At 71.0% G+C, this 55,953-nt stretch carries 56 protein-coding genes, 1 tRNA gene, 1 pseudogene and 1 riboswitch (1 of these 59 only partly in view); of the genes and pseudogenes, 23 read left to right on the forward strand and 35 right to left on the reverse strand.

The window, feature by feature from the left end; translation table 11 throughout:
- The coding region (locus tag ABZT12_RS30370) for a DNA-directed RNA polymerase subunit alpha C-terminal domain-containing protein (protein ID WP_356390440.1) at positions 1–504 on the forward strand (504 nt) is incomplete at its 5' end.
- A 398-nt stretch (positions 505–902) separates the two neighbouring features.
- On the opposite strand, the gene ABZT12_RS30375 is transcribed toward ABZT12_RS30370, so the two are convergent.
- Positions 903–1,526, reverse strand: a complete 624-nt coding sequence (locus ABZT12_RS30375; RefSeq protein ID WP_356390576.1) for an MBL fold metallo-hydrolase — start codon at positions 1,524–1,526, stop codon at positions 903–905.
- Between the two features lie 17 nt (positions 1,527–1,543).
- Between ABZT12_RS30375 and ABZT12_RS30380 the strand changes: the two genes are divergently transcribed.
- The 10 genes from ABZT12_RS30380 to ABZT12_RS30425 all read left to right on the forward strand — a co-directional run bounded on the left by ABZT12_RS30380 (position 1,544) and on the right by ABZT12_RS30425 (position 7,039).
- The gene (locus ABZT12_RS30380; RefSeq protein WP_356390442.1) at positions 1,544–1,864 is read left to right on the forward strand and encodes a gas vesicle protein; all 321 of its coding nucleotides are present in this window, start codon (positions 1,544–1,546) and stop codon (positions 1,862–1,864) included.
- Between the two features lie 40 nt (positions 1,865–1,904).
- Positions 1,905–2,378 carry a gas vesicle structural protein GvpA gene (locus ABZT12_RS30385; protein ID WP_356390444.1) on the forward strand — a complete coding sequence of 158 codons (474 nt, stop codon included), beginning with the start codon at positions 1,905–1,907 and terminating at the stop codon, positions 2,376–2,378.
- Between the two features lie 3 nt (positions 2,379–2,381).
- Positions 2,382–3,128 carry a GvpL/GvpF family gas vesicle protein gene (locus ABZT12_RS30390; protein WP_356390446.1) on the forward strand — a complete coding sequence of 249 codons (747 nt, stop codon included), beginning with the start codon at positions 2,382–2,384 and terminating at the stop codon, positions 3,126–3,128.
- 1 nt (position 3,129) lies between these two features.
- A complete protein-coding gene (locus tag ABZT12_RS30395) occupies positions 3,130–3,384 on the forward strand; it encodes a gas vesicle protein GvpG (RefSeq protein ID WP_356390448.1) in 255 nt (84 codons plus the stop codon).
- Positions 3,385–3,391: 7 nt separating this feature from the next.
- Entirely contained in the window at positions 3,392–4,231 is an 840-nt protein-coding gene (locus ABZT12_RS30400; protein WP_356390450.1) for a histone protein, read from the forward strand.
- 6 nt (positions 4,232–4,237) lie between these two features.
- Entirely contained in the window at positions 4,238–5,338 is a 1,101-nt protein-coding gene (locus ABZT12_RS30405; RefSeq protein ID WP_356390452.1) for an SRPBCC family protein, read from the forward strand.
- Positions 5,331–5,654, forward strand: a complete 324-nt coding sequence (locus ABZT12_RS30410; RefSeq protein ID WP_356390454.1) for a gas vesicle protein — start codon at positions 5,331–5,333, stop codon at positions 5,652–5,654. The genes ABZT12_RS30405 and ABZT12_RS30410 overlap by 8 nt, the downstream gene beginning before the upstream one ends.
- A 66-nt stretch (positions 5,655–5,720) precedes the next feature.
- Complete coding sequence (locus ABZT12_RS30415) at positions 5,721–6,533, forward strand: GvpL/GvpF family gas vesicle protein (protein WP_356390456.1); 813 nt, start codon at positions 5,721–5,723, stop codon at positions 6,531–6,533.
- A 3-nt stretch (positions 6,534–6,536) separates the two neighbouring features.
- Positions 6,537–6,764, forward strand: a complete 228-nt coding sequence (locus ABZT12_RS30420) for a gas vesicle protein (RefSeq protein ID WP_356390458.1) — start codon at positions 6,537–6,539, stop codon at positions 6,762–6,764.
- Positions 6,761–7,039, forward strand: coding sequence for a gas vesicle protein K (locus ABZT12_RS30425; protein ID WP_356390460.1), 279 nt, complete (start codon positions 6,761–6,763; stop codon positions 7,037–7,039). The genes ABZT12_RS30420 and ABZT12_RS30425 overlap by 4 nt, the downstream gene beginning before the upstream one ends.
- Before the next feature lie 181 nt (positions 7,040–7,220).
- Here ABZT12_RS30425 and ABZT12_RS30430 read toward each other — a convergent pair.
- A tRNA-Pro gene (locus tag ABZT12_RS30430) sits at positions 7,221–7,294 on the reverse strand.
- A 144-nt stretch (positions 7,295–7,438) separates the two neighbouring features.
- Here ABZT12_RS30430 and ABZT12_RS30435 point away from each other — a divergent pair.
- Both ABZT12_RS30435 and ABZT12_RS30440 read left to right on the forward strand, forming a co-directional pair.
- Positions 7,439–8,146 (forward strand): transketolase, encoded by a 708-nt coding sequence (locus ABZT12_RS30435; RefSeq protein ID WP_356390462.1) that lies wholly within the window; start codon positions 7,439–7,441, stop codon positions 8,144–8,146.
- A gap of 77 nt (positions 8,147–8,223) precedes the next feature.
- Entirely contained in the window at positions 8,224–9,183 is a 960-nt protein-coding gene (locus tag ABZT12_RS30440) for a transketolase (protein ID WP_356390464.1), read from the forward strand.
- Positions 9,184–9,272: 89 nt separating this feature from the next.
- Here the strand turns inward: ABZT12_RS30440 and ABZT12_RS30445 are convergent, their stop codons facing one another.
- The 13 genes from ABZT12_RS30445 to ABZT12_RS30505 form a co-directional block, all read right to left on the reverse strand.
- A complete protein-coding gene (locus ABZT12_RS30445; protein ID WP_356390466.1) occupies positions 9,273–9,632 on the reverse strand; it encodes an MmcQ/YjbR family DNA-binding protein in 360 nt (119 codons plus the stop codon).
- 257 nt (positions 9,633–9,889) lie between these two features.
- Positions 9,890–10,792 carry a LysR family transcriptional regulator gene (locus tag ABZT12_RS30450; protein WP_356390467.1) on the reverse strand — a complete coding sequence of 301 codons (903 nt, stop codon included), beginning with the start codon at positions 10,790–10,792 and terminating at the stop codon, positions 9,890–9,892.
- A 147-nt stretch (positions 10,793–10,939) separates the two neighbouring features.
- Positions 10,940–12,133: a glycine C-acetyltransferase gene (locus ABZT12_RS30455; RefSeq protein WP_356390469.1), complete on the reverse strand. Its 1,194-nt coding sequence runs from the start codon at positions 12,131–12,133 to the stop codon at positions 10,940–10,942.
- A 14-nt stretch (positions 12,134–12,147) separates the two neighbouring features.
- Positions 12,148–13,176, reverse strand: coding sequence for an L-threonine 3-dehydrogenase (gene tdh / locus ABZT12_RS30460; protein ID WP_356390471.1), 1,029 nt, complete (start codon positions 13,174–13,176; stop codon positions 12,148–12,150).
- Between the two features lie 317 nt (positions 13,177–13,493).
- Positions 13,494–14,099 (reverse strand): GAF domain-containing protein, encoded by a 606-nt coding sequence (locus tag ABZT12_RS30465; RefSeq protein ID WP_356390473.1) that lies wholly within the window; start codon positions 14,097–14,099, stop codon positions 13,494–13,496.
- Positions 14,100–14,159: 60 nt separating this feature from the next.
- Positions 14,160–14,783, reverse strand: a complete 624-nt coding sequence (locus ABZT12_RS30470; RefSeq protein WP_356390475.1) for an ATP/GTP-binding protein — start codon at positions 14,781–14,783, stop codon at positions 14,160–14,162.
- On the reverse strand, positions 14,761–15,132 hold the full coding sequence (locus tag ABZT12_RS30475; protein WP_356390578.1) for a DUF742 domain-containing protein: 372 nt from the start codon (positions 15,130–15,132) through the stop codon (positions 14,761–14,763). Before ABZT12_RS30475 ends, ABZT12_RS30470 begins: the two co-directional genes overlap by 23 nt.
- A 2-nt stretch (positions 15,133–15,134) precedes the next feature.
- Positions 15,135–15,572: a roadblock/LC7 domain-containing protein gene (locus ABZT12_RS30480; RefSeq protein WP_356390477.1), complete on the reverse strand. Its 438-nt coding sequence runs from the start codon at positions 15,570–15,572 to the stop codon at positions 15,135–15,137.
- 71 nt (positions 15,573–15,643) lie between these two features.
- A complete protein-coding gene (locus ABZT12_RS30485) occupies positions 15,644–17,875 on the reverse strand; it encodes an ATP-binding protein (protein ID WP_356390479.1) in 2,232 nt (743 codons plus the stop codon).
- 365 nt (positions 17,876–18,240) lie between these two features.
- Positions 18,241–19,509 carry an MBL fold metallo-hydrolase gene (locus ABZT12_RS30490; protein ID WP_356390481.1) on the reverse strand — a complete coding sequence of 423 codons (1,269 nt, stop codon included), beginning with the start codon at positions 19,507–19,509 and terminating at the stop codon, positions 18,241–18,243.
- A 192-nt stretch (positions 19,510–19,701) separates the two neighbouring features.
- Positions 19,702–20,487 (reverse strand): SGNH/GDSL hydrolase family protein, encoded by a 786-nt coding sequence (locus tag ABZT12_RS30495; protein ID WP_356390580.1) that lies wholly within the window; start codon positions 20,485–20,487, stop codon positions 19,702–19,704.
- 280 nt (positions 20,488–20,767) lie between these two features.
- Entirely contained in the window at positions 20,768–21,706 is a 939-nt protein-coding gene (locus ABZT12_RS30500) for a M23 family metallopeptidase (RefSeq protein WP_356390483.1), read from the reverse strand.
- A 4-nt stretch (positions 21,707–21,710) separates the two neighbouring features.
- Positions 21,711–21,871, reverse strand: a riboswitch (cyclic di-AMP (ydaO/yuaA leader).
- Positions 21,872–22,177: 306 nt separating this feature from the next.
- Entirely contained in the window at positions 22,178–24,250 is a 2,073-nt protein-coding gene (locus ABZT12_RS30505; RefSeq protein ID WP_356390485.1) for an alpha-galactosidase, read from the reverse strand.
- 167 nt (positions 24,251–24,417) lie between these two features.
- On the opposite strand from ABZT12_RS30505, the gene ABZT12_RS30510 reads away from it, so the two are divergent.
- Entirely contained in the window at positions 24,418–25,215 is a 798-nt protein-coding gene (locus tag ABZT12_RS30510) for a tyrosine-protein phosphatase (RefSeq protein ID WP_356390487.1), read from the forward strand.
- A gap of 13 nt (positions 25,216–25,228) precedes the next feature.
- On the opposite strand, the gene ABZT12_RS30515 is transcribed toward ABZT12_RS30510, so the two are convergent.
- From ABZT12_RS30515 to ABZT12_RS30605, 19 genes are all read right to left on the reverse strand, one after another.
- Positions 25,229–25,354 (reverse strand): DUF6126 family protein, encoded by a 126-nt coding sequence (locus ABZT12_RS30515; protein WP_356390489.1) that lies wholly within the window; start codon positions 25,352–25,354, stop codon positions 25,229–25,231.
- Positions 25,351–26,007, reverse strand: a complete 657-nt coding sequence (locus tag ABZT12_RS30520; protein ID WP_356390491.1) for an XRE family transcriptional regulator — start codon at positions 26,005–26,007, stop codon at positions 25,351–25,353. Before ABZT12_RS30520 ends, ABZT12_RS30515 begins: the two co-directional genes overlap by 4 nt.
- A 77-nt stretch (positions 26,008–26,084) precedes the next feature.
- Positions 26,085–27,470, reverse strand: coding sequence for an aspartate aminotransferase family protein (locus ABZT12_RS30525; protein WP_356390493.1), 1,386 nt, complete (start codon positions 27,468–27,470; stop codon positions 26,085–26,087).
- On the reverse strand, positions 27,467–29,374 hold the full coding sequence (dxs, locus tag ABZT12_RS30530; protein ID WP_356390495.1) for a 1-deoxy-D-xylulose-5-phosphate synthase: 1,908 nt from the start codon (positions 29,372–29,374) through the stop codon (positions 27,467–27,469). Before dxs ends, ABZT12_RS30525 begins: the two co-directional genes overlap by 4 nt.
- Positions 29,375–29,632: 258 nt before the next feature.
- Entirely contained in the window at positions 29,633–30,655 is a 1,023-nt protein-coding gene (gene hpnH / locus ABZT12_RS30535; protein ID WP_356390497.1) for an adenosyl-hopene transferase HpnH, read from the reverse strand.
- Between the two features lie 5 nt (positions 30,656–30,660).
- Positions 30,661–31,302: a 1-hydroxy-2-methyl-2-butenyl 4-diphosphate reductase gene (locus tag ABZT12_RS30540; RefSeq protein WP_356390499.1), complete on the reverse strand. Its 642-nt coding sequence runs from the start codon at positions 31,300–31,302 to the stop codon at positions 30,661–30,663.
- Positions 31,302–33,293, reverse strand: coding sequence for a squalene--hopene cyclase (gene shc / locus ABZT12_RS30545; protein ID WP_356390501.1), 1,992 nt, complete (start codon positions 33,291–33,293; stop codon positions 31,302–31,304). The genes ABZT12_RS30540 and shc overlap by 1 nt, the downstream gene beginning before the upstream one ends.
- A gap of 116 nt (positions 33,294–33,409) precedes the next feature.
- A complete protein-coding gene (locus tag ABZT12_RS30550) occupies positions 33,410–34,477 on the reverse strand; it encodes a polyprenyl synthetase family protein (RefSeq protein WP_356390503.1) in 1,068 nt (355 codons plus the stop codon).
- Between the two features lie 59 nt (positions 34,478–34,536).
- Positions 34,537–35,967 (reverse strand): hydroxysqualene dehydroxylase HpnE, encoded by a 1,431-nt coding sequence (hpnE, locus tag ABZT12_RS30555; protein ID WP_356390505.1) that lies wholly within the window; start codon positions 35,965–35,967, stop codon positions 34,537–34,539.
- Positions 35,964–36,104 carry a DUF6380 family protein gene (locus ABZT12_RS30560; protein ID WP_356390507.1) on the reverse strand — a complete coding sequence of 47 codons (141 nt, stop codon included), beginning with the start codon at positions 36,102–36,104 and terminating at the stop codon, positions 35,964–35,966. The genes hpnE and ABZT12_RS30560 overlap by 4 nt, the downstream gene beginning before the upstream one ends.
- Positions 36,104–37,054: a presqualene diphosphate synthase HpnD gene (gene hpnD, locus ABZT12_RS30565; protein ID WP_356390509.1), complete on the reverse strand. Its 951-nt coding sequence runs from the start codon at positions 37,052–37,054 to the stop codon at positions 36,104–36,106. The genes ABZT12_RS30560 and hpnD overlap by 1 nt, the downstream gene beginning before the upstream one ends.
- Entirely contained in the window at positions 37,051–37,953 is a 903-nt protein-coding gene (gene hpnC, locus ABZT12_RS30570) for a squalene synthase HpnC (RefSeq protein ID WP_356390511.1), read from the reverse strand. Before hpnC ends, hpnD begins: the two co-directional genes overlap by 4 nt.
- 387 nt (positions 37,954–38,340) lie before the next feature.
- Positions 38,341–39,129, reverse strand: coding sequence for an ABC transporter ATP-binding protein (locus ABZT12_RS30575; protein WP_356390512.1), 789 nt, complete (start codon positions 39,127–39,129; stop codon positions 38,341–38,343).
- A complete protein-coding gene (locus ABZT12_RS30580; RefSeq protein ID WP_356390514.1) occupies positions 39,122–40,051 on the reverse strand; it encodes an ABC transporter permease in 930 nt (309 codons plus the stop codon). The genes ABZT12_RS30575 and ABZT12_RS30580 overlap by 8 nt, the downstream gene beginning before the upstream one ends.
- A gap of 96 nt (positions 40,052–40,147) precedes the next feature.
- On the reverse strand, positions 40,148–40,993 hold the full coding sequence (locus ABZT12_RS30585) for a glycosyltransferase (RefSeq protein ID WP_356390581.1): 846 nt from the start codon (positions 40,991–40,993) through the stop codon (positions 40,148–40,150).
- 32 nt (positions 40,994–41,025) lie between these two features.
- Positions 41,026–41,805 carry a CDP-alcohol phosphatidyltransferase family protein gene (locus ABZT12_RS30590; RefSeq protein WP_356390516.1) on the reverse strand — a complete coding sequence of 260 codons (780 nt, stop codon included), beginning with the start codon at positions 41,803–41,805 and terminating at the stop codon, positions 41,026–41,028.
- The gene (locus ABZT12_RS30595) at positions 41,783–42,844 is read right to left on the reverse strand and encodes an iron-containing alcohol dehydrogenase family protein (protein WP_356390518.1); all 1,062 of its coding nucleotides are present in this window, start codon (positions 42,842–42,844) and stop codon (positions 41,783–41,785) included. Before ABZT12_RS30595 ends, ABZT12_RS30590 begins: the two co-directional genes overlap by 23 nt.
- Positions 42,832–43,584, reverse strand: coding sequence for a phosphocholine cytidylyltransferase family protein (locus ABZT12_RS30600; RefSeq protein ID WP_356390520.1), 753 nt, complete (start codon positions 43,582–43,584; stop codon positions 42,832–42,834). Before ABZT12_RS30600 ends, ABZT12_RS30595 begins: the two co-directional genes overlap by 13 nt.
- Positions 43,581–45,380 carry a DUF5941 domain-containing protein gene (locus ABZT12_RS30605; RefSeq protein ID WP_356390522.1) on the reverse strand — a complete coding sequence of 600 codons (1,800 nt, stop codon included), beginning with the start codon at positions 45,378–45,380 and terminating at the stop codon, positions 43,581–43,583. The genes ABZT12_RS30600 and ABZT12_RS30605 overlap by 4 nt, the downstream gene beginning before the upstream one ends.
- 280 nt (positions 45,381–45,660) lie before the next feature.
- Between ABZT12_RS30605 and galE the strand changes: the two genes are divergently transcribed.
- From galE to idi, 3 genes are all read left to right on the forward strand, one after another.
- Positions 45,661–46,632 carry a UDP-glucose 4-epimerase GalE gene (gene galE, locus ABZT12_RS30610; protein WP_356390524.1) on the forward strand — a complete coding sequence of 324 codons (972 nt, stop codon included), beginning with the start codon at positions 45,661–45,663 and terminating at the stop codon, positions 46,630–46,632.
- Between the two features lie 132 nt (positions 46,633–46,764).
- Positions 46,765–47,700: a cation diffusion facilitator family transporter gene (locus tag ABZT12_RS30615; protein ID WP_356390526.1), complete on the forward strand. Its 936-nt coding sequence runs from the start codon at positions 46,765–46,767 to the stop codon at positions 47,698–47,700.
- A 203-nt stretch (positions 47,701–47,903) separates the two neighbouring features.
- Positions 47,904–48,497: an isopentenyl-diphosphate Delta-isomerase gene (gene idi / locus ABZT12_RS30620; RefSeq protein ID WP_356390528.1), complete on the forward strand. Its 594-nt coding sequence runs from the start codon at positions 47,904–47,906 to the stop codon at positions 48,495–48,497.
- A gap of 9 nt (positions 48,498–48,506) precedes the next feature.
- On the opposite strand, the gene ABZT12_RS30625 is transcribed toward idi, so the two are convergent.
- Positions 48,507–49,007, reverse strand: coding sequence for an ATP-binding protein (locus tag ABZT12_RS30625; RefSeq protein WP_356390583.1), 501 nt, complete (start codon positions 49,005–49,007; stop codon positions 48,507–48,509).
- A 279-nt stretch (positions 49,008–49,286) separates the two neighbouring features.
- Between ABZT12_RS30625 and ABZT12_RS30630 the strand changes: the two genes are divergently transcribed.
- The 6 genes and pseudogenes from ABZT12_RS30630 to ABZT12_RS30655 all read left to right on the forward strand — a co-directional run.
- Complete coding sequence (locus tag ABZT12_RS30630) at positions 49,287–50,051, forward strand: enoyl-CoA hydratase/isomerase family protein (protein ID WP_356390530.1); 765 nt, start codon at positions 49,287–49,289, stop codon at positions 50,049–50,051.
- Positions 50,052–50,072: 21 nt separating this feature from the next.
- Positions 50,073–50,567: pseudogene (locus ABZT12_RS30635) on the forward strand (hypothetical protein); the annotation flags it as partial.
- Between the two features lie 112 nt (positions 50,568–50,679).
- Positions 50,680–52,137 carry a recombinase XerD gene (locus ABZT12_RS30640; protein ID WP_356390532.1) on the forward strand — a complete coding sequence of 486 codons (1,458 nt, stop codon included), beginning with the start codon at positions 50,680–50,682 and terminating at the stop codon, positions 52,135–52,137.
- A gap of 206 nt (positions 52,138–52,343) precedes the next feature.
- Positions 52,344–54,101 carry a hypothetical protein gene (locus ABZT12_RS30645; protein WP_356390534.1) on the forward strand — a complete coding sequence of 586 codons (1,758 nt, stop codon included), beginning with the start codon at positions 52,344–52,346 and terminating at the stop codon, positions 54,099–54,101.
- Positions 54,098–55,618, forward strand: a complete 1,521-nt coding sequence (locus tag ABZT12_RS30650; protein WP_356390536.1) for a hypothetical protein — start codon at positions 54,098–54,100, stop codon at positions 55,616–55,618. The genes ABZT12_RS30645 and ABZT12_RS30650 overlap by 4 nt, the downstream gene beginning before the upstream one ends.
- Before the next feature lie 5 nt (positions 55,619–55,623).
- Positions 55,624–55,953, forward strand: the 5' end (the start) of a protein-coding gene (locus ABZT12_RS30655; RefSeq protein WP_356390538.1) for a hypothetical protein. It continues 672 nt past the right edge of the window; the window shows 330 of its 1,002 coding nt (coding positions 1–330); its start codon is at positions 55,624–55,626; the stop codon falls past the right edge of the window.

A 55,953-nucleotide genomic window follows, 5' to 3' on the forward strand; every position in this document is an offset into this window, starting at 1 on the left:
GTCACGTACAAGGTCGAGGCGACCCGTGTCGAGCAGCGCACCGACTTCGACAAGCTGATCGTCGACGTCGAGACCAAGCAGGCGATGCGTCCGCGCGACGCCATGGCCTCCGCGGGCAAGACCCTGGTCGAACTGTTCGGTCTCGCCCGCGAGCTCAACATCGACGCCGAGGGCATCGACATGGGCCCGTCCCCCACGGACGCCGCCCTCGCCGCCGACCTCGTACTGCCCATCGAGGACCTCGACCTCACCGTCCGGTCGTACAACTGCCTCAAGCGCGAGGGCGTCCACTCCGTGGGCGAGCTCGTGGCCCGCTCGGAGGCCGACCTCCTGGACATCCGCAACTTCGGCGCGAAGTCCATCGACGAGGTCAAGGAAAAGCTCGCCGGCATGGGCCTGGGCCTGAAGGACAGCCCGCCCGGATTCAACCCGACCGCCGCCGCCGACGCCTTCGGCGCCGACGACGACGCGGACGCGGGATTCGTGGAGACCGAGCAGTACTGAGCGCCACGACGATCCGAGCAGCACCGCGCGTAAGGGGACAGAAGCACCTCGCCGCTGTCCCCACCCGCTGGGCGACCTCGGCCGGGGCCGGGTCCGCGTCCGCGCACGGCCACGTGGACACCGTCGTCTGCAGCGGTCCGTAGGGCCGCTCGGCGAGTACGTGGCCGCCTCGTCGCCCATGGGGGTGCCGCCGGACAGTATCCGGGAGACGCTCAGCAGGCCCCGCCCCACTGCTAGTGGGTCGTACGCGCCGGGGTGGGCGTCGGCGGCGGTGTACGCCGTGCCGAGCGCGCCGGGCGTGCTGCCGGCCGCGCGGATCACATCCCGGCCCTCCGGGCGGACCGCCTGAGAACGCGTACGGGCTCCGCAGACCACCTGTCTGCGGAGCCCGTACCGCGTCAGAGTCTCGAAGGGCCCCGGTCCGCCGCCCTGGCGCCCGCGTGGAGCACGCTCACCCGTATCGCCGGCTCGCTTCGGAACGTTGCCCGGTCTCCCGGCGGGATCGAACCGCCCCGCCTGCCGACCGACGGGCCGACCCGCGTCATACCGTCGTGGCGGCTGCTTCTCGGGGTGGCCGCCGCACCGTGCGAGACCGGGTCAGCGTGCCCGAAGACCGCCATGCCGACCTCCAACTCGGCCAGCCGGTGCAGCGGTTGGTCGGCCCGTGCGCGGTCGGTGTGGAAAACACCCGGCATGGCCCGGCCGACGTTGGCGACCGTAGCGCCGGTGAACAGCACCCGAGGTCCGGGCAGGTGGAGCGCGATCGACCCGTCCGTGTGCCCGGGCACCGCGACCACCACCGCCACGCCGCCGAACTCCAGCACATCGCCGTCCCCCACCTCCCGGTCCACGTCCATCCCCCCAGCCTGCACGGCCGCCATGTCCGCGTTCGCTGACGGCTCACCAGCTGTGCGGAACGCGACCCGGCCCCCGCGCCCGGCCCCGGACCCCGACCGGAACCGGTCCTCGCGTATCCCCCGGGGTGCCCGACTGCGCCGCTCAAGATGCGCTGTGCCGGATATCTACCAGACTTGATCGCATGGCAGAAGAACGTCGACCTGGCGCAAGGAAATCCTCCACGACGACCGCTCGCCGCCTGCGGACGGTGAGCGGAGCCGAGCAGGCCGCGCGTGCTGCCTCGCAGAGCCTTGAGGGGCTGATCGGCCACCCGATGGAGGGTGTCACGGCCGTAGGACGTGACGAGGACGGCTGGTGTGTGGTCGTGGACGTCCTGGAACTGCCCCGGATCCCGGACACGACGAGCCTGCTCGCCTCGTACGAGGTACGGCTCGACCAGAACGGCGAGCTCCTGGAGTACCGCAGGGTCCGCCGCTACCGGCGGGGATCCGCAGACGAGTGACGCACCACCCGACCTCGCCCGACGACCGGAAGGACACTTCATGCCCGCGACCACGTACTCCGACGAGGTAGTGGCGTGCCCACCGCGCGCCGGCACGTTGTACGACGTGCTCGAGCTCATCCTCGACCGGGGCATGGTGATCGATGTGTTCGTCCGGGTCTCCCTGGTCGGCATCGAGATCCTCAAGATCGACGCGCGGATCGTGGTGGCGAGCGTGGACACGTACCTGCGGTTCGCGGAGGCGTGCAACCGGCTCGATCTGGAGCGGGACTCCGGCAGTACCACCATCCCCGAACTGCTCGGCGGCGGAGTGCGGGGCGCTGCCAAGTCCATGGGCAAACGCAAGGTGCGCGAGACCGCGCACAGCGTCGGAGACAGTGTGCGCAAGGCGGTCGGCGGCCGGACCGAGGACCCCGACGAGTCCGACGCGGAAGAGGAGCAGGAGGTCCCGCGGAAGCGCCGCCCTCCGGCGCGAAGCGGCACCAGCCGCCGGCGCCGACCCGTGGAGGCGTGAGCCGTGACGGCCGAGGGCGTCTACGTCTACGCGATCATCCCTGCCGGAAGGCGGCTGCCGGCCGCCGCGACGGGTGTGGGCAGCCCCGCGGTGCCGGTGCGGTCGATCCGGCAGGGAAAGGTGGCCGCTGTCGTCAGTGAGGCTCCTCCGCAGCTGCGCGCCAGGCGCCGTGATCTGCTCGCTCACCAGGATCTGCTGCTGCGTCTCGCGGAGCGGGGCCCGGTACTTCCGATGCGTTTCGGGATGGTCGCCGACGAGGAGTCGGTGTTGGCCCGGCTCGCGGAGCGCGAGGCGGACCACCTGACGGTACTGGAACACGTATCGGACGGCGTCGAGGTCAACGTCAAGGCGCTGCCCGCGCAGGACGCGCTGGCGAGCGTCGTCGCGGAGGAGGCGGACGTCCGTCGGCTGCGGGACGCGGTGCGCCGACGGCCCGGTTACGAAGCCAGCCTGCGGCTCGGCGAGGCCGTCGCGGCAGCTCTCCAGCGCAGGGCTGTGGAGGCGGGCCGGCGCATTCTGCACGAGCTGACACCCAAGGCCCGAGCGGTGGCCGCGGGACCCGAGGTCCAGGGCTGCGCGCTCAACACGTCGTTTCTCGTGGGCCGCGGAGACTGGGACGCCTTCCGGGCGGCGGCGGAGGAGTTGGCCGCCGCGCATCGCGACCGTGTGGAACTGCGTCTCGCGGGCCCGTTGCCTTGCTACAGCTTCGTCTCCTCCGAACGCGTCCCCCTCCGAACCGCTGGGGCCTGAGATGGGACTGATCACCGGCTTGCTCACCCTGCCCATCGCCCCGGTCCGCGGCGTCGTCTGGGTGGCGGAGAAGCTCAACGACGCGGCCGAGCGTGAGCTGCACGACCCGGGAGTGCTCCGTACCCAGCTGGCCGTGCTGAACCAGGAACTCGAAGACGGCGACATCAGCCTGGACGAGTTCGAACGAGAAGAGGAGCGGCTGCTCGACCGGCTTCATGCCGCGCGGGCCCGTGCCACGCGGAACGATCGAAGGTGACGCACTCATGGACGACAAGGACAAGGTGGCTCTCGCCGCTGCCGTAGTGGGCGGCTATGTGCTGGGCCGTTCGAAAAAGGGCCGGATGGCGCTGTCCATCGCGACGTACCTGGCAGGCCGGCGCTTCGGCCTCGAACCTCGCCAGCTCGCGGCCGAGGGCATGCGCAGACTGACGGAGATCCCGCAGGTCGCCGAGTTGCAGGAGCAGCTGCGGGGTGAGGTTCTCCAGGCGGGCCGCAAGGCCGTGAGCGCCGCCGCTGAACGAGGCATGGGCCAGCTTGCCGGCGCCATCAGCGAGCGTACGTCCCTGATCGGCAAGGCCAAGCCGGCCGACGAGGAAGACGAAGAGGACGAAGAGGACGAAGAGAACGACGTCCCGGAAGACGAGGACGCGGAGTACGACGAGGACGAGGAAGAGGAAGAAGGAGAGGAAGAAGAGGGCGAGGGCGAGCCTGAAGACGAATACGAGGAGGACGAAGACGAGGACGAGGACGGCGGCGGAGAGGAGGAGGAAGACGAAGAGGGCGCGCCGGAAGAAGAGGAAGAGCCGAAAGCGCCGCCGCGGCGGCGGCACCGGAAGTCCGCTCCCGCTCGCGAAGAGAGCAAGCCTCGGGCGCCCAGGAAGACCGCACCGCGCAAGGCACCGGCGAAGAAGGCGACTGCCGACAAGTCCGCGGCCGGTAGGACAGCGGCGAACAAGACGACACCCGGCAAGAAGACCGCGGCCGGCAAGACGGCAGCGAAGAAGGCCCCCGCGAAGAAGGCTGCTCCCGCGAAGAAGACAGCGGCCAAGACGACGGCGTCGTCGAAGCGGACAGCATCCAAGCGCGCCGATCGTCGGAGGTAGTCAGCCATGACCAAGACGGAGAACGACGGGCCTGCCGAGCAAGCGTCAGGAGTGGACCAGATTCGTGAGGCGCTGTCCAAGTTCCTGTCCACGCAGGTGGAGAATCTCGCCGAGAAGGCGGGCGAGAAGCTGACCAACCTCACGGGGCAGCTGACTGACGCGTCCGAGAAGGGGGGCTCCCTCCCTGCGATCGGATCGCGCATTCTCCAAGGTGACTCCCCCGTGAAAGCCTTCGTTTCGGAGAAGGCCAAGGGCGTCAAGGACAATGTCATGGAGAAAGTCAAGGGCGCCGTCGGCGGGGGAAAAGGGAAGCGCAAGTCCAGTGGCGGCAAGGTCATGAACATCGTCGAGGTTCTCGACGTGGGAGTGCCCCTGCGCGAGGCCTACGACTACTGGACGCAGTACGACCAGTTCAGCAGCTTCGCCAAGGGCGTTCGAGACGTTTCGAAGGGTGATGAACTCACCAGCGACTGGAAGGTGAAGGTCGGTCCGTCGACACGCAGTTTCACGGCCACCGTCGAGGAACAGATTCCTGACGACCGCATCGTCTGGACCTCCAAGGGTGCCAAGGGAACAACGCGCGGCGCGGTCAGCTTCCACGAACTGACACCCACTCTGACCCGCATCGTCCTGGTCGTGGAGTACTACCCGTCCGGGTTCTTCGAGAAGACGGGCAACCTCTGGCGTGCGCAAGGGCGCCGTATGCGACTGGACTTCAAGAATTTCCAGCGGTACGTCACCCTTACCAGCGAAGAGCCCGACGGCTGGCGCGGCGAGATCCGCGACGGAGAAGTCGTCGTATCCCACGAGGACGCCGTCGAACAAGAAGAGCAGGAGGAGCAGGAGGAGCAGGAGGACGACGGCTCCGAGAACGAGGACGAGGAAGAAGGAGAGGGCGAAGACGAAGACGGGGAAGGCGCCGACTCCGCCTACGAGGACGAGGAAGAGGAAGAAGACGACGAGGTTCCGGAGGACGAGGATTCGCCCGAGGACGAGGACGAGGACCAGGCCGCGTCCGAGGACGAAGACGAAGACGAGTTGGAGGAAGAGGACGAGGAAGAAGAAGCTCCCAGGAGAAGAAGAGGGCAGAGGCGACGCCGTGACTGACGTCGACTTCCGGCAGGAGGCGTATGCCGTCCCGGGACCTCAGACCACCAACCTCGCCGACATTCTCGAAAGGGTTCTGGACAAAGGGATCGTGATCGCCGGGGACATCAAGATCGACCTCCTCGACATCGAACTTCTCACCATTCGACTGCGCTTGTTCGTGGCATCCGTGGATACCGCGAAGAAGGCCGGAATCGACTGGTGGGAAAACGATCCGGCCCTCAGTTCACGCGCTTCCCGCGACGCCTTGCGGGAGGAGAACCGTGAACTGCGCGCGCGTCTCTCGGAAATCGAACCGGAAGCGCTGGACGCATAGGCTTCCGTAGCGCTCCACTCCACCACCGCATCCGGAACAAGCAATCAGTGAGGAGAACCGAGGTAGATGACGGAGCGCGCCTCTGAGCTCTCGGACGCCGACGCCACGTACGTGTTCGCCGTCTGCCGCGATCCGGACGTGCCGGCCCTCGCCGCGCTGGCGGGGGTGACCGGCGGGACACCTGTGCGGCCCCTCTCGCTGGGAACCCTCACGGCGATCGTCCAGACCGTCCGAGCCGGCGAATTCAGCGACGAGGCGTGGCAGGCGCGCCTGTCCGACCAGCGGGAACTGGAACGGTACGCGCGCGCTCACCACGACGTGGTCTCGGCGGTCGCCACCAGCTGCCCCACCGTCCCCCTGCCCATGGCCACCCTCTACCACGGTGAACAGAGGGCGCGGGAGGCGCTGTTGAAGGAGACGGACCGGTTCCACACCGCGCTCAGACGCATCGCTCACCACTCCGAATGGGGCCTGAAGGTCTACACCACGCCCACCGCTCCCGGCGGCACCGGCGGGAGGTCGGCGCGACCCGTCTCGTCAGCTGACCGATCTCGTCCGGCGCCGGGGACCGGCCTCGCCTACCTCGACCGCAAGCGAACCGCGCAGGAGCGGCGGGAACGATGCCAGGAGGAGGCGCTGCGGGCGGCGGAAGCGGTGGACGCCGATGTCAGTCGGCTGGCCACCGCGTCCCGCCGGTTGCCGCCACACCCCCAGCCTTCCGGGGAACGCAGGGTACAGATCCTCAACGCGACCTATCTCGTGGCGGAACACCGCTCCGCAGAGCTCGCGCTGCTGGCCCGGACCCTTCAGGAACGCACCGGGTCGCAGATCGAGCTGTCGGGACCTTGGGTGCCCTACTCGTTCGTGGGCGAGGTGTAGACCGTGACCCACGACGTGGTGCCCTGGGACAACGCCGGGCCGCTGAACGGCCCTCTCGGCGTACCGCTCGTCGACCTGCTGGACCGCGTCCTGGCAACCGGTGTGGTGGTCAGCGGTGACCTGGTCATCGCCATCGCCGACGTGCCGTTGGTACGGCTGTCGCTGCACGCCCTGCTGTCATCCGTCAACGACCGTGTCCCGGCCCCCTGGGCGGACGGTGGGCCGCTGTGACGGGCTCCCGACTCGACCTGGACTCCGAGCGGATGGGACGCGATCTGGTCGCCCTGGTCCTCACCGTGGTCGAACTCCTCAGACAGCTGATGGAGCGCCAGGCGATCCGCCGTATCGATCAGGGCGACCTCAGCGACGAGCAGGCTGACGAGATCGGAACCACGCTGATGCTGCTCGACCAACGCATGACCGAACTGTGCGACCAGCACGGGGTGCGCCCCGAGGACCTCAATCTCGACCTCGGCCCCCTGGGAAGCCTCCTGCCCCGCAACTGACGGCACAGACGGCACTGACGCGGCCCATCAGGGAGCGGACGCGGATGCCGCCCCGCACCTCATCGCCGTACCCCGCCGATCGACCGCGGCAGAAGTCGCCGGCCCCGACCGGTCCCCAAGAACGACCGAAGGCCGGTTTCGGATGACTCCGAAACCGGCCCTGAGCTGCGACTGTCTCCAGTCGGGACGACAGGATTTGAACCTGCGACCCCTTGACCCCCAGTCAAGTGCGCTACCAAGCTGCGCCACGTCCCGGTGACCGTCTGACCTGGGGTTTCCCCTGGCCGGACGTGCAGGGAAACCATACCGCACTCGCGTCGGTGGTCGCGCACCCGTTTATCCGGTGCCGATGCCTTACGGCTTGACCTGAAGTTGGATTGAGGTTGCACGATCGGGCGTATGACGACCGCGACGGAACACCTTCGCCCCTACACGTACGGCGACCTGCCCGGACTCATGAGCCTCATGACGGGCGACGAGAAGCACGGTCCGGCGGCGACCTCGACGCTCGACGTCCTGTGGGTGCTCCACGACCGGGTGCTGCGGATCGCCCCGGAGCGCACGGACGATCCCGGGCGGGACCTGTTCCTGCTCTCCAAGGGGCACGGGCCGATGGCGTACTACGCCGTTCTCGCCGCCAAGGGGTTCCTGCCCGCGGAGTGGCTGGCGGACTTCGGGGCCTACGACTCGCCGCTCGGCCACCATCCCGACCGGATGCTGGTGCCGGGGGCCGAGATCGGCAGCGGTTCGCTGGGGCACGGGCTGCCGATAGCCGTCGGGACGGCGCTGGGACTGCGCGCCCAGGGGCGGTCCGAGCCGCAGGTCTGGGTGCTGATCGGGGACGCCGAACTGGACGAGGGCAGCAACCACGAGGCCATCGCCTTCGCCGGGCCCGCCGGACTCGACCGGCTGCACTCGGTCGTGGTCGACAACGCCTCGGCCAGTCACGGCAGGCCCGGCGGCATCTCCGCCCGCTTCGAGGCGGCGGGCTGGTCCGCGGTGACCGTCGACGGCCGGGACCACGAAGCGCTGTACGCGGCGTTCACCGCGCCGCATCCGGGCCGCCCGCACGTCGTCGTCGCCCAGGTCGAACCGATGTCCGCGTGACCCTCCTTCCCGCTTCCCGTCTCCTCCCCCGGCTCGTCGGCTCTCCGGCTCGCCGGCTCAAGAAGGGCTCTCCTCCCATGGACACCATGCGTGACCGTTTCGCCCCGGTCCTCTCCCGGCTGCTCGACGAGAATCCTCGGGTCGTGGTCGTCCTCGCCGAGATCGGCCTGGCCGACTTCGGGGAGGCGCGGCAACGGCATCCCGACCGGGTGATCAACGTCGGCATCCGGGAGCAACTGCTGATCGGAGCCGGTGCCGGGCTGGCGCTCACGGGGCTGCGGCCGGTCGTGCACACCTTCGCCAGTTTCCTCGTGGAGCGGCCCTTCGAGCAGGTCAAGCTGGACCTGGGGCACCAGGGGCTGGGCGCGGTGCTGGTCAGCGCCGCGGCCTCCTTCGACTGGCCCGCCGGCGGGTTCACGCACATGGCTCCGGGCGATGTGGCACTGCTGGACACGCTGGACGGGTGGACCGTGCATGTGCCGGGCCACCCGGACGAGGCCGAGACCCTGCTGCGGCACGCGGTCGCGGCGGGCGACGAGAAGGTGTACGTCCGCCTGTCCGTCCAGTCCAACGCCGGTGGTCTGCCCGTCGACGGCGTGCGTTTCCGCACCGTCCGCGAGGGAGGTTCCGGTGTCGTGGTCGCCGTCGGTCCGACCCTCGACACCGTGCTCACGGCGACGGAGGGTCTGAACGTCACCGTCCTGTACGCCACGACCGTACGGCCCTTCGACGCGGCCGCCCTGCGCCGGGCCGTGGAGTCGGCCGGCACCGATGTGGTCCTCGTCGAGCCCTACCTGGCGGGCACCTCGACGGCAGCCGCGAACGACGCCCTCGCCGACGTGCCCCACCGGGTGCTCGGTCTCGGTGTCGGCCGCGCCGAACTCCGTCGCTACGGCACCGTGGAGGAGCACATCACCGCCCACGGTCTGGACGCCCGGTCACTGCGGGACCGTATCGGAGGCTTCCTCGACACCTCTCCCGCGCGGCTCGGCGGGGTCCCGTCCGGAACTTTGTCGACCGTCGACCGTCGAGTGTGACGGGGCGGCCGTGACCGGTCGAGGCCAACGGGCGCTCAAGCAGAGGCGGTTGAGGCCCATGCGGTTCGAGGCCGGGAAGCGCGTCCATCTCAGTCCCCGGCCGGCAGGCCCAACTCGGGGTAAGCCTCCAGCAGGCGGGGCGGGGCCGCCTGACGCCAGGAGTCGGCGAGGATGTCGCGCAGTTCGTCCTCGCCGTCCAACGCGGCGAGCCGGGCCCGGACCCACGCGAAGCCCGCCTCGTGGTCGGCGATCCAGAACTTCCGCGGCTCGGCCAGCACCAGTTCGTCGCGCTCCGTCTTCGGACAGCGCACGGCGATGGAGGTCTCCTCCTCGGGCAGCGTCGCGAACATCTTTCCCGCGACCCGGAACGTGGGCATGGACCAGGCGGTCTTCTCCGCGGTGTCCGGGAAGGACAGGGCGATCCGGCGTACGTCTTCGGCATCGGACATGACAGGCACCGTAACGGCTCCCACTGACAACTACCTGATGGGAGCACCCGGCCGCCCGGGCTCGCCGAGCAGTCGTCAGGCGTGGTGACGGCTGGTTGCTGGGCCTGCCGGGGAAGGCGGAGCTCCGGTGCCCGCGGTGTCAGTCAACGGATCGCTCAACTCCCATGCCGGGAAACGCAGTTCACCGGGTCAGGGCCGGGCGAAGCCTGCCTCGTGGCGACAGCGCGCTCCGCCGACCAGCCGGTGCGGGAGCGGGTTCACGCCTCGGCGGCCTCTCCCAGGGCGTCGAGGACCGGGCGGATCAACGGGTGTTCCTCCGCTCCCCGGCGTACGGCCGCGAAGACGCGGCGGGTCGGCGCCACGCCGTCGACGGGGCGGACGACCACGTCCGTCAGGTCCATGCCGCGCAGGGCCGAGCGCGGCACGAGGGCCACGCCCGCCGCGGCCGAAGCGAGGGCCACCACGGCGCGGAAGTCGTCGGAGGAGTGCGTGAGGCACGGTGCGAAGCCGGCGTGCTCGCAGGCCAGGACCACCACCTCGTGGCAGGGGTTGCCGGGGTACGGGCCGATCCAGGGGTCCCCGGCCAGTCCGGCGAGGGGGATCTCGGCGGCGCCGGCCAGCCGGTGGGCGACCGGAAGGACCGCGTCGAACGGCTCGGCGTAGAGCGGGACATGGGTCAGCCGGGGGTCGTCGGCGGGCGGCGCCCCGCGGTACTCGACGGCGACCGCGACATCGACCTGCCGGTCGAGCACCATCGGCAGGCTGGCGTCGCCCTCGGCGTCCTGGACGCGGACGCGGATGCCGGGCGCGGTCAGCGCGAGGCGGGTCACGGCCGGGGCGACGACCTGGGCGATGCCGGTCGCGAAGGAGGCGACGGTGACGGTACCGGCGGCGCCGGAACCGTACGCGGCGAGTTCCGCCTCCGCCCGCTCCAGCTGCGCAAGGACCGCGTGGGTGTGGCCGAGCAGGATCTCCCCGGCCGGGGTCAGCCGTACGCCCCGGGCGCCGCGCTCGACGAGGCGGTGGCCGGTCTCCTGTTCCAGGGCGGTGAGCTGCTGGGACACCGCCGAGGGGGTGAGATAGAGCGCGGCGGCAGCCGCCGTCACGGTGCGGTGGTCGGCCACCGCACGGAGGATGTGGAGCCGCCGCGCTTCGATCATGGGCCCGATTATCGCAATATGTCCGGGCCGGTCGCCGCCACGGGCAGGTCACGGCCACGGGTGCGGCCGGCACCACGACCACGGCCACGGGCCGCCCGGCCCCCGTTCCGTACAAGCCACCCGTTCCGTTCAAGCCACCCGTTCCGCTCAGGCGTCCAGCTCCGCCCGGGCCGCGACGAAGGCGTCGACCGCGCGGTCCACGTCGGCCGTCGAGTGCGCGGCGGAGAGCTGGACCCGGATGCGGGCCCGGCCCTGCGGGACCACGGGGTACGAGAAGCCGATCACGTAGATGCCGCGTTCCAGCAGCAGCTCCGCCATCCGGCCGGCCCGCTCCGCGTCGCCGATCATCACCGGGGCGATGGCGTGATCGCCGGGGAGGACGTCGAAACCCTCCTCGGTCATCCGGCGGCGGAACAGGGCGGTGTTCTCGGCGAGTTGGAGCCGCAGGCCGTCGGCCGACTCCAGCAGGTCGAGCACCTTCAGGGAGGCCGCCGCGATCACCGGCGCGAGGGTGTTGGAGAACAGGTACGGCCGGGAGCGCTGGCGCAGCAGCGCGACGATCTCGGCGCGGGCGGCGACGTAACCGCCGGAGGCGCCGCCGAGCGCCTTGCCGAGGGTGCCGGTGATGATGTCGACGCGGTCCATGACGCCGTGCAGCTCGGGGGTGCCCCGGCCGCCGGGGCCGACGAAGCCGACGGCGTGGGAGTCGTCGACCATGACCATGGCGCCGTGGCGGTCGGCGAGGTCGCAGATCTCGCGCAGGGGTGCGACGTAGCCGTCCATGGAGAAGACGCCGTCGGTGACGATCAGCTTGCGGCGGGCGCCCGACGCCTCCTTCAACTGCCGTTCCAGATCGGCCATGTCACGGTTGTCGTAGCGCAGGCGGCGGGCCTTGGAGAGGCGGATGCCGTCGATGATGGAGGCGTGGTTGAGGGCGTCGGAGATCACCGCGTCCTGCTCGCCGAGGAGGGTCTCGAACACGCCTCCGTTGGCGTCGAAGCAGGAGGAGTAGAGGATCGTGTCCTCCTGGCCGAGGAACGCGGACAGCCGCGCCTCCAGCTCCTTGTGGACTGTCTGCGTACCGCAGATGAAGCGGACGGAGGCCATGCCGTAGCCCCAGCGGTCGAGGGCCGCGTGGGCGGCGGCGACGACGTCGGGGTGGTCGGCGAGGCCGAGGTAGTTGTTGGCGCAGAAGTTGAGGACCTCGCCCGGCCGGCCGCCCGCGGTGACCCGCACCGTCGCGGACTGCGGGGAGCCGATCACCCGCTCGGGCTTGTACAGTCCGGCGGCGCGGATCTCGTCGAGGGTGGTACGCAGTTCGTCGCGCACGGAGTCGAACATCATCAATTCCCTTGCTACAGAGTCCAGTCCAGGATGACCTTGCCGCCCTTGCCGCTCGCCGCGTCCGCGAACGCCGCCTCGTGGTCGCGGTGTCCGTACCGGCCGGTGATCACGGGCGCGAGGTCGAGGCCGCCTTCGAGCAGTACCGACATCGCGTACCACGTCTCGAACATCTCACGGCCGTAGATGCCCTTGAGGGTGAGCATCGAGGTGACGACGCGGGCCCAGTCGACGGGGAACTCCTGGGACGGCAGGCCGAGCAGGGCGATACGGCCGCCGTGCGTCATGTTGGCGATCATGTCGCGCAGCGCCTCGGGGCGGCCGGACATCTCCAGGCCGACGTCGAAGCCTTCGCGGAGGCCCAACTCCCCTTGACCGTCCGCGATCTGAGCTTCCGTCACGTCGAGTGCGAGGCTGACGCCGATCTTGCGGGCGAGGGCGAGGCGTTCCTCGCTCACGTCGGTGATCACGACGTTCCGCGCGCCGGCGTGCCGGGCCACCGCGGCGGCCATCAGGCCGATCGGACCGGCACCGGTGATCAGGACGTCCTCGCCGACCAGCGGGAAGGACAGGGCGGTGTGCACGGCGTTGCCGAAGGGGTCGAAGATCGCCGCGATGTCGAGGTCGACGGGGACGCGGTGCACCCACACGTTGGCGGCGGGCAGGGCGACGTACTCGGCGAAGGCGCCGTCCCGGCCGACGCCGAGCCCGACCGTGGCCCGGCACAGGTGACGGCGTCCGGCCAGGCAGTTGCGGCACCGGCCGCAGACCAGATGGCCCTCGCCGCTGACCAGGTCACCGGCCTTGATGTCGAGGACGTCCCGGCCGGTCCCGACGACCTCGCCGACGAACTCGTGGCCGAGGACGAGCGGGGTGCGGATCGTCCGCCGCGCCCAGCCGTCCCAGGCCCGGATGTGCAGGTCGGTGCCGCAGATACCGGTCCGCAGGACCTTGATCAGTACGTCGCCGGGTCCGACGGCGGGCTCCGGCACGTCCGCGAGCCACAGCCCGGGCTCCGCCTTCTCCTTGACCAGCGCCTTCAACGCTACGGCTCCTGTGTGTGCGTTCCCCGGGTCCGGGACCGTCCGGCCAGGCCGGGCGGTCCCGATCCGGGAGTCGGGAGGGGAAACGCGTAGCAATCTGCCGCAGGGGGGCGGCGCTGGTCCATCGAGGATTTCTTAAGCGGCGCCGCAGCTTTCCTTCACGCCCCGGACAGCGCGCCTCCCGGAGCGCCTCCGCCGGACAAGTCCTGTTCGGGGCGGGAGACTTGGTAGTGGAGGATGGGCCAGCCGCTCTCCGTCCGCCGCACCAGGACGGAGAGTGTGACCCGCAGTGCGCGACGGTCCGTGAACCCGAACTCCTACAGCGGGAACCCGTCGTTTCCGCGCGGCTCCCGGAACTCCCACAGCTCGCGCCGCTCCAGCCGCAGCACCAGCTCCGCCGCCGTCGACTTGATGGTCTCCAGGCCCGGTCGCCCCCACGGCCGCGGTTCGACGTCCACCACACACACGGTGCCGAGCACCATGCCGGTCCGGTCGATGAGGGGCGCGCCGAGATAGGAACGGATGCCGAACTCGTCGACGACCGGGTTGCCCGCGAACCGCGGATAGTCGCAGACGTCCTCCAGGACCAACGCCTTGCGCCGGACCACCACATGGGGACAGAAACCGTAGTCGCGCGCCAGCTGCCGCCCCACCTCCGGCTTCGCCACGGCGGCCCGCGCCCGCGGCCGGCCGGCCGGCGGGGTGTGCAGCCCGGCGAAGAACTGCCGGTTCTCGTCAATGAAGTTGACCATCGCGTACGGCGCTCCGGCGAGCTGGGCCAGCCGGTCGGCGAAGGCGTCGAGAGCCGGCTCCGGGCGCTCCCCCAGGCCCAGCCCGCGCAGCCGCCGGGTGCGCGCCGGCGCCTCCCTGTCCTCGGGCGTGAGCAGCAGACGACCGGCCGGGCGGGGCGGGTCGTAGCTCATGGGCGGGCTCCGTCCCAGTGGACGTACGTCATAGTCGGACTCCGTGGCGTTGGGCGGGGCTCACATGTGGGCACCGTGGCTCGGCGCGGACGCCGGCGCGTGGGCGATGAGATGGCGTACGAGGGTCAGCAGCGTCTGGACCCCGGAACTGGAGATCCGGGCGTCGCACCGGACGATGGGGATGTCGGGGCCGAGGTCGATGGCGGCGCGTACCTCCTCGGGGTCGTAGCGGTGGGAGCCGTCGAACTCGTTGATCGCGACGATGAAGCCGAGACCGCGCTGCTCGAAGAAGTCGACGGCCGCGAAACAGTCCTCCAGGCGGCGGGTGTCGGCGAGGATGACCGCGCCGAGCGCGCCCTCCGACAGTTCGTCCCACATGAACCAGAACCGCTCCTGCCCCGGCGTGCCGAACAGGTAGAGCACGTGCCGCGGATCAAGGGTGATCCGGCCGAAGTCCATCGCCACGGTCGTCTCGACCTTGTTCTCGATGCCTTCGAGATCGTCGGTCGCGGCGCTCACCGTGGTCAGCAGTTCCTCGGTGCTGAGCGGGGCGATCTCACTCACCGCACCGACCAGGGTCGTCTTGCCTACCCCGAACCCGCCCGCCACCAGGATCTTCAGCGCGGTGGGAAAGGGATCGCGATCGCGGCCACTCTCGTGGTCAGAGCTGTCGTCGTAGTCCATCGAGCACTGCCTCCAGCAGAGACCGGTCAGTGGGGTTGTGGTGGAACGTCGGCGGCTTGGCGGTCAGCGTTCCGCAGTCGACGAGGTCCGACAGCAGCACCTTGGTGACTGCCGCGGGCAGCTTCAGATGGGCGGCGACCTCGGCGACCGAGACGGGCGCGCGGCACAGGTCGAGCGCCTGCGCGTGCTCCGGGCCGAGATAGCCGAGGGGGGTGGCTCCGGTGGCCATCACCTGCGACAGGAGGTCGAACGCGACGGAGGGCCGGGTGCGGCCGTTGCTCACCGTGAAGGGGCGCACCAGCCGGCCGGCGGCGTCGTCGAGCCAGGGCCCGTCACCGGCCGCCGTCACGCTCAAGGCCTCATCGCCGGCGAACCGACGGCGTGCTGCCGGGGCGCCGTCACCAGGTAGGGGCGGACGCTCTTGACCAGCATCGCCATCTCGTAGCCGAGCACCGCCGCGTCGGCCTCCCGGCCGGCGAGCACGGCGAGACAGGTGCCGGAGCCGGCGGTGGTGACGAAGAGCAGCGTCGAGTCGAGTTCGACGACGACCTGGCGTACTTCTCCCCCGTCGCCGAAACGGACGCCCGCGCTGCGGCCCAGGGAGTACAGGCCGGAGGCGAGCGCCGCCATGTGATCGGCGCTGTCGGGATCGAGGCCGTGAACCGACTTCACGAGCCCGTCGCAGGAGAGGAGGACCGCGCTCGTGGTGTGCGGGACCCGCTGCACGAGGCCGCTCATCAGCCAGTCGAGATCGGATACCTGTCCGGTCGTCGGCGCATCGCTCGCCATGGTGGATCGACTCCTTGGGGTACGAAGGTCTGCGGGAGCGCTCGTGGGGGTGGGGGTGGATACGTGCGTGGTCATCCGGCTGGTGCGCTCCCGTCGTGCCGGGTGGGGCGGTCGTGGCCGGCCGCGCGCAGGTGCGCCTCGGCTGTGGGGGCCGCGTCCAGGTGGGGGGTGAGTGTGAGGGGCGGCATCGGCAGTTCCGCGTGGTCCGTCGCGTGATCGGCCGCGTGTTCCGGCGCGCGGTCCGGCGCGGTGAAGCGGTCGAGGGCCCTGGGGTGGGAGCCGAGGGCCGCGGGGGCGCCCAGAGCCGTGGGGTGGGAGTCCGGGACCGCGGGGTGGGGGTCCGGATGGTGCGGCTCCCAGGGTGGGGCCGTCAGGTCCGCCGCCTCCAGGTGCTGCTGGGCCTCCGCCAGGCCGATCCCGCGCTGGAAGGCGGCCATCAGGCCCGGGTCGTGGCCTTCGGGAGAGTCGCTGTCCTGGCGTGGTACCGGCCCGTCGCGCAGTTGGGGCGCGAGGTGTTCCTGGGCGCGGCGGCGGGGCAGTTGGGGCTTGCTCATGGTGCCGCGCACGGCGCCGTTGCGGGGGGCGGGCGGCGCGGTCACGTTCCGCGCGACGGTGAACCGGTCGTCGGGCCGGATGCCGGGCCTCGCCTCCGCGGGGTTGGCCCGTTCGTCGCGGGAGCCGCGCACGGGCAGCGGCGCCGGTCCGGTGCCGTTCGGCGCGGCGTGCGCCGGGCCCGTGGAGGTACGCCGTCGAGGGGTGGCGGTGTCGCGCCGCTGGTGCCGCCTCGGCGCGGCCGGCGGAGCCGCCGGGGCGGGCTCGGCCGGCGCGCCCGACTCCGGTCCGGCGGACGTGGCGGGCCTCAAACCGGTCGGCGGACCGGACACCTGCGGGTCGGGCACCTGCGGGTCGGACACCTGTGGGGCCGATGCCTGCGGACTCGGTGCCGGCTGACTCGGCTGTGCGGTGGGCAGCGCCGGTACGAGCGGCCGTCCCGCGCCGCCGGTGTCGTCCGCACGGTCCGCCCCGTCCGCGCCGTTGATGTCCTGCGGCTGCGGTTGCGGCTGCTGCTGCGACTGCTGCCCGGGCAGGACCGGCCCGGAGCCGAGCAGAGCCTGCGGTACGACGAGGACGGCCTGCATCCCGCCGTAGATGTTGGTCTGCAAGCGGACGTGGATGCCGTGCCGGCGGGCGAGCTGGGAGACCACGAACAGGCCGATGCGGCCGTCGGCCAGGAGGCTGGCGACGTTGACCTGGTCGGGGTCGGTCAGCAGGGCGTTCATCTTGGTCTGCTCGCCGACGGGCATCCCGAGTCCGCGGTCCTCGACCTCGACGGCGAGGCCCGAGGTGACGAGGTTGGCGCGGAGCAGTACCTGGGTGTGCGGGGCCGAGAACACCGTGGCGTTCTCGACCAGTTCGGCCAGCAGGTGGATGACGTCGGCGACGGCGTGGCCGCGCAGGGTGCCGTCGATCGGCGGTACGAGTTTGACCCGTGAGTACTGCTCGACCTCGGCGATCGCGGAGCGCAGCACCTCGGTCATGGAGACCGGGTTGCTCCACTGCCGGCGGGAGACGGCGCCGCCGAGCACGGCGAGGTTCTCGGCGTGCCGTCGGATGCGGGTGGCGAGGTGGTCGACGTGGAAGAGGCCCTTGAGCAGATCGGGGTCCTCGATCTCGTTCTCCAGCTCGTCGAGGAGGCAGATCTCGCGGTGCACCAGCGACTGAAGGCGCCGGGCCAGATTGACGAAGACCTCGACCTTCTGCTCGCTGCCCGCCTGGCTGGAGAGCCGGGTGGCCTGGACGACGGCCGTGACGGCGCCCTCGTGGGCGCGGGCCACGTCGGCGGCGAGCAGTTCGAAGTCGTCGGCGTCCCGCGGAGGTCCACGACGTGGCTTGCGCCGGGGCGGTTGCTCGCCGCGCCCCAACGCCTCGACCAGGGAACGGAGTTCGGCCTCGCCCTGGGCGCAGTTGCGGCGCAGCGCGCCGACCCGGTCGTCGACGGAGGTGGCGGCCCGGCCCGCGGCGACGGCGGCGATCACGATGCCCGCGAGGGTCACCGCGAAGGCGCCCGCGAGCACGGCCCACAGGACGAGGCCGGGCCGGGTCCCGGTGGAGCGCACGGTGAACAGGACGGCCGCGCAGCCGCTGAGGGCGACCGCGACCGGCGGCAGCACCGCGATCCGCAGCAACTGCGGCCGTAGGTGCGTGTCGGGCGGCAGCGAGGGCACGGGGCGGGCGGCCGGCCGCCCGTGCCGACCGCCCTCACGGCGGTCCGGGCGGGCGGCCGGTGCGCGGAGGTGAGACATCTGCGTCCTCGTACTGGTCCGTCGGGCCTGATGACTCGCGCGGGGTGCGCGGTTCGGGCGTTCGCCATCGCGGTGCCGGCCGAGAGCGCCGAAGGGAATCCGGCGCCGCGTCGTCCGACGGACACTCACAGTAGTCGCCAAGACATCATGTGCGACGGGCAGTTGACAAAGTCCTACGGGCAGCGTCCCCCTCTGGTATGAGGTCTCGTACGACAGACCGCTGACTCCCTCGGAGCTCCACCGAGGAACGGAAGTGAATCGATCGTCCCTGATCAGAAGCGGTCATGAACGAACTGAACGGACGGCGGGGTCCGGAGAGCGCCTCGCTCTCCGGACCCCGCCGTCCGTCTCCTCCGCCTCGGCTCTCAGCCCGCCGGGACGGTCTCCTGCGCTCCGCTGCCCTCGGCCCGGTCCCCCGGGATGTCACGGCCCGTGTCGGCCGGGACCTCGCCCACCGGCGCGACCGATGGCTCAGCCGACGGCTCGATCGACGGCTCAGTCACCGCGGGCCGGCCGCCCCGGGGAGTCCGGGCCACGCCGCGCCACCAGGGCTCGGCGGGAACGGTCTCGCCCGTCGGCTCGAAGGGCTCACCGGGGCGCGGCAGCGCGAGGGGCGCGCCGGCCGCGTGCCCGGCGGCGAGGGTGCCCTCGCCGGGTTCCGCCCACGGGTGGGTCGCGAGGTTGAAGGTGGCCCAGTGGATCGGCATCATCACGCCGTGCGGCCGGCCGCCCTGGAGGTCGAGGTGGGCCCGCATGCCCTCCTCCGGCGTCATGTGGATGTCCGGCCAGAAGTCGCTGTAGGCGCCGATCTGGATCATCGTGGCGTCGAACGGGCCGTGCTCGGCGCCGATCTCCTTGAAGCCCTCGAAGTAACCGGTGTCTCCGCTGTGGTAGATCCGGTGCTCGTCACCGGCGACGACCCAGGACGCCCACAGCGTGTGCTGGGTGTTGCGCAGGCCGCGTCCGCAGAAGTGCCGGGCCGGGGTGGCGGTCAGGGTGATCCCCCCGACCTTGGCCGTCTCGTGCCAGTCCAGCTCGCGCAGCCGGTCCGGGGACACGCCCCAGTGCTCCAGATGGGCACCGACGCCCAACGGCACCGCGAAGACCGTGTCCGTGCCGGCCAGTGCCCTGATCGTGGGCAGGTCCAGGTGGTCGTAGTGGTCGTGCGAGATGACCACGACGTCGACCGGCCCGAGCGCGGCCAGCGGGAGCGGTGCCGGGTGCAGACGCTTGGGTCCCGCGAAGGGGAACGGTGAGCAACGGTCGCCCCACACCGGGTCGAAGAGCACCCGGTGGCCGTCGATCTCCGCCAGCACGCTGGAGTGCCCCATCCAGGTCAGCCGCAGGCCGGTGGCGGGCGGCTTGGCCAGATCGGCGACGGCGGTGGGGTGCACGGGCACGGTGCCCTCGGGGACGCGCAGGGGTCGCTCGTCCTTGTCGAAGTAGACCTTGGCGAACTGGATCATCGAGGCGGACGGCCGGATACTGGTCGGGCCCCCGGGATTCTGGAAGACCCCGTCCTTGAAATGGGGGGATCTGCGGATGCGCGCGAGGCGCTCGCCGCTCGGGTCCGCGCCGAAGGCCGCGGGCTGCAGCGCGCGGAGCCCGGAGCTCAGGGGACGGAAGCCGGTCACGATACCTCCAGGTGGAGTCGGTCAGGCTTTCCATTATGGTCGGCCGCTCCGACAACGACGGTCCACCGAGGTCACAGCGGCCCGATTCCAAGGAAAGACCAAGGAATGACCGAGGATTTGGACCGGGTTGGGACGGCAACGTCCCGCACCGGCTCCAGACCCACCCCGCGCCCCCAGCATCCCCACCGCCCCTCAAGCCACCCGCTGGATCCGCATCTTGATGTCGTACGGCGAGAGCGCGCCCTTGGCGGTGACGTGGTCGCCCGAGGACTCGCCGCGCAGCCGGCGTCCGATCCAGGGCACCAGGTACTCGCGCGCCCAGTACACGTCGTCGCGCCGGATGTCGAGCGTGCCGCGCGGCGGCAGCAGGGGCCACGGCTGCTCCGGGTCGGCCGGTACGTCCAGGCCGAGCACCTGCCCGGCGCGCAGCGCCACCCGGGTGTGTCCCTCGGGCGACAGGTGGAGGCGGTCGCCGTCCCAGGCCCGGCGGTCCTGGATGGTCTTGAGGGACCACAGGTCGAGGACCGGGCAGCCGTAGCGGTCGGCGATGGCTCGTACGTGGCCGTTGTAGGTGGCGATCTTGCCGCGCAGGTGCTTGAGCACGGGCACGCCACGGGTGTCGAAGCCGGTGGTCACCATGACGGTGCCGACGGCGGAGGTGAGGTCGGCGACCGCGCGCTCGAAGCGCTCGGCGACCTCGTCGGGGTCGGTGCCGGGACGGATGATGTCGTTGCCGCCCGCGGTGAAGGAGACCAGATCCGGGGCGAGTTCCCTGGCGCGCGTGACCTGTTCGGCCACGATCTGGTCGAGCAGTCTGCCGCGCACGGCGAGGTTGGTGTACGCGAAGTCGCCCTCGGCCCTGCGGTCCGCGAGCAGTACCGCGAACCGGTCGGCCCAGCCGACCATCGCGCCGTCCGGGCCGGGGTCGCCGACACCCTCGGTGAAGCTGTCCCCCAGCGCCACGTACGACCCGATCACCGCTCTGCTGTCACTCTTCGAATCGTCTGCCACGGGGGCCATGATTCACCCGGGATGTGACCTACGCGATCGTAAGCGGGGGTTGACGTACGGTGAGATAAGCCACTGATAAAGGCTTGCCCAAGGGCGGAATAAGCCTCTGCGCAGGGTTGTTGCGGGGCAACACCGAGGGCCGGACCCGGGGATCGTGGGTCCGGCCCTCAGCGGCTTCGAAGGGGTGTCGGTCGGAGTGGCGTCGGTCGAAGGGACGTCGGCCGAAGGAGGGCCGGTCGAGGGTGTGTCAGACGCCGACCCCGTGCGAGCGGAGGTAGGCGACCGGGTCCACGTCAGAGCCGTAGTACGGGGTGGTCCGGATCTCGAAGTGCACGTGCGGGCCGGTCACGTTGCCGGTCGCGCCGGACAGGCCCAGTTGCTGGCCTTCGGTCACGGTCTGGCCGGCCGAGACGGAGAGCTGGGACATGTGGGCGTACTGCGAGTACTGGCCGTCGGCGTGCCGCACGACGACCTCGTTGCCGTACGCGCCGTCGTAGGCGGCCGAGACGACCGTGCCCGCGGCGATCGCCTTGACGGTGGTGCCGGTCGGGACGACGAAGTCGATGCCGGTGTGGTAGCCGCTGGACCACATGCTGCCCGCGACGTGGTAGCCGGTGCCTGTGGTGCCGCCGGTCACGGGGAGCGTGTAGCCGGTCGCCGTGCCGCTGTCCGAGGAGGTGGTCCGGGCAGCGGACGTCGTCTTCGTCGTGGACGTCGTCTTCGCACTGGCCGAGGCGTCGGCCGAGGACGAACTGGTCGTCGCCGTCGCGGACTTGTGGCCGAGGGAGAGCTTCAGGCCCGGGTGGATCAGCGACGGGTCGGCGCCGATGGCCTCCCGGTTGTCCTGGTAGATCCGGTTCCAGCCGCCGTCGACGTCCTGCTCCGCGGCGATCCTCGACAGGTAGTCGCCCGTCCTCACCGCGTACGTCCGGACACCGGCGCTCTTCGCGGCGGACGCCTTGGCTGCGGACGCCTTCGTTGTCGTCGCCTTCGTTGTCGACGTCTTCTCGGCGGCGGCCGGTACCGACCGAACGGCCTTCTCCGGAGCGGCGGTCGCGGTGGCGGCGTGGGCTCCGGCCGCGCCCATGAGCGGGAGGACGAGTGCGGCGCCGCCCGTTCCGGCGACGGCGATCGAACGGCTGAGGCGCTGGGTCCTCGGACGGCGGTGCTTACCCTTCGCGGGCATGGCGAATTCCTCTCCGGCGCCTGCGAGGTGAGCTGTCGGGTGCGGACGGGAGATGTCCGGCCGCGCGCTGGGCGCGGCTTTACCCCAAGCCTGTTCCGGAGACCGGAACAGGCGGTCTGGCCTGTGGGTCCCCCGCTCCTGCCGTGGTACGGGTGGGTGTGTGCGGGTTCCGGGCGGCGGCAGGATTGGGCGTCCGTCCGGATTGGTGGCGAACGTAAGCGGTCGAGGCACAAAGGGACAAGCAGGAAGTTCCGCGACTTTGCGTTTTGGTTGATCCGTTGGGGGAATCAGGGGTGACCCTCCGTGCATTCACGGTTCGGCGCCGCACTCAATTCCCGTGCGCCACGCCCTTATTACGTGCACATGACGGACGACGCTCGGTCACGGATATGACGCTGCTCACGCGCCGCCTCCCCAGATAACCCAATTCCGGATCGAGTTGGGACTAAGTGGCCAATTCGGGCATGCGGTTCAGATGCGGCGCAGCCGGAGAACCGTCGCATCGAGATCGCCGCGCAGTCCGGCATCCAGCCCGTGGTGCAACAGCACGGCACCCCGGTGCACTTCGCCCGTTTCGAGGCATTCGTACGACGCTGTCGGGTCGAGGCCGCGCAGGCGCAGCGCGGGGAGCGGCTCGCCGTAGTGCTGTGACTGGAGCAGGGCGAGGACGACGGTCTCGTCGCCGCGCACGTACTGGACGGCGCTCAGCCCGCCGCGCGGCGGGCGCAGCCGGTACTGGTCGCCGTGCTGCACCAGCGGCCGGATCTCCTTGTAGAGGTCGACCCAGCGGCGGGCCTCGGCGAGCTCCTCCGCCGTCCACCGGGTGAGGTCGCCGCCGACCCCGAGCACCCCGGCCATGGCGCTGACGAAGCGGAAGCGGAGCGAGCTGACGCGGCCGTTGAGCTGGGTGTTGGGGCTGTCGGTGACCCAGGCGGCCATGACCCGGGCGGGGTGGATCTGGCTGAAGCCGTGCTGGATGGCGAGCCGGTCGAGCGGGTCGGTGTTGTCGGAGGTCCACACCTGGTCCGTACGGCTCAGCACGCCGAGGTCGATCCGGCCGCCGCCGCCCGAGCAGGACTCGAAGGCCACGCCCGGGTGGGCCTGCCGCAACCGGTCCAACAGGGCGTACAGGGCGCGCACATGGTCCACCCACAGCCGCTGCGGATAGGCGTCGCCGGGCCAGCCGGCGTCGGTGAAGCAGCGGTTGAAGTCCCACTTCACGTAGTCGACGGGGGCGTTGGAGAGGAGTCCGTGGAGCTGTTCCCACAGGTACTCCTGGACGTCCTCGCGGGCGAGGTTGAGGACGAGCTGGTTGCGCTGTTCCGTCCGCTTCCGGCCCGGCTGGTACTGCACCCAGTCGGGGTGCGCGCGGTACAGGTCGCTGTCGGGGTTGACCATCTCGGGCTCGACCCAGATGCCGAAGCGCATGCCGAGCGCGTGGACGCGGTCGGCGAGCGGCGCGAGGCCGTCGGGGAACCGGTCCGGGTTGGGGGTCCAGTCGCCGAGCCCGGCGCGGTCGCTGGTGCGGGCGCCGAACCAGCCGTCGTCGACCACGAAGAGTTCGACACCGGCCGCCGCGGCGCGCCGGGCGAGGGCCTCCTGCTGGTCCTCGGAGATGTCGAACTGGGTCGCCTCCCAGGAGTTGTAGAGCACCGGCCGGTCCTGGCCGGCGTCGGGGATGACGTAGGTCCGCTGGTAGGCGTGCCAGGTGCGGCTCGCGCCGCCGAAGCCGCCGTCGCTCCACAGGCCGGCGAAGACGGGGGTCGTGAAGGTCTCGCCGGCCGCCAGGAGCAGCAGTCCGGACTCGTCGTGGCCGGCGCCGCCGGTGATCTGCACGCGGGCGTCGGGGAGTTGGGCGACGGCGATCCGCCAGGACCCCGACCAGCCGAGGGCGCAGCCGTAGACCTCGCCGCGCTCCTCGGTGGCGTCGGTGTCGAGCGCGACCCAGGGGAGGTGCTGGTGCCCGGTGTGGCCGCGCCGGCTGCCGATGACCTTCTCGCCGTAGGTGAGGGGGGAGCGTGCGAGCCGGGACTCGGCGGCCCAGCGCCCGTGCAACTGCGACAGCCGCCACTCCTCGCGCTCCGGCAGCGTCCAGGTCGCGGAGTCGGCGCGCAGCAGCTCCAGCGGCTCGGCCCCGTCGTTGTCCAGCGTCGTCCAGCGCTCTACGACGTCGCCGCGCATCCGGTAGTGCAGGGTCACCGCCAGCCCGCCGTCACGGAAGCGGAGCCGCAGCTCGTCGCCCTCGGTCTCGTACCGCTCGAAGTGCCATTCGGTGCCGCGCCGTTGCGCCGTGCGCACGGAGAGGGCGGGCCGCACGAAACGGGGGCCGCCCTCGACCGGGTACTCCTCGCGCCCGTCGAGCGGGGACTCGAAGGAGGAGCAGGTGGGCAGCGGGCGGGCGGCGAGCGCCTCGGCGTCGGCGAGCGCGATGGCGGGGCCCCAGTGCAGGTGGAGCAGTTCGTCGTGCTCGGTGAGATGGAGGGCGTAGCTGCTGGTGGGTCCCGAAAGCACCCAGGTGCGGCCGTTCTCGGCGATGTCCGGCATTGCGTCCTCACAGATTCCAACAGGTCCGATCAAGCACGGACATCATCAAGGTCACGGGGGCCGCTGGCAACGCCTGTGGACAACTGATTGCCGGGGAACCCCATGTCGTATCGTCGGAGCGTGCCTGTCGGTGAGCCGCGTCGGCGGGCGGAGCCGAAGGAGCCCTCGTGACGCAGCAGGTGCCGTCGACCGAGCCGGAGCTGGCCGGAGTGCGTAACTTCCGTGACGTGGGCGGACTGCCGACGGCGGACGGACGACGGGTGCGGTACGGGGTGCTGTTCCGCAGCGGCCATCTGGCGCACGCCACCGAGGAGGACGCCGCGTTCCTCGCCTCCCTGGGGCTGCACACGGTCTTCGACTTCCGCAACGCGGCCGATCTGAAGCTGGAGGGCCCGGACGTCGAGCTGCCCGGCGTGCGCAACGTGAACCTGCCGCTGAGCGACCCGGCCGACGGCGCGGAGTTCTGGAAGATGGTCCGCGACGGCGAGATCGACCAGTTGCGCGGACTCCTCGGCGACGGCAAGGGCGCGGACCGGATGATCGCCTCGTACCGCGCGATCGTCACCCGGCGCACCGCCGAGCACTCCCGGGTGCTGAGCGCGCTCGCCGAGGAGAGCGTCCCGGCGCTGATGCACTGCGCGGCGGGCAAGGACCGCGCGGGTCTCTCCATAGCCGTGACCCTGCTAGCCCTCGGGGTGGAGCGCGACGCGATCCTCGCCGACTACCTGGAGTCCAACGCCGTGCACCGCCGCTACAAGGTGCGCCGCAGCAGTACGTCCGCCGCGGGTTACTCCCCCGAGGTGATGGAGTTGCTCAGCCCTCTCTTCGACGCGCGGGCCGAGTATCTGACGGCGGCCCTGGAGGCCGCCGAGCAGACGTGGGGAAGTGTCGACGGCTATCTGGAGCAGGGGCTCGGTGTCACCCCCGCGCTGCGGGAGCGGCTGCGGGCCAGGCTGCTCGACTGACGTGGTGCGGGGGCTACTTGGCGCCCACCGAGAAGAGCAGGTAGACGAAGGCCGCGAAGAGGTGGCCGGCGGCGATGTAGATGAACAGCCGCACCCACAGGGCGCGCGGGAACTTGTCCTCGATGTTGCTGTCGCTCATGTCGTGGCTCCGGTGTCCGGTCCCAGGCACAGGGCGGCCGTGGGACTCTGCAGAAGGGTGTGGACGAAGAGGACCTCGACGCCGTCGGGGTCGGCGGCGGCGAGCCGGTGCGGGGTCAGCGAGTCGAAGTGGGCGCTCTCGCCCGGCGCGAGCAGGTGGGTGGTGTCGCCGAGCCGCAGCCGCAGCCGGCCGTCGAGGACGTACAGCCACTCCTCGCCGGGGTGGACGCGCACGATGTCGCCCTGGGAGCCGTGCGGGATGCGCACCCGCAGCGACTGCATCCCGCGGCCGGGCGCCCCGGCCTGCCAGTACGTCCAGCCGCCCGCCCGGGTCGGTTCCATGGTGCCGGCGCGTACCACGGCGTCCCGGTCGGCGGCCGTCTCGCCGAGCAGATCCGAGACTGTCGTACCGTAGACGCGGGCGAGGGCGAGCAGCATCGGCAGTGAGGGCTGGCGGTGCCCGGTCTCCAGGCGGGAGAGATGGGCGGGCGACAGTCCGGCGGCGCGGGCCGCGGCCTCCAGGGTCAGCGACGCTCGGCGGCGCAGTTCACGCAGGTGCGGTGCTACGGCGGGCAGGTCGTCAACCGCCCCGGCAGGCCCGGTGGGCGGTTCCGGCTCGGCCGGCGGTTCCGGCTCGGTCTCGGGAGAGCTCATGCCCTCCATTCAGCCGCAGGTTTGCCTCTGCGGCAAGTTTCTTGCCTCAGAGGCAAATCCTGGCCCGTGCGAGGTGCCTAGCGGTTGGCGACCGCCTGCTTGACGAGGGTCTTGCCGAAGTCCCACATCAGTCCGCCGCCGCTGTGCGCGTCGTCCATCACCTCGGTGAAGGCGTCCACGAACCGGTCGACCTCGGGCTCGCCGATGACCAGCGGCGGGATCAGCTTGATCACTTCCAGATGGTCCCCGGAGACCTGGGTGAGGATCCGGTGCCGCTGGAGCAGCGGTACGACGACCATCTGCGCGAACAGGCCCTTGCGCGCGGCCTGGAGCATCGCCCAACGGCTGCGCAGCTTCAGGGACTTGGGCCTGCCGAACTCGATGCCGATCATCAGCCCCCGGCCCCGGACGTCGGCGAGCAGTTCGTAGGTGTCGATCAGCGCGGCGAGCCGGGACTTCAACTGCTCCCCGGTGGCACGGGCGTTGGCGACGATCTGCTCGTTCTCCATGACCGACAGCACGGCGAGACCGGCCGTCATCGCCTGGGCGTTGGACCCGAAGCTCGCCGAGTGGACCAGGACGCGGTCCATCGACGAGTAGACCTTCTTGAAGATCCAGTCCTTGCCGAGGGTGGCGCCGACCGGCACATAGCCACCGGAGAGCGCCTTCGCCACGCACACCAGGTCCGGTTCGACGCCCTCCTCGTGCTGGTAGGCGTAGAAGTCGCCGGTACGGCCGAGCCCCGTCTGCACCTCGTCGGCGATGAGGAGCGCCTTGTGCCGGTGGAGCAGTTCCTGGGCGGCGAGCAGATAGCCGGGCGGGGTCTCGTGGACGCCCTTGCCCTGGATCGGCTCGACGACCAGTGCGGCGACGTCGCCCTTCCTCAACTCCCGCTCCAGGGCGGAGAGATCACCCAGGGGCAGGGCCGTGTCGGGCAGCAGCGGGGCGAAGCCGTCGCGGAAGCCGTCCTCGCCGTTGACCGAAAGCGAACCGGTGGTGAGCCCGTGGAAGGCGTGGTCGCAGTAGAGGACGCGGGGCCTGCCGGTCGCGTAGCGGGCGAACTTGAGCGCGGTCTCGACCGCCTCGGTGCCGCTGTTGCCGAAGAACACCCGGTCCAGGTGCGGACTGTGGGTGAGGAGCCGTTCGGCCAGCAGACCGGGCAGCGGCTGGCAGTCGAAGCGGGTGAGGTCGGCGAGGTCGGCGTCGAGGACGTCGTGCAACGCCTTGCGCACGACGGGGTGATGGCGGCCCAGGCCCATCACGCCGAACCCGGCGAGCATGTCCAGGTGGTCGTTGCCGTCCGCGTCCCAGAAGTGCGCGCCCTCGGCCCGCTCGTAGACCTTGTCGAAGCCGATGGTGTGCAGCATGCGCGGGAGTTGGTGGTTGAGGTATCTGGTGTGCAGCTCGTAGCGCTCGGCTCCGCGCTCGGCCAGCAGCGCGTTGAGGTCGAACTCCTTGGTCATTCGGGTTTCTCCTTGGCTGGGCCGGCGGCCGTCTCCCGGGCCGCCAGGCTTGCGCTGATCCGTCCGGCGACCTCGACGGGGGTGAGGCCGATGTCGGCGAGCACCTCGCCGCGTTTGGCGTGCGCGAGGAACTGCTCGGGGATGCCGAACCGCCGTACGGGTACGTCGACTTCGGCGTCGCCGAGCGCCAGCGCCACCGCCGCGCCGACCCCGGAGGCACGGCTGTTGTCCTCGACGACGGCCACCAGGCGGTGGGCGGCGGCGAGGCCCGGCAGCGCCGGATCGACGGGTTTGACCCAGCGGGGGTCGACGACCGTGCAGTCGATGCCGCGGCCCTCCAGGAGTGCGGCGGCCTGGAGACAGACGGGCGCCATCACTCCTACGGCGACCAGCAGCACCCGCGGTGCCGCGGAGCCGCGGTGCAGGACGTCGAGGCCGCCCACCCGGTCGATCGCCGGGATCGCGGGGCCCACCGACTCCTTGGGGAAGCGGACCAGCGTCGGCGCGTCGTCGACGGCCACCGCCTCGCGCAGCTGGGCGCGCAACTGGTCGGCGTCGCGCGGCGCGGCGATCCGCAGCCCCGGCACCACCTGGAGGACGGACAGGTCCCACATACCGTTGTGGGAGGCGCCGTCGACGCCGGTGACGCCGGCCCGGTCCAGGACGAAGGTCACCCCGCAGCGGTGCAGCGCCACGTCCATCAGGAGCTGGTCGAAGGCGCGGTTGAGGAAGGTGGCGTAGACGGCGACGACGGGGTGCAGGCCGCCGGTGGCGAGGCCGGCCGCGGAGACGGCGGCGTGCTGCTCGGCGATGCCGACGTCCCACACCCGGTCCGGGAACCGGGCGGCGAACTTGCCGAGGCCGACCGGGTGCAGCATCGCGGCGGTGATCGCCACGACGTCCTCGCGCTCCTCCCCTATCGCGGCGATCTCGTCGCCGAACACCGAGGTCCAGGAGGGGCCGTTGGCCGGTACGAGGGGCTCGCAGGTGAGCGGGTCCATCACACCGACGGTGTGGAAGTGGTCCTCCTCGTGGGCGAGGGCGGGTTCGTAGCCGCGGCCCTTCTCCGTGCGGCAGTGGACGAGGACGGGACCGTGGAAGCGTTTGGCGCGGCGCAGCGCCGACTCGACGGCGCCGAGGTCGTGTCCGTCGATCGGGCCCACGTACTTGAGGCCCAGGTCCTCGAACATGCCCTGCGGGGCGAAGGCGTCCTTGAAGCCCTTCTTGGCGCCGTGCAGGGACTCGTAGAGGGTGGTGCCGACGACCGGGGTGCGCAGCAGGACGCTCTTGCCCCAGGCGAGGATCTGCTCGTAGCCGTCGGTGGTGCGCAGGGTGGCGAGGTGGTTGGCGAGGCCGCCGATGGTGGGCGCGTAGGAGCGCTCGTTGTCGTTGACGACGATGATCAGCGGCCGGTCCTTCGCGGCCGCGATGTTGTTCAGTGCCTCCCAGGCCATGCCGCCGGTGAGCGCTCCGTCGCCGATGACGGCGACGACATGGCCCTTCTCGCCCCGCACCTGGAGTGCCTTGGCGAGGCCGTCGGCCCAGCCGAGCGCGGTGGAGGCGTGGCTGTTCTCGATGACGTCGTGCTCGGACTCCTCGCGCGAGGGGTAGCCCGACAGGCCGCCCTTGCCGCGCAGCTTCGAGAAGTCCTGACGTCCCGTCAGGAGCTTGTGCACATAGCTCTGGTGGCCGGTGTCCCAGAGGATGCGGTCGGCCGGTGACTCGAAGACCCGGTGGAGCGCGATGGCCAGTTCCACCACCCCCAGGTTGGGTCCGAGGTGTCCGCCGGTCCTGGCGACCGCGTGCACCAGGAACTCCCTTATCTCTTCGGCCAGTTCGCCGAGTTCCGCCTCGGACAGCGACTTCAGGTCGCGTGGTTGCCGGATGCTCTCCAGAATCGTCACGTCGGGCCCCCTTCGGTCCGTGCTCTTCAGCTCACGGCGACGGCCGGTTCCCCCGCCGCGGCGCCGTCCCGCTCCCCCTGTGCGGCGGTCTTCATCGCCTCCTCGGAACGTGCGTCGGGCCGGAAGCGGATGTCCGTCATCGCCGGGCTCCCCGACCTCGCGGTGACGGCCCGGCCCGGAACGGCCGCGGCACGCGTCGCTCGGTGAGCGGCCGGACCGGTACCGCGGGGACGCCCGGGGGGGACGGCGGTCATGACGTCACTCGCGGTTTCCTGAGACGGTCTCGCGCAGGGCGCGCAGGGACTCCTTGAGGGAGCCCATGGTGGCGAGGACGGCGGTCGGCTCGTAGCCGCAGTGCGCCATGCAGTTGGCGCAGCGCGGGTCCTTGCCCCGGCCGTACTTGTCCCAGTCGGTGTCCTCGATCAGCTCCCGGTACGTGGGCACGTACCCGTCGCTCATCAGGTAGCAGGGGCGCTGCCAGCCGAAGAGCGAGTAGTTGGGGATCGCCCACGCCGTGCACGCGAAGTCGGCCTTGCCCTCCAGGAAGTCGAGGAACAGCGGCGAGTGGTTGAGCCGCCAGCGCAGCCGGTTGCCGCCGGAGAAGGCCTTCTTGAACAGCTCGCGGGTCTGCTCCACGCCCAGGAAGTGCTCCTGGTCGGGCGCCTTCTCGTAGGCGTAGGCGGGCGAGATCATCATCTCGTCCACGTGCAGCTCGTCATTGAGGAAATTGAGCACCTCGATGACGGTCTGCGGGGTGTCGGTGTTGAAGAAGGTCGAATTGGTGGTGACCCGGAAACCGCGCTGCTTGGCCTCCTTGATCGCCTCCACCGCCTCGTCGAACACGCCCTCCTTCGCCACGGACTCGTCGTGGCGCTCACGCAGCCCGTCGATGTGCACCGCGAACGCGAAGTACGGCGAGGGCGTGAACTTGTCCATCTTCTTGCGCAGCAGCATGGCGTTGGTGCACAGGAAGACGTATTTCTTTCTGGCCACCAACTGCCGGACGATCTCGTCGATGTGAGGGTGCATCAGGGGTTCGCCGCCCGCGATGGACACCATCGGCGCACCGGATTCCAGCACCGCGCCCACGGCCTGGGCGACCGGCATGCGCTGCTTGAGCACGCCCGCCGGGTGCTGGATCTTGCCGCAGCCCTCGCACTTCAGGTTGCAGGCGAAGAGCGGTTCCAGCTCCACGATCAGCGGGAACTTCGTCCGCTTGCGAAGCTTCTGTTCGGCCAAATAAGTAGCGACCTTGATGGACTGGCGCAGCGGCATGGCCATCTGGCTCACCTCCGGGGGAGCAGCAAAGAACGGTGCCATTCGAAAAAAGCGGGAAGAACGGAACGAAGGACGCGGAAAGCCGATATTCCGCCGCGCACCGTACCGATCCGGACGAGCTCATGATCAGGAGCATCCACGACCACTCGTACGGCCGCAACCGGGCGTCCGGCCGTACGCACGGCGCTCAGCAGCGTGGCGGCGGACTCCATGTCGGCCGCGATCGCGCCGGTCGCCAGCAGCTCCGACCGTTCGGGACCGCGCACGACGTGGTCGGAGCCGGCCAGCGGACCGGTGTGCACGGCGCGTCCGGGCAGGGCCCGGGTCAGCTCGTCGACGAGCAGGGCGGTACCGACACAGGGCACGGTTCCGCGCGGGTCGCGGGTCTCCTCGGCGACGACCAGGTCGCCCGGCCGCATACCGGGGGCGAGGCCCGCGCAGAAGCCGGTGGCGAGCACGGCGGCCTCCCGCAGCGCCGGGTCGGCGAGGGCCCGGGTGACGGAGTTCTCGGCCGCCGCGGGTCCCATGCCCGTCCTGAGCACGGTGACCGGACCGCCGGGGCCGCTGCGGTCGGCGGCGCGCAGGGCGAGGCGCTCGATGCCGAGCGCGCAGGCGATCAGCAGCGGAGCCGGGGCCGGCCGGGTGCCCATCAGCCCCCCTTCGGCCGCGGGAACGGTTCTCCGTGCACATAGCGCCCGAGCGCGGTGAGCGGGAAGACCTGACGGTAGAGGTGGTAGTTGATGGAGAAGTCCCAGGGGAAGCCGGTGCCGGTGAAGTACGGCTCGTCCCACGAGCCGTCCTCGCGCTGGGTGGCCGCCAGCCACGCGACGGCGCGCTCCACCGTCCCGGACTCCCGCTCCCCCGCCGCCAGCAGCGCGAGCAGCGCCCACGCCGTCTGAGAGGCGGTGGAGGCGCCCCGGCCGCTCCACTTCACGGACTCGCTGTAGGAGCGCAGGTCCTCGCCCCAGCCGCCGTCGTCGTTCTGGACGGTCTCCAGCCAGCGCACCGCGCGGCGCATCGCCGGGTGCGAGCCGGGGATACCGGCGGCGGCCAGTGCGGGCACCACGGACCCTGTGCCGTAGATGTAGTTGACGCCCCAGCGGCCGAACCAGGAGCCGTCCGGCTCCTGTTCGGCGAGCAGCCACTCGATGCCCCGGCGGGTGCGCGGGTCGTGGGCGAGGCCCTCGACGGCGAGCATCTCGACGACGTGCGCGGTGACGTCCGCCGACGGCGGGTCGATGACCTCGCCGAAGTCGCAGAACGGCAGCCGGTTGGGGAACGGGCTGGTGTTGTCGACGTCGAAGGCGCCCCAGCCGCCGTTCTTCGACTGCATCCCCAGGTTCCAGCGCACGCCGCGGCCGATCGCCTTGTCGAGCCGCTCCGGGTCGTGATGTCTGACCCGGCGCAGGGCGAGCACCACCTCGGCGGTGTCGTCGATGTCGGGGTAGTTGTCGTTGTGGAACTCGAACGCCCAGCCTCCGGGCGGCAGTTGGGGTCGTTTGACCGCCCAGTCGCCGGGCCGGACGATCTCCTCGCCGAGCATCCAGTCGGCCGCCTTGACGAGTTGCGGATGGTCGGCGGGCACGCCGGCGTCGGCGAGTGCGATGGTCGCCAGGCAGGTGTCCCACACCGGGGACTGGCAGGCCTCGATCATCCGGGAGCCGTCCCCGCGCCAGACGGCGAACCGGTCCAGTGACTCAAGTCCCGCACGCATCACGGGGTGTTGGAGGTCGTAGCCGAGCAGGTGCAGGGCGATCACCGAGTAGACGGCGGGCGGCTGGATGCCGCCCCAGCAGCCGTCGTTCTCCTGGCGCTCGATGATCCAGCGGCCGGCCGTGTTCATCGCCGCCCGGCGCAGCTTGCGCGGGGCCAGCCTGCGGTAGAGGTGCAGCGCCTTGTCGAGCCGCTGGAAGGCGCCGTCCCAACTGGCCACCGGAGCGAGGGGTTTGGCGGGGTTCGGGTCGTCGGCGTCGGTGTGCAGTTCGTCGAGCGGGAAGGGCGCGGGGCGTACCGGCCGCTGCGCCGAGACGATCGTCAGCGGCACGATGGTCTGCCGGGCCCAGCATCCGAAGTCGTAGATGTTGAGCGGTGCCCAGGTGGGGAAGTAGATGAGTTCCGGCGGGAGTTCGGGCAGGTCGTCCCATTTCCACCAGCCGAACAGGGCCAGCCAGATCCGGGTGAAGACCCGGGACGCGGCGATGCCGCCCCGGTCGCGGATCCAGGCGGACGCCCGGGCCATGTGCGGGGCGTCCGGGGCGTCGCCCGCCAGCCGGAGGGCGACGTAGGCCTCGATGGTGACGGAGAGTTCGCCGGGGCCGCCGTAGAAGCTCGCCCAGGTGCCGTCCTCGCGTTGCTCGCCGCGGATGAAGAGTGCGGCGGCGCGGGTCACGGACTCCTCGCGGATGCCCAGGAACTGACGGAGCAGCAGGTCTTCGGCGTCCATGGTGACGTTCGTCTCCAGGTCGCCCTTCCACCAGCCCTCGGCGTCCTGGCGCGAGAGCAGGAAGTCGGTGGCCCGCCTCATGGCGCTTTCGGCGGCGTCGTGCACCCCGGCCGTCACGGGGGTGCGGACGTCGGTTTCGCTGGCCGCGGCAGCGCGGGGCGGCAGTGCCCCGGTGCTTCCGTCGGTCGTCGCTGTCATGGCTTCCCCTTCGTGCAGTCGTACGCATCGTGCTGCTCTGGGTCCGCCGTCGGCCGGTGCGCACGATCCCGCGACACCGGCCGGCGACTACGCGAGGGATATTCGACCGATAGTGATCATCTCTTTCGTACGACGACGAAGTCGGCGAGCGCCGCGAACCGGGCCCGTACCCGGTCGGGCATGTCGATGGCACCGAGGGCTTCGAGGGCGACGGTGTGCTGACGCCGGGCCTCCCCGGCGGTCCAGTCGCGTCCGCCGGCCTCCTCGATGAGCGCGGCGCGGGCCGCGAACTCCTCCTCGGAGAAGTTCTCGAAGTCGCTGCTCTTGGCGTCGGCGGCGAGGATCTCGCCGAGCCGCTCGGAGGCGGGGCCGCCCGCGGCGAGCGCGGCCACCACCGGCAGGGACTTCTTGCGCTGGCGCAGATCGCTCCAGGTCTGCTTGCCGGTCGCCTCCGGGTCGCCCCAGATGCCGAGGAGGTCGTCGACGGCCTGGAAGGCGAGGCCGAGGTGGTAGCCGTACTTCTCCAGGGTGTCCGCGGTGCGGTCGTCCGCGCCGCCGAGCACGGCGCCGATGGAGGAGGCGCAGGCGAGCAGGGCGCCGGTCTTGTTGCCCTCCATCTCCAGGCACTCCTCGACGCTGACGCGGTCGCGGTGCTCGTAGGAGATGTCCTGCGCCTGTCCGTCGATGAGGGCGCGGGTGGCGGTGGTCAGCCGGCGGGTGGCGCGGCCGGCCTCGACGGTGCCGAGCTCCAGCAGGATCTCGTTGGCCAGCGCGAACAGGGCGTCGCCGACCAGGATGGCCTGGGCGGGGCCGTGCACCTTCCAGACGGTGTCCCGGTGCCGGCGCTGTTCGTCGCCGTCCATGAGGTCGTCGTGCAACAGGGAGAAGTTGTGGACCAGTTCGACGGCGACGGCGCCGGGGATGCCGGCCTCCGGCGCGGCGCCGGTGACCTCGGCGGAGAGCACGGCGAGCGCGGGGCGTACCGCCTTGCCGCCGTCGCCGTCGGCGGGGTTGCCCGCGGCGTCGATCCAGCCGAAGTGGTAGGCGGCGACCGTGTCCATGGGAGGGGCCAGGCGGTCCACGGCGGCCCGCAGTACCGGTGTGGCCAGGGTCCGGCCGCGCTCCAGGAGCGCGGTCACGTCCACCGCGTCGGCAGCCGTCTCGGCCGGGGGCACAGTGGGCACAGTCTCTCCTCTTGTCGCGGTACCGGGGGTGCGGGCGCCTGCCGCCTGCTGATCGAGCGTCACGCCGCCTCCTCGAAGTCGAAGAGCCGGCCGGGCCGGGGCCGGCCCAGGGCGGCGAGGGCGGCGTCCGCCGCGCTCACCCCGCTGCGGACCGCGCTCTCCATGGTGGCGGGCCACCCGGTGGCGGTCCACGCTCCGGCCAGGTACAGGCCGGGGGCTCTGGTACGGGGACCGGGCCGCAGGCGCCCGACACCGGGGGTCGGGGCGAACGTGGCCGTGCGCTCCCTGGTCACGAAGAAGTCGCGCACCGCGGCGCCGCGCGCGCCGGGCAACAGCCGTTCCAGCTCGGGCAGATAGCGCTCCCGCAGCACGGCCACGGGCTCGTCGATCTCGTCCCGCGCGGCGGACTGGGAGAGCGCCAGGTACTGGCCCTCCCTCAGCCCGGAGGCGTGGGTGCGGTCGAAGACCCACTGCACCGGGGTGCCGAGGGCCGCGAAGAAGGGGCGGGCGAGCACCTTGCGGTCGTAGACGACGTGGATGTTGAGGATCGGCGCGGTGTCGATCGACAGCAGCCGTCCCGGGTCGTCGAGCGCCCCGGCGGGCAGCAGACCGTGCGCCTCGTGCTGCGGTACGGCGAGCACGACGGCGTCCGCGTCGAACGTCTCGCCGGGAACCTGAACGCTCCAGCGGCCGTTTGCGTCTTGGGAGAGGGAGGTGACGCGTGTACGGACTTCGGTGCGCACGCCCGCGGAGTCGAGCGCCTTGCGGGCCAGCCGGTCGTGCAGTTCGCCCAGCGGCACATGGGCCCAGCCGATGTCGGCCGCGCCCGGGTCGGAGAGCAGACCGGTCTTGAACACCATCGCGGCGAGCCCGAGCGAGGTGTCGCCCGCGACCGCGTTGAGGGTGGCGACCCCGACCAGGTCCCACAGGGCCTCGACGGCACGCGCCGACTGACCGTGCGCGGTCAGCCAGCTGCCGAAGTCCTGTGCGTCCAGGGCCGGATCGTCGAGGTCGAGACCCTTGAGCGCGAGCGCGGCACGCCCGACCCTGGCCCGCTCGGCGAGCGACAGATGCGGATAGGCGGCGAGGCTGCGTCCCAGATGCAGGGGGACGGGCAGCGCGTCGCGCCGGAGTCTGCCGAGCCGCCGGCCCTCGGGCCGGTCCACGTCGATCACGGGCACGTCGAGACGGTCCTGCAGCGGGGCGAGCGCCGCGCCGTCGATACGGTCGAGGAACCAGCGGTAGGCGGTGCAGCAGCGCAGATAGACGTGCTGTCCGTTGTCGACGGTGAGTTCGCCGCGCCGGAAGGAGAAGGCGAGCCCGCCCAGGCGCGGTCTGCCTTCGAGCAGCGTGACGCGGAGACCGGCGTCGGCGAGCGCGAGCGCGGAGGTGATGCCGGCGAGCCCGCCGCCGATCACGACCGCGTGCCGCGCGGGCCCTCCGGCCGGCGGGTCGGCGAGTGGTTCGCCGGACCCGGTCCCTTCGCTCATCGTGCGCTCCCCCCTGCGGACCCGCCACGGTGCTCGGCCGAGGTGCGGCGGGTCGTCGCAGTCAGGGACGCCGACCGGGAGCGGAGGGTTGCGTACCGGGTCCGACCCGCGCCGTCGGACTGGCCCACTCCGCCCATCAGGCGCGCCTCCTGACGGTCCTCCGGGACACATGCCGGGCGTCCAGACCCGACAGACCGCGTACGGCGACGTACGCCTTCTCGCGGCCGGGCAGTGAGACCCGGCCGCGCAGGACGGCCTCCGGCTCGCGCTCGATGCGGTCGAGGAGGCGGCGGTAGATGCCGGCCATGGCCGCGACACAGGCGCCGCTGCGGCGGTCGAGGAGGGGCAGCAGCCGGTAGCCCTCGGCGAAGAGGGTGCGGGCCCGCCGCACCTCGAAGTGGACGAGGCCCGCGAAGTCGGAGCCTGCCGGTGGTGTCGGCCCGTCGAACCCGGCCGAGCAGCCGAACTTCGCGAGGTCGTCGGCAGGCAGATAGGTACGGCCGTCCTCCGCGTCCTCGCGCACGTCGCGGAGGATGTTGGTGAGCTGGAGCGCGAGGCCGAGGGTGTCCGCGTACTCCGGGGCGCGTTCGGCGCCGCGCGCGCCCCGCTCGGTGCCGAAGATCCCGAGCGAGAGCCGTCCGATGGCACCCGCGACACAGCGGCAGTAGACCTTCAGGTCGTCCCAGGTCTCGTACGTCTGACCGCGTACGTCCATCAGCACGCCGTCGATGAGTTCGTCGAGGCCGTCGAGCGGCACCGGGAAGACCTTGGCGGTGTGCGCGAGGGCGACCGCGACCGGGTCGGTGTCGTCCTCGTCGACCGCGCCGTCGCGGATCCGCGTGAGCAGGGCCCGGGTGTCCTCCAGGCGCGCGGTCTTCACCTCGGGCGCCAGGGTGCCGTCGCCGATGTCGTCGACCCGGCGCGAGAACGCGTAGAGCCCCGACATGGCCCGGCGTTCGGACGTCGGCAGCAGCCTGATGCCGTACGCGAAGTTGCGTGCCTGCTGTCCGGTCACGGTCTCGCAGTAGCTGTAGGCGGCGAGTACCGGCGCGGACACCTGTCGTTCCGACTCCACGGCCCGGATCACCCCTCTCCTCGCAGAGTCAGGCCCACCTCACGCAGCAACTGGATCCTGCCGGGTCGGGGCGGGCCTGGAAGTACGTCGTATTCGGCGGCGGCGATCGCCCGGATCGCCGCTCTTCCCCCCGCCACGAACCCCGCCAGCAACAGCTTCAGCCTGCCGTGCACGCTACCCACGAGAGGGGCGCCTTCATTCAGCAGATCGCGGGCGCGTTGCGCTTCGTACGCGACCAGTGCGCGCACCGACGCGCCGGCGGTGGGGGTGGCCAGGTCCGCTTCCTGGACGTGGAAGCGCTTCATGTCCTGGGCGGGCAGGTAGACGCGGTCGCGGCCGAGGTCCTCGGCCACGTCCTGGAGGTGTTCGACGATCTGGAGCGCGGTGCAGACCGCGTCCGAGCGCCGGATCCGCTCGGGCGTCGAGGTGCCGGTGACGGCGAGGACGAGACGGCCGACCGGGTTGGCGGAGAGTTCGCAGTAGGCGAGGAGATCGTCGTAGCTCTCGTAGCGGGTGACGAGCTGGTCCTGGCGGTTGGCGGCGATCAGGCCGAGGAAGGGCTCGGGGGTGAGCGCGCGCCGGCGCACGGTCGGCTGGAGGCGGCGCAGCAGGGGGTGGGCCGGGGTTCCGTCGAAGACCCGCATGAGGTCGGCCTCGAAGGCGTCCAGGAGGAGCAGCCGGTCGTCCGCCGCCTCGGGGTCCACGCCGAGGAGGCGGGCGTCGGCGCCGCCGGGGGCCAGGTCGCCGTCACCGATGTCGTCGACGAGGCGGGCGAAGCCGTAGACGGCCATCAGGTCGGTGCGCCAGTCCCTGGGGAGGAAGAAGGGGGCCACGGGGAAGTTCTCGTCCGCGGCCTTGCGGAGGGTGGTGCTCTCGGGATCGGCCGGGCGGCCCGTGCGGGTTCCCGTCACCGCTCGCTGCCAGCGGCGGGGACGGCGCGTGCTTCGGTGAGCTGGGGAGTTTCCGTAGCCATTGCCGTCACATCTCCCGTTCTACACTGCTGACCCAACGCACACTATTTCGGACACGCCGCCCAGCTGAGGGCACGACGACCGGGCGGAGGGTGCCGCGCATTATCGCCCCACTTGCCGCTATTCGGCACCGGTACAGCTTACGTTGTACAACGCATCGAGGTTCGTCGGGGTGTCCCGCACATCACAACAACACACCGATTGGCTTCAAGATTCCTGCGCCTGACGGGAGTTGACGTTTCCTTTGCGGACGCGGGGCCCCGCCGGAGCGGTTCCGGCGGGGCCCCGCGCAGGCCGGGCGGGCCGGGCGGCGCCTGTCCCGGCGGGCTACTTGCCCGTGAACTTCTCGTACTCCTTGAGGACCTCGTCGGTGGGGCCGTCCATCCGCAGCTCGCCGCGCTCCAGCCAGAGCACGCGGTCGCAGGTGTCCCGGATCGACTTGTTGTTGTGGCTGACCAGGAACACCGTGCCCGCGGACTTGCGCAGTTCGCGGATGCGGTCCTCGGAACGCTTCTGGAACTTGCGGTCGCCGGTGGCCAGCGCCTCGTCGATCATCAGGACGTCGTGGTCCTTGGCGGCCGCGATGGAGAAGCGCAGCCGGGCCGCCATGCCGGAGGAGTAGGTGCGCATCGGCAGCGTGATGAAGTCGCCCTTCTCGTTGATGCCGGAGAAGTCCACGATCTCGTCGTAGCGCTCCCTGACCTGCTCGCGGGACATGCCCATGGCCAGGCCGCCGAGGATGACGTTCCGCTCGCCCGTCAGGTCGTTCATCAGGGCCGCGTTCACGCCGAGCAGGGAGGGCTGGCCGTCGGTGTAGACCCGGCCCTTCTCGGCGGGCAGCAGACCGGCGATGGCGCGCAACAGGGTTGATTTCCCGGACCCGTTGGAGCCGATGAGGCCGACCGCCTCGCCCCGGTAGGCGACGAAGGAGACGCCCCGTACGGCGTGCACCTTGCGCACGCCGCGCGCGCTGTCGTCGGAGCCGCGCCGGAGGATCCGGCTGAGGGCGGAAGTGGCGCTGCCCTTACCGGTCTTGGCGCCGTTGACGCGGTAGACGATGTGCAGTTCGTCCGCGATGACGGTGGGGATCAGCTCCCCGGGCTTCAGCTCAGCCACGGCCGTACCTCTCCTCCGCCTGCCAGAAGTACACGAAACCGCCGGTGAACAGGGCCACGGCCCAGAAGGCGGCGATGGCCCAGACGTGCGGCGGCAGGTTCGAGGCGCCGTAGCCGTCGATGAGCGCGAAGCGCATCAGGTCCATGTAGACGGCGGCCGGGTTCACCTGGAGCAGGCGGACGAACACCTCGGAACGGCCCTCCATCATCTTGCTGATGGAGAACATGACGCCGGAGGTGTACATCCAGGTGCGCAGGACGAACGGCATCAGCTGGGCGAGGTCCGGCGTCTTGGCGCCCATCCGCGCCACGATCAGCGCGAGCCCGGTGTTGAAGAGGAACTGCAGCAGCAGGACCGGGACGATCAGCAGCCAGGACAGGCTCGGGTAGCTGCCGAAGCCGATGACGATGACGAACAGCACGAGCATCGAGAACAGCAGCTGCTGGAGCTGCTGGAGCGCGAAGGAGATCGGCAGCGAGGCGCGCGGGAAGTGCAGCGCCCGCACCAGGCCCAGGTTGCCGGAGATCGCGCGGACGCCCGCCATGATCGAGCTCTGGGTGAAGGTGAAGACGAAGACGCCCGTCACCAGGAACGGGATGTACACGTCCCGGGACATGCCACGGCTGGCCTTGAGGATGACGCCGAAGATGAAGAAGTAGACGGCCGCGTTGAGCAGCGGGGTGGCCACCTGCCAGAGCTGGCCGAGCTTCGCCTGGCTGTACTGCGCCGTCAACTTCGCCTGGGAGAAGGCGAGGATGAAGTGACGCCGTCCCCAGAGCTGACGGACGTAGTCGACGAGTCCGGGGCGGGCACCGCTCACGGTCAGGCCGTGCCGGGCGGCGAGCCGTGCCGCCGTGAGGCCCTCGTCGGGCGACGGAGGCGCGCTCACCGCGACCGCGCCGTCGTGCGTTGTCTCACTCACTGATGGAAACTTTCGTCGGTGTGATGCGCAGCCTGTGCGGGCATGGCATGGGCCAGGGGCCGGGGTGCGGCCCGGGTGCTCTCCGGTTCGAGCTTCTCAGATGACGGGGGGCCGGCCCAGTCGCGTCAGCCGCCACACCGTACGCCACCGCATGGGCCGACGGGGGCCGCACGGGGTGCGCCAGCCCTCCCGGAAGCCGCCGAACCAGGCCCGCAGGGCCGGGCGCGAGGGGCGGCGCACCAGGGTGAGCAGCAGCCAGACCCCGAGATAGACGGGGACGAGGGGCGCGGGCAGGTTGCGGCGGGCCAGCCAGACCCGGTTGCGGGCGACCATGCGGTGGTAGACCGCGTGCCGCGAGGGAGCGGTCGTCGGGTGGTACAGCACCATGTCCGACCGGTAGTCGATCATCCAGCCGGCGTCCAGCGCCCGCCAGGCGAGGTCGGTCTCCTCGTGGGCGTAGAAGAAGGCGTCCGGGAGGCCGCCGACGTCGGCGAAGACCCGGGTGCGGACGGCGTTGGCGCCGCCGAGGAAGGTGGTGACCCGGGAGGAGCGCATCGGGTCGGCGGCCCGCAGCCGGGGGACGTGCCGGCGCTGGGTGATCCCGCTCTCCGGGTCGGCGATGCGGAAGCTGATGATGCCGAGTTCGGGGTCGGCGGCGAAGGCGCGCCGGCACAGCTCGGCGGTGTCGTGCTGGGCGAGGAGCCCGTCGTCGTCCAGGAACATCAATATGTCGACGTCCCGGCCGCCGGGGCCGAACGCCTCGATGCCGACGTTGCGGCCGCCGGGGATGCCGAGGTTCTCGGGCAGTTCCAGGGTCCGTACGCCCGCGGGGACGTCCGGGACGGGCGAGCCGTTGCCGACGACGACCACCTCGACGCGGTCGCCGTCCTGCTTGGCCACCGAGTCGAGCAGCGCCCGCAGTTCGTCGGGGCGGTTGCCCATGGTGATGACGACCGCGCCGACCGTCAGGGCACTCACTTCAGCCTGCTGGACGCGAGGATGGAGACCAGGTGCAGCAGGGTCTGGAGCAGCGCGATGCCGGCGAGTACGGCGATGCCGAGCCGGGAGAAGAACAGGTCACCGCGGACCTGGTCCACGATCGCGAGGACCAATATCAGCAGGGACGCCTCCATGCCGAGGATCAGCCGGTGGAACTTGAAGGCGGCGGCGGCCCGGCGGGCCAGCGCCATGCCGGAGGAGCGCATCTCGGCCGCGGCCTCCTTGACCGGGGGCAGTCCGCCCTGGTGGCGGGCGACGCCCACCAGGTCGGTCTCGGCCTTGATCAGGATCGCGCCGAGGGCGGCCAGGGTGCCCAGGAAGGCCCACAGCCAGTCGATCCGTCCGCTGCCCCACAGGTCGGCGGCGCGCAGTCCGAAACCGACCAGGACGGCCGCGTCGGTCAGATAGGCGCCGACCCGGTCCAGGTAGACCCCGCCGAGCGAGAACTGCTGCTTCCAGCGCGCGACTTCGCCGTCCACGCAGTCCAGCAGCAGGTACATCTGGACGCAGACCACGCCGAGGACGGCGCCCGTGATCCCCGGCACCAGGAGCGCCGGGGCGGCGAGCACGCCAAAGACGGTCATCAGATACGTGAGCTGGTTGGGCGTGACCCTGGTGGTCACCAGGTAGCGGTCGACCCGCAGGGACACCTCGCGCATATAGAGGCGCCCCATCCAGTGCTCACCGCTGCGCCGGTCCTTCACCCCCACGGGGTGGACGACCGGGCGGAGTTCAGCTACCGATGGCCTTGACATAGTCGGCGTAGATGTCCTTGATCTGGTCGGTTTTCAGGTCGAGGTGTTCGAGGATCGTGTAACGGCCGGGGCGGGTCTCGGGAGCGAACTCCACGGCGCGGACGAACTCGCCCACCGTGAAGCCGATCTCCTCGGGCAGCACCGGCAGTCCGTGCCGGCGCAGGACCTCGGCCATGTGCGCCGATTCCTCGTGGGCTCCGCGCAGGTACATCGCGAAGGCCGCGCCCAGGCCGCACTGCTCGCCGTGGGCGGCAGCGCGCTTGGGGAAGAGCAGGTCGAAGGCGTGGTTGATCTCGTGGCAGGCGCCGGAGGCGGGACGGGAGTCGCCGGAGATCGACATCGCGACGCCGGTGAGGACGAGCGCCTCGGCGAGCACCTGGAGGAAACCGTTGTCGCCGATTCCACCCGGGTGCCTGAGCACCGCCTCGCCGGCCTGGCGCGCCATGGCGGCGGCCAGCCCGTCGATCTTCTCGCCCTTGACGCGGTTGGCCAGCTCCCAGTCCGCGACGGCGGAGATGTTGGAGATGGCGTCGCCGATGCCGGCGCGCACGAAGCGCACCGGCGCCTCCCGGATGACGTCCAGGTCGATGACGACGGCGATCGGGTTGGGCACGCCGTAGGAGCCGCGGCCCGCGTCGTTGTCGAGGGTGGCGACCGGGGAGCAGAGACCGTCGTGGGCGAGGTTCGTCGGTACGGCGACCAGGGGCAGGCCGACGCGTGCCGCGGCGAACTTGGCGCAGTCGATGATCTTGCCGCCGCCGAGGCCGACGACCGCGTCGTAGTGGCCGGCCTTTATGTCGCCGGCCAGCCGGACCGCGTCGTCGAGGGTGCCCCCGCCGACCTCGTACCAGGTGGCGCCGGGCAGCGACGGGGCGATGCGCTCCCGCAGCCGGGCGCCGGAGCCGGCGCTGACCGCGACGGCGAGCCGGCCCGAGTGCGAGATCCGCTCGTCGGCGAGGACGCAGCCCAGGTCGTCGAGGGCGCCGGGGCGGATGTCGACGACGAGCGGGGAGGGGATCAGCCGGGTCAGTACTGGCATGCGATCTCCCGCCCCTTGGCGAGATCGTCGTGGTTGTCGATCTCCACCCAGCTGACCTCGCCGATCGGCGCCACGTCGACGCGGAAGCCGCGGTCGACCAGCTCCTGGTAGCCGTGCTCGTAGAACTGCTGCGGGTCGGCCTCCCACACCGTCTTGAGCGCGTCGGCCAGCTCCGGGGCCGCGTCGCCCTCGATCAGGGTGACGCCGATGTACTCACCGGTGGCCTCGGCGGGGTCCATCAGCTTGGTGATCTTCGAGACGCCCCTGACGGGGTCGACGACGACCTTCATCTCCTCGTCGGCGAGGGACTTGACGGTGTCGACGGCCAGGATGATCTTCCGGCCCTCGCCGCGGGCGGCGAGCAGGGTGTGCTCGACGGAGACCGGGTGGACGGTGTCGCCGTTGGCGAGGATCACGCCGTCCCGGAGGGCGTCACGTCCGCACCACAGGGAGTAGGCGTTGTTCCACTCCTCGGCCTTGTCGTTGTCGATGAGGGTGATCTTGAGGCCGTACTTCGCCTCCAGCGCCGCCTTGCGCTCGTAGACGGCTTCCTTGCGGTAGCCGACGATGACCGCGACCTCGGTCAGGCCGATCTCGGCGAAGTTGCCGAGCGTCAGGTCCAGGACCGTGGGTTCGCCCTCTATGCCCGCGGGGCCCACCGGCACCAGAGCCTTGGGAAGGCTGTCGGTGTAGGGGCGCAGACGCCGTCCGGCGCCGGCCGCCAGCACGAGGCCGATCATGCGGGTTCTCCTTCGTCGTGTACGGCGGGCGCGCCTTCCAGATGGGAGGCGACCCAGAAGCGGATGCTCTCGACGAGCACCAGCAGGGCCACGGCCACGGCGAGCACCGTGAGCGCGACCGTGAACTGCTCCGCGGTGAGCAGTGCGGCCAGGACGGTGACGAGCAGCGTCCGCCCCTCGTGCCCCCCGGCGGCGCGCACCAGCCAGGACGGGGGCGCGCCGGCGTCGCCGCGGATGCGGTACACCGTGTCGTAGTGATGGTAGGCGACGGCGGCCACCAGTCCGAAAGCCGCGGGAAGGGCTCCGTTCACCTCCGCTTCGGCCGCGAGGATCAGGACGGTGCAGTACTCGGCGGCGCGGAAGAGGGGCGGGACGAGCCAGTCGAGGGCGCCCTTGAGGGGGCGTACGACGGCTTGGGCGGAGAGCAGGACGTACCCGGCGGCGCAGAGGACGAGCGCCAGGCCGGGCCCCTCGAACCAGGCCGCGAGCAGCACGAGGGCGGTGCCCGCGACGGCCCAGAGGAGCGCGGGGAGGCGCGGGACGTCGGGCAGGATCCGGGCGAGCGGCCGGGCGAGCGGGCCGCTGTCGGCGAGGTCCGCGAGCGCCTGGGCGGCCCGGTCGGTGCGCCTGGCCCGGCGGGTCAGCGAGCGCAGCACCCGGCCGGCCGTGGTGTAGGTGGCGGCGAAGGCGCAGCCGACGAGGAGGGCGTAGAAGGTGATGCGGGGGGTGGTGAGGGCGGTGAGGACGGCGATCATCGCCCACCGTTCGCCGATGGGCAGGACCACCATGCGGCGCACCCAGACCGTCCAGCCGACGCTGTCGAGCCGGTCGGAGAGGGCGGCGGTGGGGCTGGTGTTGGCGGTGGCGTCGTGGTTGGCCTCGTTGAAGGAGAAGTCCACGACGTGCCGGACGGTCTGGAGCACCATCGCGCCCAGGGCGAGCGCCCACACGTCGTCGCCGCCCTTCGCGGCGCCGAGCGCGAGGCCGGCGTAGTAGGCGTACTCCTTGGCCCGGTCGAAGGTGGCGTCGAGCCAGGCGCCGAGCGTGGAGTACTGCAGGGAGTAGCGGGCGAGCTGGCCGTCGGTGCAGTCCAGGACGAAGGAGGCGATCAGCAGGACGCCGGCCGCGACGAAGCCCGCGCGGGTGCCGGTGGCCGCGCAGCCGGCCGCTATCAGCGCGGTGAGCAGGGAGGCGGTGGTGACCTGGTTCGGGGTCAGGCCCCGGCGGGCGCACCAGCGGGCGATGTAGCGGGAGTAGGGGCTGATGCAGTGGGTGGTGAAGAAGCCGTCGCGGGCCTTGACCGCGGACTTCAGGCGTACGGCCTCGTCGTCCACGGCGGCGACGGCCCGGCGTGCCTCGTCGCGGGCCTGCGCGTCGGCCGGGACGGCGGCGACCAGGCTGCCGAGTTCGGGGCGGTACACCTCGGCCCCGTCGGTGTCGAGGGCGATGAGGACGCGGTCGGCGAGGCTGTCGACGAGGGTGGTGCCGCCGGCCGCGGAGTTCTCGCGGGCCATCGCCCGGGTGAGGGCCTGGCGGCCGGCGGGCTGGGCGGTGAGGGCGCCGGGTACCGCGGCGAGCGGGAAGCGGGGGTCGGTCAGACCCAGGCGCAGCGCGTGGGGGTGGCCCACGAAGCGGGCGTCGACCAGGGCGACGCGTTCGTCGCCGGGGACGGTGGCGAGGAGGGTCTCGGCGTCACCGGTGTCGGCGGCGGTCCGGACGTCGAAGCCGAGCGACCGCAGATCGCTCTCGATCGGCGATCCGGGGACCGGCTGACCGGTGAGGATGGCGGTCGGCAACCGAACTCACTCCCTGGGTGACGACGCGTCGGCGCCGGTCGGATGCTGGGTGGGGGCGCCCCTTGCCTGCGGCGCCCGGGCGGCATGTCGGCAGAGGCTATCCGATGCCTGGAAGCTCTTGTTCACCGCCCGTTCACGGAGCGATCAACGCGGTGCGGTGGCGGCCTCCGCCGCGATCATCATCGGTGATCCGGGGCCCGGCCCACAAACCGCGCCCCCAGACCGGGCATGGGCGGACATTACGGAGGGCCCGTCCCGCGTCGGCATAGGGTGAGCCACCATGACCTGGCTGATCACCGGCGGAGCCGGATACATCGGGGCCCATGTGGCGCGGGCGATGAGCGGCGCGGGCGAGGCCGTCGTGGCGCTCGACGACCTCTCGACGGGCCGTCCCGCGCGGCTGCCCGCCGGCGTCCCGCTCGTGCGGGGCTCCTCGCTCGACGGGGCGCTGCTGAAGCGGGTGTTCGCCGAGCACGCGGTGACGGGTGTGGTGCATCTCGCGGCGCGCAAGCAGGTCGCGGAGTCGGTGACCCGGCCGACGCTGTACTACCGGGAGAACGTCGGCGGCCTCGCGACCCTGCTGGACGCGGTCGCCGACGCGGGCATCGAACGGTTCGTGTTCTCCTCCTCGGCCGCCGTCTACGGCGATCCCGGGGTGGACCTGATCACCGAGGACACCCCGTGCGCCCCGGTGAACCCCTACGGCGAGACCAAGCTCGCCGGGGAGTGGCTGGTGCGGGCGGCGGGGGCCGCGCACGGGATCTCCACGGTGTGCCTGCGCTACTTCAACGTGGCGGGCGCGGGCGCTCCCGAGCTGGCCGACACGGGCGTCTTCAACATCGTCCCCATGGTCTTCGACCGGCTCACCCGTGGCGACGCCCCGCGGATCTTCGGCGACGACTATCCGACGCCGGACGGCACGGGCGTCCGCGACTACATCCATGTCGCCGACCTCGCGGACGCCCACCTGGCGGCGGCCCGGCGCCTGGCCGAGGGGGGCGCGAGCGGTGATCTGACGGTGAACATCGGGCGCGGCGAGGGGGTTTCCGTGCGCGAGCTGATCACGGTGATCGGCGAGGTCACCGGCGACCGGCGGCCGGCCGTCGTGGAGGGACGGCGGCCCGGGGACGCGCCGCGCGCGGTCGCCGCCGCCGACCGGGCCGCCGCGGAGCTGGGCTGGACGGCCCGGCGCGGGGTGCGGGAGATGGTCGACTCGGCGTGGGAGGGGTGGCGGCGGGCGCACGCCGGCTGAGCCCACCCTTTCCGCCCGCCTTCGTTTACGCAGGTCAGGGCAGATGACAACGGTGTTCAGTGCCGCGTTGCCGGATACCCCCCGCCCGTAGTTGACTGGGGTTTTCCACGAGACCACCGGAGGCGGCTTCCCATGGGGGCAGGGCACGACCACGGGCACGCGCACGGCCCGCCCGCCGGTACGGCGACGGCCGCCTACCGGGGCAGGCTGCGCGTCGCGCTGTCGATCACGCTGACCGTGATGGTGGTCGAGATCGTCGGCGGTGTGGTCGCCGGCTCGCTCGCGCTGGTCGCGGACGCGGCCCACATGGCGACGGACGCGCTCGGCCTCGGCATGTCCCTGCTCGCGATCCACTTCGCCACCCGGCCGCCCACCGGCCACCGCACCTACGGCTACGCCCGCGCGGAGATCCTCGCCGCGCTCGCCAACTGTCTGCTGCTGCTCGGCGTGGGCGGCTACGTCCTGTACGAGGCGGTCCAGCGGTTCGTCACGCCCACCGTGACGGAGGGCGGGCTGACCATCGTGTTCGGTCTGATCGGCCTGGTCGCGAACATGATCTCCCTCACGCTGCTGGTGCGCGGCCAGGCCGAGAGCCTGAACGTGCGGGGGGCGTTCCTGGAGGTGGCCGCGGACGCGCTGGGCTCGCTCGCGGTGATCATCTCGGCGGTGGTGATCCTCACCACGGGCTGGCAGGCCGCCGACCCCGTCGCCTCGCTCCTCATCGGCCTGATGATCGTGCCGCGCACGCTGAAGCTGCTGCGCGAGACTCTCGACGTACTGCTGGAGTCGGCGCCCAAGGACGTCGACATGACACAGGTACGGACACACGTCCTCGCCCTCGACGGGGTCGAGGACATCCATGACCTGCACGTGTGGACCATCACCTCGGGCATGCCGGTGCTCTCCGCACACGTGGTGGTCCGCTCCGACGTGCTGAACGCCATCGGCAACGAGAAGATGCTGCACGAACTCCAGGGCTGCCTGGGCGACCACTTCGACGTGGAACACTGCACCTTCCAGCTGGAGCCGCGCGGCCACGCCGAGCACGAGGCCCGGCTCTGCCACTGATGTTCCCCTCCCGAGGGCCCTGGGCCCCTCTTTCGGGGGAACCGGCCGGCCGAGCGCGTCGGACCGGCGCCCGCCGGCGTCCTCACTCCCACAGCCCCGTCGCGGACGGTTCCCCGTCCGCCGCGCCGGGCAGCCCGAGCAACGGCCGGGAGTGCCGGACGCGTACGGCAGACTTGGCTTGAGGACCGATGTGAAGGATGGGTATGCCGATCACACCTGCCACCGCGACGCCCAGCTCGTCGAACGGCACCGCTGTAGCGATCTTGCTGGAACTGGTCGACGAGAACGGCGTGACGATCGGGACCGCGGAGAAGCTCGCCGCCCATCAGCCGCCGGGGCGGCTGCACCGCGCCTTCTCGGTCTTCCTCTTCGACGAGCGGGGCCGGCTGCTGCTCCAGCAGCGGGCTCAGGGCAAGTACCACTCCCCCGGCGTGTGGTCCAACACCTGCTGCGGCCACCCCTACCCGGGCGAGTCCCCGTTCGCGGCGGCGGCCCGGCGGACCTACGAGGAGCTGGGCGTCTCCCCGTCACTGCTCGCCGAGGCGGGCACGGTCCGCTACAACCACCCGGACCCCGACTCGGGCCTGGTGGAGCAGGAGTACAACCACCTCTACGTCGGCCTGGTGCAGGCCTCTCCGCACCCGGACCCGGAGGAGGTCGACGCGACGGCCTTCGTGACCCCGGCCGAACTGGCGGAGCGGCACGCGCGGGACCCCTTCTCGTCCTGGTTCATGACCGTGCTGGACGCGGCCCGTCCGGCGGTCAGGGAGCTGACGGGCCCGTCCGCGGCCTGGTGACGGGAGCGCCTACGGCACCCGGGCGGCCTTGAGCGGCAGGGCGGACCAGATCACCTTGCCGCCGCTCGCCGTGTGCTCGATGTCGCACACACCGCCCGCCTCCCGGGTCACCTCACGGACGAGCAGCAGGCCCCGGCCGCCGGTCCGGCCGTGGTCGGCCTCCAGGGCGGTCGGACGGTAGGGGTGGTCGTCCTCCACGGAGACCCGGACCCACTCGGCCCCGACGGCCACCTCCACGGCGAGCGTCGGGGACAGCAGCGCCGCGTGCCGGACGGCGTTGGTGACCAGTTCGGAGACGATCAGCAGCAGCCCCTGCACCAGGTCCTCGCAGGCCGGTACGGACTGACGCAGCAGCAGGTCGCGCACCGCGTGCCTCGCCTGCGGTACCGAGGCGTCGACCGCGGGAGCCGTGAACCGCCAGACCCCCTCGTACGGCAGCGGGCTCGGGCCGGGGGGGCCGTCGGGGTCGCCCTCTGGGCGAGGGTCGGCCCCCCGCCCGCGGTTCTCCATCGTCTGGTCGCCACCTTTGCGCTCGATTGTCACCACACGTCCGAGTGTTGGGAAGAACCTGCCGGGCACCGCCTGCCTGAACAGAAGTCAGCCACTATCGAGCGATTCCGACCTCCTGTGTGCGCACCAGGCCCGCTTGCGACCGTTCCTGCCCGGGCCGCGCCGACTTCGTGGCCGCATCGGGTTGTACGGATGCGCCGCCGCCGCGCCCGGTCCGCCCTCGCGGCCACGGCCCCCCGCACGGCCGCCGCCGAGGCCGGTGCGGATAGCATCCGGCGCATGGAGCCGCAGCTGCTGCACCGTGTCGCCGACTCGGTCGCCACCGTCGTCATCCACCACCCGGCCAAGCGCAACGCCATGACGGCCGGCATGTGGCGGGCGCTGCCGCCGCTGCTCGACGCCCTGGCCGCCGATCCGGCCGTACGGGCGCTGGTGCTGACCGGGGAGGGCGGGACGTTCTGCGCCGGGGCCGACATCTCCACGCTGCGCCGGGCACCGGGCGAGGCGCAGGGGCTCGCGGTGCTCGCGGAGGAGGCGCTGGCCGTCTTCCCCAAGCCGACCCTGGCGGCGGTCGAGGGGCACTGCGTGGGCGGCGGCGCCCAGCTCGCGGCCGCCTGCGATCTGCGGTTCGCCGGGGAGGGCGCGCTGTTCGGGGTGACTCCGGCGAAGCTCGGGATCGTCTACCCGGCCTCCTCCACCCGGCGGCTGGTCTCCCTCGTGGGGCCGGCCACCGCCAAGTACCTGTTGTTCTCCGGAGAGTTGATCAACGCCGAGCGGGCGCTGCGCACGGGGCTCGTCGACGAACTGCTGCCCGCGGCCGAACTCGGCGACCGGGTCGCGGAGTTCACCCGGACCCTGGTCTCGCGTTCCCAGCTCACCCAGGCCGCGGCGAAGGAGTTCGCGGACGGCCGCACGGACCGCGACGGCCACTGGGCCGGCCAGGCGGCCGGCAGCGGCGACACCGCCGAGGGGGTCGCCGCGTTCCTGGAGCGCAGACCGCCGCGCTTCAGTTGGACCGCCCCCACGGGTGTCCACGGGTACTGACCGGTCGGTAACGTGCTGGGCATGACTTCTGCCGCGATCCAGCCGCGCGCCGGGCGCCGCTGCCACAACGCGCTCAACTCCCTGCACGCCGCGCACTACTTCGCCCCCGAACTCGGTGAGGAGCTGGGCGCCCTCGGGATCACGGACCCCCGGGCCGTCAACTTCGCGGCGCGCGCCGCGGCACTGGGCCGGGTCGGGGCGGGGACGGTGACCGCGACCTTCTACAACTACAAGCACGAACTCGTCGCCCGGCACGTGCCCGCCGTGTGGACGACCGCCTCCCCCGAAGCCGTGCTGGCCGCACGCGCGCGTGCCGTCGACCGGACCGTACGGCGACTCCTGGGCGACGACACCGCGAAGTCCGGGGAGATGGCGGAGGCGGCGCGGCTCGCGCTGCGCGCCGCCGAGGGGTGCACCCGCGCCGGACGGCCGCTGTACTCCGCCCACGCCGACCTGCCGGTGCCCGCCGAGCCACACCTCGCCTACTGGCATGCGGCCACGCTGCTGCGCGAGCATTATGCAAAGGAAGTCCAGATGTCTCAGCCGTGATCCCCGAGTGACCTAGGGCCCCACGTGCGGCTGTTAGGTTCCACCCCGTCTGGATGTCTCATGATCGCGGTGGTGCGGGATGGACTACTTCTTTGTGTCACGCAGCAAGGTTCGTCGCTTCTACGAGGCGCCGCCCGGGGTGGATCTCGACGCTTTCGCGTACGTGTCGCGGAAAGGGGCGCTGAAGGAAGGAACTCCGTTCTTCCTCGACTCGCAGATGCGCCCGGCGGAGCCGCTCGTCTCGTTCTTTCTGGAGATGGCCAAGACCCTGAAGGCGAAGTCGCTGCAGGACTATACGTATGACGCGCTCGACTTGACCGACTTCCTGGAGGATGAGCTCGACCCGCCCGTCGATCTGTTGTCGGTGATTGAAGAAGACCTGTTGGCGTACCGAGAAGACTGTACCGAGCACCGCGAGTCGCCGGATGCGCCGGCGACCTGGAAGCGGCGTCGGGCCATGATCAACAACTTCTACGGCTGGGCTGACGACGAGAAGTTGATCGAGAAGCGCCCCTACTTCCGCCGTCGTAACGGCCGTGACGTACTGTCCTGGGGTGCCACCACGCAGCTTGACGTCCGGCACCTGACGTGGCGGCAGTGGAATTTCCTCAAGCAGGTCGGACTGCGTGGCTACCTACCCGACGGGCGCGTTGATCGCGCGTTTCGCGGGCGCTCGCCCCTGCGCGACAGCACAGCACCCGAACTGTCCATCACGACGGGCATGCGGCTGCAGGAGTTCAGCTGTCTGCTGGATATCGAGGTCGGACCACCGCGACGGGATGCTTCCCCGGCAGAGGTCCAGTTGCAGGCGATCGCGAAATTCGGCCTGCCCCGCTCGGTGATGATCCAGGATCCGACACTGCGGGAGCTGGACATGTACCGGCGAACCGAGCGTGCGGCGCAGGTGCGGGCCGCGGCGAAGGCGCTGTGGAGACGCCGTGAGGAGCTGTTCATCGTCGATGACATCGACCTGCGGCGAATGAAGGTACGCGGAATGCTCGATGGCCGGCGCCGTACCTTCCGGGTCGAGAGCATGAACGCGGACAAGCGCCGCCGCGCAGTCATCGAAGGCGACCACGGGCTGGAGCCGATGGCGATGTTCGTCGGCCGCGGCGGACGGATGCCGACCCGACAGCGCTGGGAGCAGATATTCGACACCGCGCATCTGCGCGCCGTTCATCTAAGCGAGGAGCACAAGGTCGGCATCGTCATGCCGCGCGAGGTCCGGATTCACGACACTCGGCACACATTTGCGGTCTACATGCTGCGGCTGCTGACCAAGCTGATCCTCCAGGAGGAAGCCGAGGACTACCTCGCCGGCCGGCACTCCGGCTACCTGACGGACCATATCTCGCGGAACCCTCTGCTGATACTGCAGGACCTCTTGGGGCATCGTCGTCCACAGTCGACTCTGCGGTACCTGCGGTACATGCGAGATACCAACGTGCTGGTGGCGAAGGCAATCGCCGAGTGGAACAACAAGAACGCCACCTACGCCGACTACGCGGCCGCGATAGCCGAACAGCGGGCCGCCTAATGCCCCGCCGCGGCGAGCGCAAAGAACGTATACGCAACGGCGCCCCGAAGCCGCTGCCCATCCGGGACCTGGACCACGTGGGCATCCGCACCCTGACCTGGACACGCCGGGGCGGGACGTCCACCCACGTCGTGAACCCGGCGAAGTACCGGTGCAGCGTCCTAGCGGCCCAGCTGGCCGACGAGTGGGTCACCTACACCCGGTCCATGGCCCGGACCGACGGCGGCGCGAACTTGTCCCAAGCAGTGCGGTCCTTCGCAAAGTTCGTCGACCAATATCTGCCGACGCTCGGGGTAGATCCGGCGGATGCCCGACTGGACGGCCACAAAGTCGACTTGGTCGAGGTGATCCACGTGTGGGAGGAAGACCTGCGCCAGCATCATGGGCTGCGTTCCAACTCCCCGTACGAGAAGGCCAACTGTCTGCTGACGCTGATCGAGCAGCGGGCACTGAAGGACCCGAGCATGCCGGAGGCGCTGCGAGTACGCGCGCAGGCCCCGACCGCCTATCCGACGTACAAGAGCGAGCCGCTGGACGAGTTCTCCAATGCGGAGCGAATCGCCCTGCGCGATGCGGCCCGTAACGCCATCCGGTCGCTAGAGGCCCGTCTGGCCCGCGGCCGGGAGCTGCTGGAGCGCGGGGTAGATCCCCAAGTTGGCGGATGGCACGAACCGGCGAACCTGCTGTGGGCGGCGACGCGTCCCTCTTTGCTGACCGGGAAGGTTTTGAAGCCGCAGTTCCGGCAGAACGTGCTGAGCTGGCCGGAGCCGGTGAAGGCGCTGCTCCCGACCGCGCCGGACGGCACCCTTCTCAAGCGCGGATTCCGCTATCTCGTCGCCGAGTTGGGCCGCCTTCTGTATCCGACCGAAGCGGATCTACAGGCATTTCGGGTGCTGCTGATGCTGGGCATGAGCGATACAAGCCCGGAGGAACTCCACCAAATTCAGCTGTCCGACATTGAGTTCAGCGACGGCGGTGTGCGCCTGGTCCAGCGTAAGATGCGGGCCCATCGCGTCCGTGCCGACCTGCATCCCGATCCGGAGCAGGCGGCCGAGGCGGAAGCGCAGGAGTTCACCGGCGGCGGCGCCTGGACCGTCCCGGGCCTGCTTCGGCGTCTGCTGGCCGTCACTGAACTGTCCCGGACGGTCTTCCCCGATGCGGACCCGTGGCTGTTCCTCGCGGTGGAACGACGGTACCGGGGTGTCCTGGAAGCCAAGCTCGCCGGCTTCAGAGACCGTGAGCGGCGCTTCGGCGGCTGGATCGCCGAGCAGCGCGACGCGGCCGGGAAGCCGCTGAAGATCTCCGAGCCGTATGAGATCCGGCGGCTGCGCAAGACCACGAAGGTCGTCCGCGCGGTCGCGCTCGGCGGCACCGTCAGCGACCTTGCGGGCGATGACCATCACGTGGAGGTCTATCGGATGCACTACGCGCACGGCACGACCGCACACATCCTGGCCGGCCGGTCGATCAACCGGGCGCAGAAGTGGGTTTTCGATCGCATGACCACACCCGCACGGCCAGTTCTCGTCACCGAGGAGACCGAGCAGCACCTGGAGGTGACGGAGGTCGCCGAGGACCTCGGCCTGGACGCCGAGCAGGCCAAAGCCCTGCGGACGGGAGAGCTGGACATGGGGCTGGTCAACTGCCGTAACCCGTGGGACTCGCCGCACCGCAACGACGCCAAGGTCTGCCACGTCGCACCCGCGATGTGCATGCTGTGCCGCAACGCCGTCGTGTTCACCTCCCAGATCCCGCGGCTTCTCCTGTTGTCCGATCACATCGAGCACATGCGGGCCAACCTGGCCCCGCGCCACTGGCAGGCCCTCTGGGGCCGGCAGGCCGCGGCCCTGGCAGAGGTCTTCGAGGAGTGCGCCGACCTCGTCCCCGCAGCACGCCGCGAGATCGCCGAGCTCGGCCTGCGCCTGGACCTCCCCTTGGGCATGCGGACGGAGTTCGACCGATGATGGCCCGCCCCGAGCCCAAGGCGCTCGCCTCCTCGGCGTTCCGCGACGATGAGAAGGTCTTCAGCTACGGCGGCTACCAGCTTCTCGACGACATCCAGGTGCCGCTGTTCGGAGAAATCCACCGGTGGCCCGCTGACTGCATCGGCCGGCCCGCCAGTCGAAAACCGGGCGAGTGGTGCTTCGTCTTCCCTCTGGACGACCGTTTGATCAACCTGCAGCTGCGCGAGTACTGCTTCGGCCTCCTCAACCCCTCCCACCCCGTCCTGCGGCAATCCCTGGTCTTCCTGTCCGCTCTCCCGCTGTCCGTGGCCACCGTCCGCCCCTCGATGATGGAAATCAGAAAGATCATGGACTGGGGCCGCGAACAAGGACTGCCCACCGACCTGGGGCTGTGGGACCCGGAGGACTGGCACGATGAGATCGTCCACAAGGCCTCCCAGGTCGAGAGTGTGAAAACCGTCGCCTTCCATGTGACGACCATCCGCCGCCTGCGCCAACTCGCCCCCGCCCTCACCGGAATCAGCGCCTTCGACGACCCATGGGGCGACGAATCAGCCGCGAGCGTAGCCGCCAAGGTGTACGACGAGGACGCACCTAGCCGCGACACGCTCGCCACTCCGGCCATCCCGCCCGACACCTGGTGGCCGCTGCTACGGGGCGCCTGGACCTACATCCACACCTTCGCCTCGGACATCTTCCGCTGGCGCGACCACTTCGCCCGGCAGCAGGAGGCTCCCGCCGACCAGCCGCGCTCCACCAAAGCCCGGCCGGTGCGCCCGGAGGAAACGGACGCCCTACTGAAGAAATGGCTCAGAACGCCAGGCAACGCGGTGCCCGTCCACGAGGTGTCCTACAGCAACGTGTCGGCCGGCACCCCCATGTGGACCGCGCTCAGCAAGATGGTCACCGGCGGCAGAACCATGAACATCTTCAGCGACAACCAGAGCGGCCGGCCCCGCGAGCGGCGAGCCACCGTTCAGGCCGCGATCGGCAAAGGCCGCATCGCGACCGTCAAGGCGACCGTGGGCCGCGGGAAGGGCCCCGCCGGACCGCGCTACAACGCACCGGGCACCAGTGCAGGCGTCACCAAGGAACAGCTGGACGACGACGTACGACGGTGGCTCGCGGACCCGAACACCGTAGTGCCGGTGTACGCGACCGACGACCACGGGACGGCCGGGGAGCCGATCTGGGGGGTGGCCGCCCGCATGATCTGGGGCCCACCCCACCTGACGTCCACCGGCAGCGGAACGCCAAGCGGTTTGACCGGCGCAACCGGACCGGGGCGGCACGCGCCCGCCTCGTCTTGCAGGCTGTGGCCGACGGACGCGGGATACCCGTCGACTCGGATGTGTGGTCCGGTTGGCGCGCGTACCCACTCCAGTGCCCGGACGCCGCGCACGTCCAAGGCAATGACGGAACGTCAGCGCCGTGGCGTACGCAGATCAGTGCCATCGAGCTCGCCTTCGAACTGCACATGCTCCGAGCCGCGATCTACGTCTTCGTTGCGGCCTTGACCCTAATGCGCGACTCGGAGGTTCAAGAGATCCAGCGCGACGCCGTGCGGACCTACTTCGGCTCCCCAGCCGTCCGGTCCCGAAAGACCAAGCTGGACCCCACCCGCCCGGAACTGTACTGGTGGATCATCGAGCCGGTCGCCGAGGCGCTCGCAGTCCTCGAGCAGCTGGCCTGGCACCCCACCCACCTCTTCGCGGCCCTGCGGCCGCCAGTCGGCAAACAGACCCACACCGAGCCCGGGATCAGCTCCGAAGCCGAGATCGACTTCTTCATCAACGGCGTCAACACCATCGCCTACCGTCACGGCCTGTCCAAGATCCCATCCGCCCACGTG

It is taken from the genome of Streptomyces sp. NPDC005423, from assembly GCF_040606415.1.
GTDB lineage: Bacteria > Actinomycetota > Actinomycetes > Streptomycetales > Streptomycetaceae > Streptomyces.

Coding starts and splice junctions, on each gene's coding strand:
- ABZT12_RS30615 (WP_356390526.1), top strand. CDS start 46,765: ATGGGGGCAGGGCACGACCACGGGCACGCGCACGGCCCGCCCGCCGGT.
- ABZT12_RS30600 (WP_356390520.1), bottom strand. CDS start 43,584: ATGATCGGCCTCGTGCTGGCGGCCGGCGCCGGACGGCGTCTGCGCCCC.
- ABZT12_RS30405 (WP_356390452.1), top strand. CDS start 4,238: ATGACCAAGACGGAGAACGACGGGCCTGCCGAGCAAGCGTCAGGAGTG.
- idi (WP_356390528.1), top strand. CDS start 47,904: ATGCCGATCACACCTGCCACCGCGACGCCCAGCTCGTCGAACGGCACC.
- ABZT12_RS30485 (WP_356390479.1), bottom strand. CDS start 17,875: ATGTCTCACCTCCGCGCACCGGCCGCCCGCCCGGACCGCCGTGAGGGC.
- ABZT12_RS30645 (WP_356390534.1), top strand. CDS start 52,344: ATGGCCCGGACCGACGGCGGCGCGAACTTGTCCCAAGCAGTGCGGTCC.
- ABZT12_RS30560 (WP_356390507.1), bottom strand. CDS start 36,104: ATGGGCGGAGTGGGCCAGTCCGACGGCGCGGGTCGGACCCGGTACGCA.
- ABZT12_RS30435 (WP_356390462.1), top strand. CDS start 7,439: ATGACGACCGCGACGGAACACCTTCGCCCCTACACGTACGGCGACCTG.
- ABZT12_RS30625 (WP_356390583.1), bottom strand. CDS start 49,007: ATGGAGAACCGCGGGCGGGGGGCCGACCCTCGCCCAGAGGGCGACCCC.
- galE (WP_356390524.1), top strand. CDS start 45,661: ATGACCTGGCTGATCACCGGCGGAGCCGGATACATCGGGGCCCATGTG.
- ABZT12_RS30450 (WP_356390467.1), bottom strand. CDS start 10,792: ATGATCGAAGCGCGGCGGCTCCACATCCTCCGTGCGGTGGCCGACCAC.
- ABZT12_RS30470 (WP_356390475.1), bottom strand. CDS start 14,783: ATGGACTACGACGACAGCTCTGACCACGAGAGTGGCCGCGATCGCGAT.
- hpnH (WP_356390497.1), bottom strand. CDS start 30,655: ATGGCCATGCCGCTGCGCCAGTCCATCAAGGTCGCTACTTATTTGGCC.
- ABZT12_RS30440 (WP_356390464.1), top strand. CDS start 8,224: ATGGACACCATGCGTGACCGTTTCGCCCCGGTCCTCTCCCGGCTGCTC.
- ABZT12_RS30525 (WP_356390493.1), bottom strand. CDS start 27,470: ATGACCAAGGAGTTCGACCTCAACGCGCTGCTGGCCGAGCGCGGAGCC.
- ABZT12_RS30395 (WP_356390448.1), top strand. CDS start 3,130: ATGGGACTGATCACCGGCTTGCTCACCCTGCCCATCGCCCCGGTCCGC.
- ABZT12_RS30585 (WP_356390581.1), bottom strand. CDS start 40,993: ATGGGCAACCGCCCCGACGAACTGCGGGCGCTGCTCGACTCGGTGGCC.
- ABZT12_RS30640 (WP_356390532.1), top strand. CDS start 50,680: ATGGACTACTTCTTTGTGTCACGCAGCAAGGTTCGTCGCTTCTACGAG.
- ABZT12_RS30590 (WP_356390516.1), bottom strand. CDS start 41,805: ATGTCAAGGCCATCGGTAGCTGAACTCCGCCCGGTCGTCCACCCCGTG.
- ABZT12_RS30465 (WP_356390473.1), bottom strand. CDS start 14,099: ATGAGCTACGACCCGCCCCGCCCGGCCGGTCGTCTGCTGCTCACGCCC.
- ABZT12_RS30480 (WP_356390477.1), bottom strand. CDS start 15,572: ATGGCGAGCGATGCGCCGACGACCGGACAGGTATCCGATCTCGACTGG.
- ABZT12_RS30540 (WP_356390499.1), bottom strand. CDS start 31,302: ATGGGCACCCGGCCGGCCCCGGCTCCGCTGCTGATCGCCTGCGCGCTC.
- ABZT12_RS30520 (WP_356390491.1), bottom strand. CDS start 26,007: ATGAGCTCTCCCGAGACCGAGCCGGAACCGCCGGCCGAGCCGGAACCG.
- ABZT12_RS30445 (WP_356390466.1), bottom strand. CDS start 9,632: ATGTCCGATGCCGAAGACGTACGCCGGATCGCCCTGTCCTTCCCGGAC.
- ABZT12_RS30505 (WP_356390485.1), bottom strand. CDS start 24,250: ATGCCGGACATCGCCGAGAACGGCCGCACCTGGGTGCTTTCGGGACCC.
- ABZT12_RS30400 (WP_356390450.1), top strand. CDS start 3,392: ATGGACGACAAGGACAAGGTGGCTCTCGCCGCTGCCGTAGTGGGCGGC.
- ABZT12_RS30630 (WP_356390530.1), top strand. CDS start 49,287: ATGGAGCCGCAGCTGCTGCACCGTGTCGCCGACTCGGTCGCCACCGTC.
- ABZT12_RS30415 (WP_356390456.1), top strand. CDS start 5,721: ATGACGGAGCGCGCCTCTGAGCTCTCGGACGCCGACGCCACGTACGTG.
- ABZT12_RS30385 (WP_356390444.1), top strand. CDS start 1,905: ATGCCCGCGACCACGTACTCCGACGAGGTAGTGGCGTGCCCACCGCGC.
- ABZT12_RS30650 (WP_356390536.1), top strand. CDS start 54,098: ATGATGGCCCGCCCCGAGCCCAAGGCGCTCGCCTCCTCGGCGTTCCGC.
- ABZT12_RS30515 (WP_356390489.1), bottom strand. CDS start 25,354: ATGAGCGACAGCAACATCGAGGACAAGTTCCCGCGCGCCCTGTGGGTG.
- ABZT12_RS30455 (WP_356390469.1), bottom strand. CDS start 12,133: ATGTTCGACTCCGTGCGCGACGAACTGCGTACCACCCTCGACGAGATC.
- ABZT12_RS30500 (WP_356390483.1), bottom strand. CDS start 21,706: ATGCCCGCGAAGGGTAAGCACCGCCGTCCGAGGACCCAGCGCCTCAGC.
- hpnE (WP_356390505.1), bottom strand. CDS start 35,967: ATGAGCGAAGGGACCGGGTCCGGCGAACCACTCGCCGACCCGCCGGCC.
- ABZT12_RS30595 (WP_356390518.1), bottom strand. CDS start 42,844: ATGCCAGTACTGACCCGGCTGATCCCCTCCCCGCTCGTCGTCGACATC.
- shc (WP_356390501.1), bottom strand. CDS start 33,293: ATGACAGCGACGACCGACGGAAGCACCGGGGCACTGCCGCCCCGCGCT.
- ABZT12_RS30380 (WP_356390442.1), top strand. CDS start 1,544: ATGGCAGAAGAACGTCGACCTGGCGCAAGGAAATCCTCCACGACGACC.